At 72.4% G+C, this 56,655-nt stretch carries 54 protein-coding genes, 1 pseudogene and 1 riboswitch (2 of these 56 running past the window's edge); of the genes and pseudogenes, 22 read left to right on the top strand and 33 right to left on the bottom strand.

Annotation, left to right across the window (positions count from 1 at the left end; all coding sequences use genetic code 11):
• Nucleotides 1-691: the 5' portion of a hypothetical protein gene (locus IF46_RS0119445; RefSeq protein WP_030489768.1), read on the bottom strand. Its footprint begins 359 nt before the window's first position; only the first 691 of its 1,050 coding nucleotides appear in the window; its start codon is at nt 689-691; the stop codon falls past the left edge of the window.
• A gap of 153 nt (nt 692-844) precedes the next feature.
• Between IF46_RS0119445 and IF46_RS0119440 the strand changes: the two genes are divergently transcribed.
• The gene (locus IF46_RS0119440; RefSeq protein ID WP_030489767.1) at nt 845-2,251 is read left to right on the top strand and encodes a KamA family radical SAM protein; all 1,407 of its coding nucleotides are present in this window, start codon (nt 845-847) and stop codon (nt 2,249-2,251) included.
• A gap of 84 nt (nt 2,252-2,335) precedes the next feature.
• On the opposite strand, the gene IF46_RS32635 is transcribed toward IF46_RS0119440, so the two are convergent.
• Nucleotides 2,336-3,016 (bottom strand): polysaccharide deacetylase family protein, encoded by a 681-nt coding sequence (locus IF46_RS32635; RefSeq protein WP_232234093.1) that lies wholly within the window; start codon nt 3,014-3,016, stop codon nt 2,336-2,338.
• Between the two features lie 40 nt (nt 3,017-3,056).
• On the opposite strand from IF46_RS32635, the gene IF46_RS32630 reads away from it, so the two are divergent.
• Nucleotides 3,057-3,302: a hypothetical protein gene (locus IF46_RS32630; RefSeq protein ID WP_036392587.1), complete on the top strand. Its 246-nt coding sequence runs from the start codon at nt 3,057-3,059 to the stop codon at nt 3,300-3,302.
• A gap of 87 nt (nt 3,303-3,389) precedes the next feature.
• Here IF46_RS32630 and IF46_RS0119430 read toward each other — a convergent pair whose 3' ends face one another.
• Together IF46_RS0119430 and IF46_RS0119425 are read right to left on the bottom strand one after the other, a co-directional pair.
• Complete coding sequence (locus IF46_RS0119430; RefSeq protein ID WP_030489765.1) at nt 3,390-3,731, bottom strand: YnfA family protein; 342 nt, start codon at nt 3,729-3,731, stop codon at nt 3,390-3,392.
• 63 nt (nt 3,732-3,794) lie between these two features.
• Nucleotides 3,795-3,989: a CsbD family protein gene (locus IF46_RS0119425; RefSeq protein ID WP_030489764.1), complete on the bottom strand. Its 195-nt coding sequence runs from the start codon at nt 3,987-3,989 to the stop codon at nt 3,795-3,797.
• A gap of 156 nt (nt 3,990-4,145) precedes the next feature.
• Here IF46_RS0119425 and IF46_RS0119420 point away from each other — a divergent pair, with 156 nt between their 5' ends.
• Entirely contained in the window at nt 4,146-4,751 is a 606-nt protein-coding gene (locus tag IF46_RS0119420; RefSeq protein WP_030489763.1) for a histidine phosphatase family protein, read from the top strand.
• Here IF46_RS0119420 and IF46_RS0119415 read toward each other — a convergent pair.
• From IF46_RS0119415 to IF46_RS0119405, 3 genes are all read right to left on the bottom strand, one after another.
• Complete coding sequence (locus IF46_RS0119415; RefSeq protein ID WP_030489762.1) at nt 4,687-5,193, bottom strand: Lrp/AsnC family transcriptional regulator; 507 nt, start codon at nt 5,191-5,193, stop codon at nt 4,687-4,689. The two genes, IF46_RS0119420 and IF46_RS0119415, sit on opposite strands and share 65 nt — an antisense overlap.
• Before the next feature lie 108 nt (nt 5,194-5,301).
• Entirely contained in the window at nt 5,302-6,444 is a 1,143-nt protein-coding gene (locus IF46_RS0119410; protein ID WP_030489761.1) for an acyl-CoA dehydrogenase family protein, read from the bottom strand.
• Entirely contained in the window at nt 6,441-7,556 is a 1,116-nt protein-coding gene (locus tag IF46_RS0119405; RefSeq protein ID WP_030489760.1) for a M24 family metallopeptidase, read from the bottom strand. Before IF46_RS0119405 ends, IF46_RS0119410 begins: the two co-directional genes overlap by 4 nt.
• Nucleotides 7,557-7,755: 199 nt before the next feature.
• Between IF46_RS0119405 and IF46_RS0119400 the strand changes: the two genes are divergently transcribed.
• Nucleotides 7,756-9,123 (top strand): glycosyl hydrolase family 18 protein, encoded by a 1,368-nt coding sequence (locus tag IF46_RS0119400; protein WP_030489759.1) that lies wholly within the window; start codon nt 7,756-7,758, stop codon nt 9,121-9,123.
• Nucleotides 9,124-9,173: 50 nt separating this feature from the next.
• On the opposite strand, the gene IF46_RS0119395 is transcribed toward IF46_RS0119400, so the two are convergent.
• Nucleotides 9,174-10,061 carry a winged helix-turn-helix transcriptional regulator gene (locus tag IF46_RS0119395; protein WP_030489758.1) on the bottom strand — a complete coding sequence of 296 codons (888 nt, stop codon included), beginning with the start codon at nt 10,059-10,061 and terminating at the stop codon, nt 9,174-9,176.
• A gap of 265 nt (nt 10,062-10,326) precedes the next feature.
• On the opposite strand from IF46_RS0119395, the gene IF46_RS0119390 reads away from it, so the two are divergent.
• The 3 genes from IF46_RS0119390 to IF46_RS0119380 all read left to right on the top strand — a co-directional run bounded on the left by IF46_RS0119390 (nt 10,327) and on the right by IF46_RS0119380 (nt 12,875).
• On the top strand, nt 10,327-10,542 hold the full coding sequence (locus tag IF46_RS0119390; RefSeq protein WP_030489757.1) for a hypothetical protein: 216 nt from the start codon (nt 10,327-10,329) through the stop codon (nt 10,540-10,542).
• A gap of 59 nt (nt 10,543-10,601) precedes the next feature.
• On the top strand, nt 10,602-11,531 hold the full coding sequence (locus tag IF46_RS0119385) for a 5'-3' exonuclease (RefSeq protein ID WP_030489756.1): 930 nt from the start codon (nt 10,602-10,604) through the stop codon (nt 11,529-11,531).
• Between the two features lie 186 nt (nt 11,532-11,717).
• Nucleotides 11,718-12,875: a low temperature requirement protein A gene (locus tag IF46_RS0119380; RefSeq protein ID WP_030489755.1), complete on the top strand. Its 1,158-nt coding sequence runs from the start codon at nt 11,718-11,720 to the stop codon at nt 12,873-12,875.
• A gap of 31 nt (nt 12,876-12,906) precedes the next feature.
• On the opposite strand, the gene IF46_RS0119375 is transcribed toward IF46_RS0119380, so the two are convergent.
• The gene (locus tag IF46_RS0119375) at nt 12,907-13,734 is read right to left on the bottom strand and encodes a hypothetical protein (protein WP_030489754.1); all 828 of its coding nucleotides are present in this window, start codon (nt 13,732-13,734) and stop codon (nt 12,907-12,909) included.
• A 252-nt stretch (nt 13,735-13,986) separates the two neighbouring features.
• Here IF46_RS0119375 and IF46_RS0119370 point away from each other — a divergent pair, with 252 nt between their 5' ends.
• Nucleotides 13,987-14,193: a hypothetical protein gene (locus IF46_RS0119370; RefSeq protein WP_007460667.1), complete on the top strand. Its 207-nt coding sequence runs from the start codon at nt 13,987-13,989 to the stop codon at nt 14,191-14,193.
• Nucleotides 14,194-14,321: 128 nt separating this feature from the next.
• Here IF46_RS0119370 and IF46_RS0119365 read toward each other — a convergent pair whose 3' ends face one another.
• The 5 genes from IF46_RS0119365 to IF46_RS0119345 form a co-directional block, all read right to left on the bottom strand.
• Complete coding sequence (locus IF46_RS0119365) at nt 14,322-15,809, bottom strand: membrane protein (protein ID WP_030489753.1); 1,488 nt, start codon at nt 15,807-15,809, stop codon at nt 14,322-14,324.
• A 175-nt stretch (nt 15,810-15,984) separates the two neighbouring features.
• Nucleotides 15,985-18,081 carry an APC family permease gene (locus IF46_RS0119360; protein WP_198041471.1) on the bottom strand — a complete coding sequence of 699 codons (2,097 nt, stop codon included), beginning with the start codon at nt 18,079-18,081 and terminating at the stop codon, nt 15,985-15,987.
• Between the two features lie 87 nt (nt 18,082-18,168).
• Complete coding sequence (locus IF46_RS0119355; protein WP_030489751.1) at nt 18,169-18,570, bottom strand: hypothetical protein; 402 nt, start codon at nt 18,568-18,570, stop codon at nt 18,169-18,171.
• Between the two features lie 377 nt (nt 18,571-18,947).
• A complete protein-coding gene (locus tag IF46_RS0119350; protein ID WP_030489750.1) occupies nt 18,948-19,718 on the bottom strand; it encodes a DUF5995 family protein in 771 nt (256 codons plus the stop codon).
• A 140-nt stretch (nt 19,719-19,858) separates the two neighbouring features.
• Complete coding sequence (locus tag IF46_RS0119345; protein ID WP_030489749.1) at nt 19,859-22,756, bottom strand: helix-turn-helix transcriptional regulator; 2,898 nt, start codon at nt 22,754-22,756, stop codon at nt 19,859-19,861.
• 194 nt (nt 22,757-22,950) lie between these two features.
• On the opposite strand from IF46_RS0119345, the gene IF46_RS0119340 reads away from it, so the two are divergent.
• Complete coding sequence (locus IF46_RS0119340; RefSeq protein WP_051724013.1) at nt 22,951-25,212, top strand: adenylate/guanylate cyclase domain-containing protein; 2,262 nt, start codon at nt 22,951-22,953, stop codon at nt 25,210-25,212.
• 489 nt (nt 25,213-25,701) lie between these two features.
• On the opposite strand, the gene IF46_RS34470 is transcribed toward IF46_RS0119340, so the two are convergent.
• From IF46_RS34470 to IF46_RS0119315, 5 genes are all read right to left on the bottom strand, one after another.
• A complete protein-coding gene (locus IF46_RS34470; protein WP_157563168.1) occupies nt 25,702-26,307 on the bottom strand; it encodes a hypothetical protein in 606 nt (201 codons plus the stop codon).
• 88 nt (nt 26,308-26,395) lie between these two features.
• The gene (locus tag IF46_RS0119330; RefSeq protein ID WP_030489746.1) at nt 26,396-26,962 is read right to left on the bottom strand and encodes a dienelactone hydrolase family protein; all 567 of its coding nucleotides are present in this window, start codon (nt 26,960-26,962) and stop codon (nt 26,396-26,398) included.
• 54 nt (nt 26,963-27,016) lie between these two features.
• The gene (locus IF46_RS0119325; RefSeq protein ID WP_030489745.1) at nt 27,017-28,123 is read right to left on the bottom strand and encodes a nucleotide disphospho-sugar-binding domain-containing protein; all 1,107 of its coding nucleotides are present in this window, start codon (nt 28,121-28,123) and stop codon (nt 27,017-27,019) included.
• 112 nt (nt 28,124-28,235) lie between these two features.
• Nucleotides 28,236-29,543: a phenylacetate--CoA ligase PaaK gene (gene paaK / locus IF46_RS0119320; protein ID WP_030489744.1), complete on the bottom strand. Its 1,308-nt coding sequence runs from the start codon at nt 29,541-29,543 to the stop codon at nt 28,236-28,238.
• A gap of 77 nt (nt 29,544-29,620) precedes the next feature.
• Nucleotides 29,621-30,070: a MarR family winged helix-turn-helix transcriptional regulator gene (locus tag IF46_RS0119315; RefSeq protein WP_030489743.1), complete on the bottom strand. Its 450-nt coding sequence runs from the start codon at nt 30,068-30,070 to the stop codon at nt 29,621-29,623.
• A gap of 136 nt (nt 30,071-30,206) precedes the next feature.
• On the opposite strand from IF46_RS0119315, the gene IF46_RS0119310 reads away from it, so the two are divergent.
• The 7 genes from IF46_RS0119310 (at nt 30,207) to IF46_RS0119280 (ending at nt 36,628) form a co-directional block, all read left to right on the top strand.
• Nucleotides 30,207-31,427, top strand: a complete 1,221-nt coding sequence (locus tag IF46_RS0119310; RefSeq protein WP_232234092.1) for an MFS transporter — start codon at nt 30,207-30,209, stop codon at nt 31,425-31,427.
• Nucleotides 31,428-31,568: 141 nt separating this feature from the next.
• On the top strand, nt 31,569-32,327 hold the full coding sequence (locus IF46_RS0119305; protein WP_030489741.1) for a class I SAM-dependent methyltransferase: 759 nt from the start codon (nt 31,569-31,571) through the stop codon (nt 32,325-32,327).
• Between the two features lie 58 nt (nt 32,328-32,385).
• Nucleotides 32,386-32,862: a fluoride efflux transporter FluC gene (locus IF46_RS0119300; protein ID WP_030489740.1), complete on the top strand. Its 477-nt coding sequence runs from the start codon at nt 32,386-32,388 to the stop codon at nt 32,860-32,862.
• Complete coding sequence (gene crcB / locus IF46_RS0119295; RefSeq protein ID WP_030489739.1) at nt 32,859-33,221, top strand: fluoride efflux transporter CrcB; 363 nt, start codon at nt 32,859-32,861, stop codon at nt 33,219-33,221. The genes IF46_RS0119300 and crcB overlap by 4 nt, the downstream gene beginning before the upstream one ends.
• A gap of 55 nt (nt 33,222-33,276) precedes the next feature.
• A complete protein-coding gene (locus IF46_RS0119290) occupies nt 33,277-33,801 on the top strand; it encodes a PadR family transcriptional regulator (protein ID WP_030489738.1) in 525 nt (174 codons plus the stop codon).
• Nucleotides 33,798-34,478: an ABC transporter ATP-binding protein gene (locus IF46_RS0119285; protein WP_030489737.1), complete on the top strand. Its 681-nt coding sequence runs from the start codon at nt 33,798-33,800 to the stop codon at nt 34,476-34,478. Before IF46_RS0119290 ends, IF46_RS0119285 begins: the two co-directional genes overlap by 4 nt.
• Complete coding sequence (locus tag IF46_RS0119280) at nt 34,475-36,628, top strand: ABC transporter permease (RefSeq protein WP_030489736.1); 2,154 nt, start codon at nt 34,475-34,477, stop codon at nt 36,626-36,628. Before IF46_RS0119285 ends, IF46_RS0119280 begins: the two co-directional genes overlap by 4 nt.
• A gap of 12 nt (nt 36,629-36,640) precedes the next feature.
• On the opposite strand, the pseudogene IF46_RS0119275 reads toward IF46_RS0119280, so the two are convergent.
• From IF46_RS0119275 to IF46_RS0119210, 13 genes and pseudogenes are all read right to left on the bottom strand, one after another.
• Nucleotides 36,641-37,585, bottom strand: a pseudogene (locus tag IF46_RS0119275) (sirohydrochlorin chelatase); the annotation flags it as partial.
• The gene (locus IF46_RS0119270; protein WP_030489734.1) at nt 37,582-38,178 is read right to left on the bottom strand and encodes a precorrin-8X methylmutase; all 597 of its coding nucleotides are present in this window, start codon (nt 38,176-38,178) and stop codon (nt 37,582-37,584) included. The pseudogene IF46_RS0119275 and the gene IF46_RS0119270, both read right to left, overlap by 4 nt.
• A complete protein-coding gene (locus tag IF46_RS0119265) occupies nt 38,175-38,372 on the bottom strand; it encodes a DUF362 domain-containing protein (protein ID WP_036392574.1) in 198 nt (65 codons plus the stop codon). Before IF46_RS0119265 ends, IF46_RS0119270 begins: the two co-directional genes overlap by 4 nt.
• Nucleotides 38,360-40,090 carry a precorrin-3B C(17)-methyltransferase gene (gene cobJ, locus IF46_RS0119260; RefSeq protein WP_030489732.1) on the bottom strand — a complete coding sequence of 577 codons (1,731 nt, stop codon included), beginning with the start codon at nt 40,088-40,090 and terminating at the stop codon, nt 38,360-38,362. The genes IF46_RS0119265 and cobJ overlap by 13 nt, the downstream gene beginning before the upstream one ends.
• Nucleotides 40,087-41,325 (bottom strand): precorrin-6y C5,15-methyltransferase (decarboxylating) subunit CbiE, encoded by a 1,239-nt coding sequence (gene cbiE, locus IF46_RS0119255; protein WP_232234091.1) that lies wholly within the window; start codon nt 41,323-41,325, stop codon nt 40,087-40,089. Before cbiE ends, cobJ begins: the two co-directional genes overlap by 4 nt.
• Nucleotides 41,326-41,348: 23 nt before the next feature.
• A complete protein-coding gene (locus IF46_RS0119250) occupies nt 41,349-42,500 on the bottom strand; it encodes a cobalt-precorrin-5B (C(1))-methyltransferase (protein WP_030489730.1) in 1,152 nt (383 codons plus the stop codon).
• A complete protein-coding gene (cobM, locus tag IF46_RS0119245) occupies nt 42,497-43,342 on the bottom strand; it encodes a precorrin-4 C(11)-methyltransferase (protein WP_030489729.1) in 846 nt (281 codons plus the stop codon). Before cobM ends, IF46_RS0119250 begins: the two co-directional genes overlap by 4 nt.
• Nucleotides 43,339-44,118, bottom strand: a complete 780-nt coding sequence (cobI, locus tag IF46_RS0119240; RefSeq protein WP_030489728.1) for a precorrin-2 C(20)-methyltransferase — start codon at nt 44,116-44,118, stop codon at nt 43,339-43,341. Before cobI ends, cobM begins: the two co-directional genes overlap by 4 nt.
• Nucleotides 44,115-45,470, bottom strand: coding sequence for a cobyrinate a,c-diamide synthase (locus IF46_RS0119235; RefSeq protein ID WP_030489727.1), 1,356 nt, complete (start codon nt 45,468-45,470; stop codon nt 44,115-44,117). The genes cobI and IF46_RS0119235 overlap by 4 nt, the downstream gene beginning before the upstream one ends.
• Nucleotides 45,464-46,075: a cob(I)yrinic acid a,c-diamide adenosyltransferase gene (gene cobO / locus IF46_RS0119230; RefSeq protein ID WP_030489726.1), complete on the bottom strand. Its 612-nt coding sequence runs from the start codon at nt 46,073-46,075 to the stop codon at nt 45,464-45,466. Before cobO ends, IF46_RS0119235 begins: the two co-directional genes overlap by 7 nt.
• Nucleotides 46,075-48,231, bottom strand: coding sequence for a putative cobaltochelatase (locus IF46_RS0119225; RefSeq protein ID WP_198041470.1), 2,157 nt, complete (start codon nt 48,229-48,231; stop codon nt 46,075-46,077). The genes cobO and IF46_RS0119225 overlap by 1 nt, the downstream gene beginning before the upstream one ends.
• Nucleotides 48,228-51,896, bottom strand: coding sequence for a cobaltochelatase subunit CobN (gene cobN, locus IF46_RS0119220; protein WP_030489724.1), 3,669 nt, complete (start codon nt 51,894-51,896; stop codon nt 48,228-48,230). Before cobN ends, IF46_RS0119225 begins: the two co-directional genes overlap by 4 nt.
• 205 nt (nt 51,897-52,101) lie before the next feature.
• A riboswitch (cobalamin riboswitch) is annotated at nt 52,102-52,231 on the bottom strand.
• Between the two features lie 164 nt (nt 52,232-52,395).
• Nucleotides 52,396-52,731, bottom strand: coding sequence for a hypothetical protein (locus tag IF46_RS0119210; protein WP_030489723.1), 336 nt, complete (start codon nt 52,729-52,731; stop codon nt 52,396-52,398).
• A 246-nt stretch (nt 52,732-52,977) separates the two neighbouring features.
• Here IF46_RS0119210 and IF46_RS0119205 point away from each other — a divergent pair, with 246 nt between their 5' ends.
• The 6 genes from IF46_RS0119205 to IF46_RS0119180 all read left to right on the top strand — a co-directional run bounded on the left by IF46_RS0119205 (nt 52,978) and on the right by IF46_RS0119180 (nt 56,431).
• A complete protein-coding gene (locus IF46_RS0119205) occupies nt 52,978-53,433 on the top strand; it encodes an RNA polymerase sigma factor (protein ID WP_232234090.1) in 456 nt (151 codons plus the stop codon).
• Nucleotides 53,426-54,136, top strand: coding sequence for a hypothetical protein (locus IF46_RS0119200; protein WP_030489721.1), 711 nt, complete (start codon nt 53,426-53,428; stop codon nt 54,134-54,136). Before IF46_RS0119205 ends, IF46_RS0119200 begins: the two co-directional genes overlap by 8 nt.
• 104 nt (nt 54,137-54,240) lie before the next feature.
• Nucleotides 54,241-54,717 (top strand): hypothetical protein, encoded by a 477-nt coding sequence (locus IF46_RS0119195; protein WP_232234089.1) that lies wholly within the window; start codon nt 54,241-54,243, stop codon nt 54,715-54,717.
• Between the two features lie 84 nt (nt 54,718-54,801).
• On the top strand, nt 54,802-54,957 hold the full coding sequence (locus IF46_RS34465) for a hypothetical protein (protein ID WP_157563165.1): 156 nt from the start codon (nt 54,802-54,804) through the stop codon (nt 54,955-54,957).
• The gene (locus IF46_RS0119185) at nt 54,954-55,745 is read left to right on the top strand and encodes a metallophosphoesterase (RefSeq protein ID WP_030489719.1); all 792 of its coding nucleotides are present in this window, start codon (nt 54,954-54,956) and stop codon (nt 55,743-55,745) included. Before IF46_RS34465 ends, IF46_RS0119185 begins: the two co-directional genes overlap by 4 nt.
• Nucleotides 55,746-55,765: 20 nt before the next feature.
• The gene (locus IF46_RS0119180) at nt 55,766-56,431 is read left to right on the top strand and encodes a hypothetical protein (protein ID WP_030489718.1); all 666 of its coding nucleotides are present in this window, start codon (nt 55,766-55,768) and stop codon (nt 56,429-56,431) included.
• 70 nt (nt 56,432-56,501) lie between these two features.
• Here the strand turns inward: IF46_RS0119180 and IF46_RS0119175 are convergent, their stop codons facing one another.
• Nucleotides 56,502-56,655, bottom strand: the 3' end of a protein-coding gene (locus IF46_RS0119175; protein ID WP_030489717.1) for an aldo/keto reductase. It continues 764 nt past the right edge of the window; only the last 154 of its 918 coding nucleotides appear in the window; its start codon lies off the right edge, out of view; the stop codon is at nt 56,502-56,504.

Here is a 56,655-nt window from a genome sequence, read left to right as displayed (position 1 = left end):
GCGCGTCGCGCTCCGCCGCCACCGGCACCACCCCGACGGTACGCGCGGCACCCGCCCGCCGCGCCGCGGCAAGCGACAGCGACCCACTCTTACCGGCCCCGCCGATCACCGCGACCCGTACCGGCGTCGGATCACCAGAGCGGCGACGCTCCTCGACATAGCGCGACACCACCCGGGCGGTCAGCGCGGGCGCCCCACACACGTCCAGCACGGCGAGGGACAACTGCGGATCCTCGTCGTCGGGCAGCACCGCGGCGATGGACCGCGCGAACAGGATCGCCCACCCGTCACACGGCACCTGCTCGCTGCGCCCGTCCCAGCGCGCCAACCCGTCGGTGATCACCAGCGGCGTCAACGTCAACGACACCAGGGTGGCGACCCGCTCCCCCGCCTTGAGCCCCAACGGGGAACGCCGACCGGCCTCCTCGACCGTGCCGATCAGCATCCCACCCGACCCGGTCACCGGGTTCTGCATCTTCCCCCGAGCCGCGATGATCCCCAGCACCTCGGCGCGGACCGCGTCACCGTCGCCGCGGTGCTTCTCCGACAACTGCCGGAAGCTCGCCGCGTCCAGGTTGAGCCGCTGCACCCGGATCCGCACCTCGTTCGGCCCGATCGCCGCCGACGCGTCCAAGCGCCAAGCCGCCTGCGGCAGCACCCCCGCCGGTTGCACGACGCGGTGCAGTCCCACCGGTGACGTCACGCCAACCTCCCCTGCCCAGCCGCTCGAAGCCCCGGTCAAGGCTCGCGTAACGGGAAAACTTACGGCAGACTAATTTCTTTGCCGGATATTTTCCAGTAGCCTTCGGGCTTCGATGATCAGCCGCAACACCGAGGAGGGGCCGTGACCCAGACCCAACCGGTTGAGACCATCCCTCAACCCCGTCACGCCCCGGTCGCCGTACCGACCGCCGGGCAGCCCTACGAGTACCACCGCCGCCCACTGGTCGAACCCGACTGGACCCGCTTCCCCGGCTGGCGGCACATCACCCGCGACCAGTGGGAATCCGCCCAGTGGCAGCGCGTCAACTGCGTCAAGAACATCAAGCAGCTCCGCGCCGTCTTCGGCGACCTCATCGACGACAGCTTCTACGCCGACCTCGAGGCCGACCAGGCGGCCCTGGCCACCATGTCCATGCTGGTGCCACCACAAATGATCAACACGATGGTGCCGTTCGCGCCCCTCACCACCGAGGCGCTGCTCGCCGACCCCATCCGCCGCTACATGATCCCGGTCGCCTCCGACCGACGCACCGACTGGCCGTCACACCCCTACGCCAGCCGCGACAGCCTCCACGAGCACGACATGTGGGTCGCCGAAGGCCTCACCCACCGCTACCCCACCAAGGTCCTCGCCGAACTGCTCTCCACCTGCCCCCAGTACTGCGGGCACTGCACCCGGATGGACCTCGTCGGCAACTCCACCCCCGCCGTCGACAAACTCAAACTCACCCTCAAGCCCGTCGACCGCTACGACGCCCACATCGCCTACCTCAAGGCCCACCCTGGCGTACGCGACGTCGTCGTCTCCGGCGGCGACGTGGCCAACGTCCCCTGGCGCAACCTCGAGTCGTACCTCATGCGCCTGCTGGAACTGGAGACGGTCCGCGACGTCCGCCTCGCCACCAAGGCCCTCATGGGCCTACCCCAGCACTGGCTGCAGCCCGACGTCGTCGAGGGCCTGGAACGCGTCGCCCGCACCGCAGCCCGCCGCGGCGTCAACCTCGCCATCCACACCCACGTCAACCACGCCCAGTCGCTCACCCCACTGGTCGCCAAGGCCGCCCAGACCGCCCTCGACGTCGGCGTCCGTGACGTCCGCAACCAGGGCGTGCTCATGCGCGGCGTCAACGCCACCACCCCGGAACTGCTCGACCTCTGCTTCGCCCTCCAAGGCGAAGCCGGAATCCTGCCGTACTACTTCTACATGTGCGACATGATCCCCAACGCCGAACACTGGCGGGTCCCGGTCTGGCACGCCCAGCAACTCCAGCACGACATCATGGGCTACCTGCCCGGATACGCCACCCCCCGCATCGTCTGCGACGTCCCCTTCGTCGGCAAGCGCTGGGTGCACATGCTCACCGACTACGACCGCGAACGCGGCATCTCCTACTGGACGAAGAACTACCGCACCTCCATCGAATCCGCCGACCTGGAGGCGCTCAACAAGCGCTACGCCTACTACGACCCGATCGACACCCTGCCCGCCGACGGCCAGCAGTGGTGGAACGACCACCGCGACGACTGACCACCGTCCACCTGTCGTCGTGATCAAGAGGTTTACGTCAACTTTGATCTTCTTCTTGACGTAAACCTCTTGATCACCGTGGGGTCAGGGAGCTGTCAGTACCTCAGACAACGGCGCCGGCACCAGCCCCCGCTCCCGCAACCCGGCCAGGATGTGCGGCAACGCCTCATCCGTCATCGCCGCGTTCGCCTCGGTCACATGCATGATCACGATTGACCCGGGGCGAACGTGGTCCAACACCGCCCGCACCAACGGCTTCCACGCCGTCGCGAACGGATCGCCGCTGACCACGTCCCCGTCGACCACCGTCACACCCAGCGGCGCCAACGCGTCCAACGCCGCCGCGTCGTGGCACAACCCCGGAAACCGGAAGTACCGGGTCTGCCGGCCACCGTACGGCTTGATCACCTCGAACGTCTTGGCCACATCGCCGGCCAGCTCGTCGACCGGCAGCCGGGGCAGGTCGTAACAGTCAGCGGTGAACGCCGCGTGCCCGTAGGTGTGGTTGGCCAACTCGAAGCGCGGATTGCCGGCGATCCGCCGGGTCACGTCCGGATACCGCTGCACCCACTTGCCGGTCAGGAAGAACGTCGCCGGCACCTGCTCGCGCTCCAGCAGGTCCAGGATGCGCAGATTGGCGTACGACTTGACCCGCCCGGCACGCAGGCTGGCCAGCATCGCGTCGGTCATGTCCGCGTCGAAGGTCAACGCGACCTCCGCACCGGTACGCGGGCCGTGATCCACCACCGGTGCTCGGGTCCCCACCCGCGTCGCTCCCGGGACGGCAGAAACCGTTGGCGACGCAGTGGCGCTGGCGACGGAGGAAGGCACCGCCGAGGAGGTCGGCGAACCGACGAAGACCGGCCCGTCCGGCGGCGGCACGCGGGACGCCGTGCAGGCGGCGCTGCCGACGACGACCACCGCGACCAGGACGCCACACAACGGGCGAAGCCAAGATCGAATCACGCGGCAGATCATCGCAGAAGTGAACGAGGCTCACTGTCCCTCGTGCCGCACCCCGGACGGCCGGATCACCAGTGGTCGCCGCTGATCGACTCGGATTCACTGATACCGCGCTGTCCCACCCGCCCGGACACCCCGACATCAACGAACCCGAGTCGATCACCCGACCAGCGGGCTACGCCGAGCCGCCGCGCGGGGCGTACATGATGACCGCCACGCCGAGCAGGCACAGAGCCGCGCCGATGACGTCCCACCGGTCCGGGCGGAAACCGTCCACCACCATCGCCCAGCCCAGCGATCCGGCCACGAACACCCCGCCGTACGCGGCCAGGATCCGACCGAAGTTCGCGTCCGGCTGGAACGTGGCGACGAAGCCGTAGCAGCCCAGCGCGAGCACACCGGCCGCGATCCACCACAGCCCGCGCTGCTCCCGCCAGCCCTGCCAGACCAGCCAGGCGCCGCCGATCTCGGCCAGCGCGGCCAACACGAACAACACCAGGGAACGCAGCACAGTCACGCCGCGACAGTAGCGACGGGTCCCCGGGCGACGATGCGCCCGGGGACCCGTGGACCGCTGAGGTCACTTCGTGAAGGAGTCCTTCACGTTGCGACCCGCGTCCTTGACGTTCTGACCGGCCTGCTTGGCGCGCGCGTCGCCCTGCTGGCTGGCGCCCTCGCCACGCATCCGCTCGTTGTCGGTCATGTCGCCAACGCGCTCCCTCGCGGCGCCGGCCATCTGCTCAACCTTGTTCTTTGCCTTCTCGGTGAAGCTCATCGCGCCTCCTCGGTCTGGCGGTTGTCCTGGCTCGCTTGCCCGCTCTCCGGGTGCCGAAACCGGCAGTGTCGGTCGGCACACCCGCTAGAGCATCCTAGGACGATAGGTTGTGGGAGGGCTGCCTGCCGACCGAGCCCGCGATGGTTAACTGACCGCATGGGAGAGCTCCTGCTGATCCGGCACGGCGAGACCACCTGGAGCGCCACCCGGCGGCACACCTCGTACACCGACCTGGAGCTGACCCCCGACGGCGAGCGACAGGCCCGCACCCTCGCCGCGTTCCTGGCCGGCCGGCGCTTCGTCACCGTGCTGGCCAGCCCTCGCTCCCGGGCGCTGCGCACCGCGCAGCTGGCCGGGCTCACCGTCGACACCGTCGACGAGGACCTCAGTGAGTGGAACTACGGCGAGTACGAGGGCCGCACCACCGTCGACATCCACGACGACCAGCCGCACTGGAACATCTGGACCGACGGCTGCCCCGGCGGGGAGTCCCCCGCGCAGGTGGGTGAACGCCTCGACCGGGTGCTGGCCCGCGTCACCCCGCTGCTCGACCGCGGCACCGTCGCGCTGGTCGGGCACGCGCACAGCCTGCGGGTGCTCGGCGCCCGCTGGATCGGCCTGCCCCCGTCCGCCGGCGGACGGCTACGCCTGGACACCGCCACGGTCAGCGCGCTCGGTCACGAACACGGCCGGCAGGTCATCCTGCGCTGGAACCAGCCGGCTCCTCCGGCACCCGGGACCGCGACCGACTCGGTGCCGTAGCGCTGATCTTCGGCGGACGGTTCTCGTACGGCGTGGACAACACCACAGTCGTGCGGGTCGTGACGTTCGCCGAGGTGCGGATCTCCTGCAGCACCCGCTCCAGGTCGGTGGGGCTGGCCACCCGCACCAACAGCAGGTAGAAGTCCTCCCCCGCCACCGAGTAGCAGGAGTCGATCTCGGGTAGGTGGGCCAGCCGCTCCGGCGCGTCGTCCGGCTGCGACGGATCGAACGGACGGATCGCCACGAACGCGGTCAACGGCAGGTCCAGCGCCTCGAACGACACCCGTGCGGCGTACCCCTTGATCACCCCGCGTTGCTCCAGCCGGCGGACCCGCTGGTGCACGGCGGACACCGACAGCCCCACCTTCTCGGCCAGGTCGGTGTACGACAGACGGCCGTCAGCGGTCAGCGCGGCGACGATTGCGCGGTCGATCTCCTCCACGGCGTGCAACCTACCGGGAAAACCGCCCGACGGCGACGAGGTACCCGAGTGGCGGGCCGCGGTGGGCTGCGGCTCTCCCACCCCAGCCGCACCACGACGCACCGTTTGTCAGCCCTTGGCCAGCGCTCGGGAGATCACCATCCGCTGGATCTGGTTGGTGCCCTCCACGATCTGCAGCACCTTCGCCTCGCGCATGTAGCGCTCCACCGGGTGGTCGGCCACGTAACCGGCGCCGCCGAGCACCTGCACCGCGTCGGTGGTCACCCGCATCGCCATGTCGGTGGCGAAGAGCTTCGCCTTGGCCGCCTCGATCGCGTACGGGCGGCCGGCGTCGCGCAGCCGGGCCGCCGCCAGGGTCAGCGCGCGGGCGGCGGAGATCTGGGTGGCCGCGTCGGCGAGGAGGAACCCGAGCCCCTGGAAGTCGATGATGGACCTACCGAACTGCTGCCGCTGCTGGGCGTAGGAGACCGCGTAGTCCAGGGCCGCCTGGGCCAGCCCGACCGCGCAGGCCGCGATGCCCAGCCGGCCGGAGTCCAACGCGGACATCGCGATGGTGAAGCCCATCCCCTCGCCACCGATCAACCGGTCGGCCGGCACCCGCGCCTCGTCGAAGGCGATCTGCGCCACCGGGGACGCGCGCAGCCCCATCGTCCGCTCGGCCGCCTGCGGGGTGATGCCGGCCGTGCCCGCGTCGGCGAGCAGGCAGGAGATCCCCTTCGGGCCGGGCCCGCCGGTGCGGCAGAAGACGTTGTAGAAGTCGGCCGTGCGGGCGTGGGTGATCCACGCCTTGGTGCCGGAGACCAGGTAGGCGTCGCCGTCGCGATCGGCCCGGGTGGTCAGCGCCGCCGCGTCCGAGCCACCCTGCGGCTCGGAGAGGCAGTACGCGCCCAGCAACTCGCCACCGAGCATGTCCGGCAGCAGCTTGCGCTGCTCGTCGCTGCCGAACGCCGCCACCGGGTAGCAGGACAGGGTGTGCACGCTTACCGCCTCGGCGACCGCGAGCCAGCGGCTGGCCAGGATCTCCAACACCTGCAGGTACACCTCGTACGGCTGCGCCGCGCCGCCGTACTCCTCGGGGTAGGGCAGGCCGAGCAGGCCGGCGCGGCCCAGCGTCCGCAGCACCTCGCGGGGGAACTCGGCGCGTTCCTCGAAGGCCGCGGCCTTCGGCGCGAGTTCGCCATCGGCGAGCTCGGTGGCGAGACCCAGCAGGTCGTGGGCCTCGTCGGTGGGGAGGATCCGGTCGACAGTCATAGTGCGATGAGCTCCGTGGGGGTGGTGTTGAGCCGTTGCACGCCGTCTGTGGTGCAGACGACGATGTCCTCGATGCGGGCGCCGTGTCGGCCCGCCAGGTAGATGCCGGGTTCGATGGAGAACGCCATGCCGGCGTCGAGGGGTCGGTCGTTGCCGGCCACCAGGTACGGCTCCTCGTGCCCGTCGAGACCGATGCCGTGGCCGGTGCGGTGCAGGAACGCGCCACCGTAGCCGGCGGCGGCGATCGGCTCCCGGGCCGCGGCGTCGGCCGCCGCGCCGGTGATCCCGGGCCGCACCGCCGCGACGGCGTCGCGCTGGGCGTCGCGCAGCACCGCGTAGTAGTCCAGGAAGTCGGCCGGCGCCGGCCCACCCGCCACATAGGTGCGGGTGCAGTCCGAGCGGTAGCCCGAGGCCATCGTGCCGCCGATGTCGACCACCACCGGCTCGCCGACGCCGATCGGCCGGGTCGAGGTGCCGTGGTGCGGGCTGGCCCCGTTCGGCCCGGCCGCCACGATGACGAAGTCGACGGTGACGTGCCCGGCGGCCCGGATCGCGGCGGCGATGTCGGTGGCGACCTCGGCCTCGGTGCGACCGGGGCGCAGCCACTCGCCCATCCGCAGGTGCACCTCGTCGATCGCCGCGCCGGCCTCGGCGAGCGCCGCGATCTCCGCCGGGGACTTGCGGATCCGCAGCTCACGCAGCACCTCGCCGGCGAGCCGCTGCGCGGCGTCGGGCAGCGCCGCGCGCAGGGCGAGGACCTGCTCGGCCCACATCCGGTCGGCGAGGCCGACCGCCGCTACCGGGCCGTCGAGGGCGGCGACCACCAGGGGGTACGGGTCAGTGCCGTCGACGTGGTCGACGATGCGTACGCCGGTGGCCGGCGCGGGGGACGCCTCGGCGGCCGGGCGTTCGAGCCGGGGTACGACGAGGGTCGGCTCCCCCTCGGCGGGCAGCACCAGGCAGGTCAGCCGCTCTCCGGCGTGGGCGTCGTACCCGGTCAGGTAGCGCAGGTCGGAGCCGGGTGTGAGCAGCAGGGCGTCCAGGCCGGCGGCGGCCGTGGCGCGCTGTGCGGCGATCAGCCGATCCGGCGGATACAGCTCGTCGATTCCCACCCCGTCAGCTTAACGGTCGTTTGGGGAAACCCCATATCGACACCGGTGGACCGGAAATTCATCGTTGTTGATTGACGCGGACAGTTAACACTCTTTAAGATTTGGCTGCCTCGAGGCCCACCCGTACCTGCGTCCCGCACCCCCGCCCGCGACAACCCTGCGTGGGCGGTGTCGTTCCCCGCCCACGGGAAGGCCCCCGATGTCCTCACCACTACGCCGCGCCCTCGCCGCCGGCCTGCTCGCGCTGGCCACGGCCGGCGCCACCCTCACCGTGATCCCCACCGCCGCGCAGGCCGTGGTGCTGCCGAACAACTTCAAGAGCGTCGGCTACATGCCCTCCTGGGCCGGCAACATCAACACCATCCAGTACAACAAGCTCACCCACATCAACTACGCCTTCATCCTGCCCAACAGCAACGGCAGCCTGCAGGGGGTGGATGGGGCCCGGCTCTCCTCGCTGGTCTCGCAGGGGCACGCCAACAACGTGAAGGTCTCCATCGCTGTCGGCGGCTGGAACGACGGCAACGACTCGGCCTTCGAGGCGCTCGCCGCCAACGCCACCAGCCGCACCAACTTCGTCAACAACCTGGTCAACTTCGTCAACCAGTACAACCTGGACGGCGTCGACATGGACTGGGAGTACCCCGACTCCGGCGCCTCGGCCAACAACTACACCGCGCTCATGACGCAGCTCAGCAGCGCCATGCGCAGCCGGGGCAAGCTCCTCACCGCCGCCGTCGTCTCCGAGGGCCCCACCGTGCAGGGCGTCCAGACGGCCGTGTTCCCCCTGGTCGACTGGCTCAACATCATGGCGTACGACGGCGGTAGCCCGCACTCCAACTACGACTGGTCGGTCAACAGCATCAACATCTGGAAGAACCGTGGTCTACCGGCCAGCAAGGCCGTGATGGGCATCCCGTTCTACAGCCGACCTGTCTACTACAACTACTCGTACCTGGTCGGGCTGGACCCGGCGAACGCCAATCGGGACTGCGCCAACATCGGCGGCAGCCAGCAGTGCTGGAACGGCATCCCGACGGTCAAGCGCAAGACGCAGTGGGCGCTGGCCAACGCCGGCGGCGTGATGAACTGGGAGCTGAGCCAGGACATGAGCGGCTCGACCTCACTGCTCAGCGCCATGTACGACACCATCATGGGCGGCACCACCCCGCCGCCGACCGGTCGTACCGGCCAGATCACCGGAATCGCCGGCAAGTGCGTCGACGTGGCCGCAGCGAGCACCGCCAACGGCGCCGCCATCCAGCTCTACACCTGCAACGGCACCAACGCGCAGACCTGGACCGTGGCCAGCGACAGCACGCTACGCGCCCTCGGCAAGTGCGCCGACATCACCAGCGGCTCCACCGCCAACGGCGCGAAGGTCCAGCTCTGGGACTGCAACGGCAGCGGCGCGCAGGTCTGGCAGGCGCAGTCCAACGGCACTCTGCGCAACCCGCAGTCCAACAAGTGCCTGGACGCCAGCGACAACAGCTCCGCCGACGGCACCCGGTTGCAGATCTGGGAGTGCTTCGCCGGCGCCAACCAGCGCTGGACCCTCCCGGCCTGACGCCGGTCTACGGTCCGCAGCTCGCGGGGTCCCCGGTCGACGTGACAGCGTCAGCCGGGGATCCCCGCGTGCTCGGCGACCAGGGCGAGCATCTCCTGCACCGAGGCGGCCGGGTCGGTGACCGGGAACTGCACGGCACGCACCACCGCCGTCGGGTCGACCAGCAGGGACAGCCGCTTGAACCGGGCCACCCCGCCAGCGCGGAACACCGGCAGCAGCAGCCCCGCCCCCAGCCGACCGTCCTCGTCCGACAGCAGCGGAAACGGCAGTTCGGCGTACGCCGCGAAGTCGGCGAGTTGGTCGGGCCGCTGGGTGCTGATGCCGTACACCCGGACACCGGCGGTCACGAAGTCCGGATGACGCTTGGCGTAGGTGGTCGACTCCAGAGTGCACCCTCGGGCGCCGGGAATCTCCGCCCAGTCGGGCGGATAGCCCTGCGTCCCCGGCGCGTACGCCCCGGGGAATAGGTAGAGGACGGTCCACGCGTCCGTCGCCGCCACCGCGACCGGCTGTCCGTCGGCGGCGGGCAGGACGACCTCGGGCAACCGCCGGCCGACCAGGTCGTGCGCGCGGCGCGCCTCGGCCGAGCCGGCGTCGGCCGTCGCGGTCACGTCACCGTCACCCATCAGATGCCTCGTTCCCCAGTCCTGCAACGCGATCAGCACCGGCAACAGCCCCTCGCCCCTCGTGGTGAGCAGATAGTCGTAGCGCGGTGGGTGTCGTGAGTACGGCCGGCGCTCCAGCACACCGTGCTCGACAAGCGCGCCGAGGCGCTCGGTCAGGGCTCGACGGCTGACGCCCAGCTCACGTTGCAGCGCGTCGAAGCGGGTCGTCCCGCCAGCGACGTCACGCACGATGAGAAACGTCCACCAGTCCCCCAGTACGCCGAGCGCCTGCGCGATACCGCAGTCCGCATCGGCAAGATCCTCTCGCCGCACCCACTACCTCCGTTGCTCCCACTTTGACTATAGTCCGTTCCAGATTGGAATGCACTGGCTCGGCGAACGGGGGACGGCGACATGCACGTCGACGAACGGGCCGGGGTGTTCTGGCGCTGGTGGACCGCCGGCACGACCAGCATGGTCGGGTCGGCGGTCGGCGCGGCGACCAGGTCACACGGTCGTTTTCCGGCCCCGGCGCGTCCCGGCGGCCCTAGCCTGGGATCGGGGAGCCCGCGCGGGCATCCCGACCGGGAGGACCAGCGTGACAGCGAACGAGGCGACCCGCCGTCGCCGCCAACTGTGGGCCGGGGTCCTCGCGCTCATCGGCCTGGCTCTGCTGATCATCGGCGTCACCGTCGCCGACGGCGTCGCGGCCTGGATCGAGGTGGTGGTCGCGATCCTGCTGCTGGTGACCAGCTACATCGTGCAGCACCTGGCCCGACGGGAAATTGTCTACCAGCACGACGAGCAACGCTGACACCCGCCCACGGCCGGGCGTACGCCTGATCGTCGGACGGTTGTGCCAGGCTGTCCGGCGTGGCACACCGACCCCCGATCCTGCTGATCGACGCAGCCAGCCTCTACTTCCGGGCCTACTTCGGCATCCCGGAATCCGCCGCCCGAGCCGAGGACGGCACACCGGTCAACGCGGTGCGCGGCTTCCTCGACATGCTCGCCACCCTGATCCGTGGGCGCGGCGCCGACCGGATGGTCTGCGCACTGGACTACGACTGGCGTCCCGCCTGGCGAGTCGACCTGCTGCCGTCGTACAAGGCGCACCGGGTGGCCCCACAGGGCGGCGAGATCGTTCCAGACACCCTCTCCCCACAGGTGCCGATGATCCTTGAGGTCCTCGCCGCGGTGGGCATCACCGCCGTCGGCGCGACCGGCTACGAGGCGGACGACGTGCTGGGCACCCTCTCGGTGACCCAGCCCGGCCCGGTTGAGGTGGTCTCCGGCGACCGCGACCTGTTCCAACTCGTCGACGACGCCCGACCCGTCCGACTGCTCTACGTGGGGCGGGGCGTCGCCAAGCTCGACGACTGCGACGACGCCGCGGTGCGGGCCCGCTACGGCGTGCCGGCCGACCGGTACGCCGACTTCGCGGCACTGCGCGGCGACCCCAGCGACGGGCTGCCCGGGGTGGCGGGCGTCGGCGACAAGACCGCCGCCCGGCTGATCGAACGGTACGGCAGCATCGCCGGCATCCTCGCCGCGCTCGACGACTCCGACTCGTCCTTCGCACCGGGCCTGCGCACCAAGCTGGCCGCGGCGCGCGACTACCTGGACGTCGCGCCGACGGTGGTCCGGGTCGCCCTGGACGTGCCCCTGCCGGAGCTGCCCACCGCGCTGCCGACCGCGCCGGTCGACCCGGACCGGCTGCTCGACCTCGCCCAACGATGGAACCTGGCCGGCTCCGCCCGCCGCCTGGTCGACGCCCTCGCCACCCCGCGCGGGCAGGGGTAACCCGCACCGCAGACCGAGAACCTCGGTGGGGGGACGAGCGGTCGAACGTGCGATCGTCGGATCGACCGCTCGGTACCGTTCGTCGAAGTGGACCGGACCGGTCCGTCGAGCCGAACGGTTCCGCAGGAGTATCCCGTGCACCTCGCCGCGCCGGAGCCCGGGTCGCCGCGGGCCAACCGTCCACCCGTGCGCGACCCGGAGGCCCCGCGCCGGGTAACCCTCCTCGAGCTCTTCTTCGACCTGGTGTACGTGGTCGCGCTGGCGCTCATCTCGCGGGGAATGGTCGACCAGCTCGACTGGCACCGCGCCGCCCAGGCACTGATCATGCTGGCGGCCGTCTGGTGGACCTGGACGATCACCACGCTCGTCACCGACCTGTACAACCCGGAACGCACCGAGATCAAACTGCTGATCAGCGCCGTGATGTTCGGCGCGCTGCTGATGACCACGGCGATCCCGGAGGCGTTCAACCAACGCGGGCTCATCTTCGCCGGCACGTACGTGGCGATCCACCTCGGGCGCGGGCTGTTCCTCATGCCGGCGGTACGCCGCGAACCGCAGACCCAGCGTCGAGCGGCCCGCATTTTCCTCTGGTTCGCGGTGTCGGCGATCCCCTGGCTCATCGGCGCATTCGTCAGCGGGGACGCCCGGATCGCCTGCTGGGCCATCGCGCTCGCCATCGACTACATCGGCTTCCGGCTCGCGTACCCGGTGCCGGGGCTCGGCGTGGTCCCGGAGCAGCAACGCAACGTCACGGCGGAGCATCTCTCGGAGCGCTACCAGCAGTTCTTCATCATCGCGCTCGGCGACGCCATCCTGACCATCGGCACCATGTTCAGCATGGAACACAACGAGGCCGAGAACATCGGGGCGTTCGCGGTGGCGTTCCTGACCACGCTGCTGCTCTGGCGGATCTACGTGCACAAGTCCGGCGAGTTGCTGCCGACCGCCATCCAGGCGGCCCAGTCACCGAGCAAGTTCCTGTTCAGCGCGCCGTACACCCATCTGTTGATGATCGCCGGCGTGGTGACCACGGCGGCCGGCTTCCACCTGGTGCTGCACGAGCCGACCGGGCGAACGCCGCCGGCCTGGATGGCGGTGATCCTCGGCGGCCCGGCGCTGTTCCTGGCCGGCCGGGCCTCCTTCGAGTACGAGGTGTTCAGCCGAGTGTCCTGGTCCCGACCCGGCGGCGTGCTGGCGTTGCTGACCATCGCGCCCGCCGTGCTCTACCTGCCGCCGATCTTCGCCTCCCTCGGCGGGCTGCTGGTGCTGGCCGGTGTGGCCTACGCGGACTTCCGGCGTAGCCATGGCAAGCCGCCGGAGGCCCCGTCACCACCGCACTGAACCGCCGGTGCCGGACCGCTACGGTGGCCGCTCACACCAGTGCCCCGGCGTACCCCCGGACCTGCAACCGTTGCCGGGCGCTGCCCGCCAGGCGCACCTGCAGGCCCAGCGGCGCGGCGGCGCGGCGGACGTCGTCCAGGTGCAGCGACCCGTGTCGGTCGACGGTGAGCACTGGCGGTTCTTCGAGGTCACCCTCCGGCGCGTGGAACGAGAGCAGGGTGACCGAGGTGGTGAGGTAGCCCGGGTACGCGGCACGGGCCGCGGCCTCGTCCCGGTGCAGCAGCACCACCAGATCGTCGAGGTGGGCGAAGTCGGCGGCGAGGGCACCCGCCTTCCAGTGCGCTGGTTCCTCCGTCGCCCCGGTGAGATGCCGGGACCGGTTCGCCGAGGTGATGTACAGGTGGTCCGATCCGGTCTCAGCGAGCGCCCGCTCGAAGAAGGCGTTGGACGGGCAGGTCAGGCCCGGCGCGATCACCTGGGTGGTCCGCAACCCCTGGTCGATCTGGGTGAGGTGCGCGGGGAGCCGCTCCGCCGCCGGCCCGCGGAAGCCGAACGGCCCGCCCCCGTAGAGGGCGTCCATCAGCGCCCGCACCCGACCGACCGGCAATCGCGGCGAGATCCGCGTCCAGTCGAACATGCCCGGGATCCGGCCGATCGCGGTGGTGATGCTGCCGACCTGGTCGACCGGTCGGCCCTTGGCCAGGTTGACCCGGCGTGCGGTGGCCGCGTCAGGGCGCGTGACCAGGACGTAGAAGTTGGCGAACGCCGCCGCGACGATCGCGCCGCCAGCCAGCGCGCGGGCCGCGACCGCGACGTCCTCGGGGCGGTCGATGTACAGGGGCGGTGTCGGGGCGTCCATGAGTCCTCCTCGGCGGGGCCGTGAGGCAGTTCTACGTCCACCGACCCGCACCATGGCGAGGTCGGTCGTCGATCCGATAGCCGACACGCGCTACCCGGTGCGGGCGGCGGATGCCTGGGCGGTACGCAACGGCGGACGGCATCAGCCGGATGGAGGATCCCACCGGGGTCGTTGCACGAGACCGTTAGCCGCGCGACGCGATTGGGTACAACGGCTGCACCTCAGATCCACCACATACCTCAGGAGGCAGCGATGCGCGGCACCTCGATTCTCGGAGTCATCGTCGTGATCTGGTTGGTGATCGGCGCGATCGCCGGTGGCCAGCGCGGTTATTACAGCGGCGACGACACCAACTGCGCCGAGGCCGGCACCATCCTGGTCACCATCGTGGCCGGGCCGTTGAACTACATCGGCGCCAACCCCAAGGTCGACTGCAAGCTGCCCGAGCCTTCCAAGTAGGACAGACGCCGGCCAGCCCGTGCCCCTGATCCGGGGGCACGGGCTGGCGCGTTCTTGGACGTAGTCGAGCGGGTCACACCCTGTGTGGCATCCTAGGAGGCTGGTTTGCAGGGTGGGCGGGTGGACGGTCAGCGGAAACAGTGCGCGATCGGCACCTGGCTGCCCTCACAGTTGGTCGGCTCGTTCTCGACGACCACGCTCTCGTCGTCGAGCTTGACCTGGGCGTGCATGCCGAACACGCCGCCGGGCTTCAGCGTCGACGCGTTGTGGGTGACCTTGCTGGTGTAGATCGCCACCGAACCCGCGTTGGCGTAGATGCCGCCACCCTGGGACGCAGCGCCGACCGCCTCGTTACGGGTCACGTCGCTGCCCCGTACCAGCAGGTTCGCCTTCTCGGCATAGATGCCGGCCCCAAGGCCGTGGGTGGTGTTGCCGTCGACCACGCTGTCGTCGAGCGGCGTCAAACCCTTCACGGTCGAGATGCCGCCGCCGTTGAGCGTGGACGTGTTGCCACGGATGGTCATCTTGCGCATCACCAACACCGCGTCGGAGTTGGCGGCGCCGCCGCCGACCTGCGCGGTGTTGTTCAGCAGCTCGGTGTCGGTGACCTTCGTCCGGGCCGAGAAGCTGGCCAGTCCGCCGCCCTGGCTGGCGCTGTTCTGGGTGAAGGAGACGCTCTCCACCTCGGCCGCGCCACGGTAGTTGCCGAGCCCGCCACCGTAGGCGTTGGCGCTGTTGCGGTGGAACTCGGAGCGCTTCAGCGTCAGTACGCCACCGTTGAGCAGGCCCCCGCCCTTGCCCGCGGCGCCGGAGGCGCTGTTGCCGACGAAGGTGGAGTCGGTGACCACCATGTTGCCGTCGTTGAAGATGCCGCCGCCGCCACCCTCGGGCGACAGCGACGTGCTCTGCGAGACGGTGACCCGTTCCACCACGGCGGTGGCGCCGTGTACCACGTGCACGCTGCCGCCCTCGATGGCCGAGCGACCGTTGTGCAGCTCCACGTCCCGCAGGGTCAGCTCGCCGCCGTCGCGGACGGTGAAGAAGCGGAACGCGGCGGCCTGGGCGTCCCGGGCGATGGTGGCCCCCGCGCCGTCGATCGTGATGGCCTGATAGATCACCGGCAGGCCGGCGGTGTCGTCGGCCGGGTTGTGCGGCGGAGCCTCGGCGTCACCCGGAGTCTCCGCGGCGTCGGCCGCCTCCCGGGCGTCGCGGATCCCGCCGTCGTACTGGTCGGTCTCGTGGAACGCCTCGGTCAGGGTGTAGCGGCACTTGGGCGCGAGGCGGAGCTCGCCGCCGCCCTCGGCGTTGGCCGTGACCAACGCGGCCACCAGCTTCGCGGCGTCGCACGGCACCGCCACCACGCCCCGCTTGCCGGTGCCCGGGGTAGCGGGACGGGCCCGCTCGGCGTCGGGGTCGGGCCGGTCGCCCTCGCGGCGGTCGTCATCGGCCGCCGGGGTCAGCCGGGCCAGACCTGGGAGGGTGAAGGCCCGGTCGGCGGCGGCGGCCGCGCCGGCGGCTCCCACGACCAGGCTTCCCGCCAGCAAGCCGCTGGCTAAGAACCATCGGGACCGCCGTCTGGGTCTCCTCGCGCGGTCTCCCTCTCGGTACGTGGACATCAACGGTGCCTACCTTCCTGCGTACGTGGCGTGACCGCGCGCCGATTCGGGCGCGGGGGGCTCGACATGCTCGCCGGCCACCAAACGTCACGATAGATCCGCAATACGGACAAGAAGGTGTGAACGTGAATAGTGCCCTCGTTCATCTTCAAAAGCTGTCAGACCGGCATCGACGTCACCCGCCGACGTGGATGCCGGGCCGACGCAGCCGGTCCCGCTCGGTCCGGCGGATGATCTCCCGAACCACCGGCGGGGTATCCCCCCGCCCCAGGATGAGGTAGCGCGCCAGGTGGGCGATCGGGCTCCCCTCCGACCACTCGAAGTGCGCGTGCGGCCGAACCCCGGTGGCGTCCCGCAGGGCCAGCAGGATCGCGGCGATCGCGTTTGGCGCGGCCGGGCTGTTGGCCCGCAGCACCCGGAAGCCGCCCACCTCGATGCCGTGCACACGCAGCACCTGACTGAACTCCGACGGATCGACCACATCGATCTCCAGGAACAGCACGTCCGCGGCACCGGGCACCGGATTCATCCCGCGCTGCGCCCGCTCCTTGAGCGTGTACTCCTTCACCGACCCCGTCTGCCGCTTGTTCGCGATCAGGTGCAGCTGCCCGTCGTGCGCCAGCGACTCGGTGATGAACCGACGAGCCGGCTCGTCGAACTCGATCCGCTCGGCGCGCAGCTCGGTGGTCCGGGTCACCCGGGAGACCAACGAGACCACGATGATGCCGAGGATGAACAGGGCGGAGATGGTGATCCCGTCCGGCTCTTCGACGACGTTCTCCAGCAGCGCGTACAGCAGCACCAACGTCAGCACGGTGAAGCCGATCGCGGAGGCCCGCTGGCGACGACGGGCCGCGGAGATCATCACCGCCACCGAGCCGGAGACCATCATCGCCAGGATGCCGGTGGCGTACGCGCCGGCCTGTGCGTTGACGTCGGCGCGGAAGGCGATCGTGATGGCGACGCTGACGACGGTGTAGACGATCACCACCGGGCGTACCGCCCGGGCCCACTCCGGCGCCATGCCGTACGACGGCAGGTAGCGCGGCACAATGTTGATCAGCCCGGCCATCGCCGAGGCGCCGGCGAACCAGAGGATGAGCACACTGCTCACGTCGTAGACGGTGCCGAACACCTCACCCAGGTGGGTGTGCGCCAGGTACGCCAGCGCCCGCCCGTTCGCAGCGCCGCCCGGCCGGAACTCCTCCTTCGGGATGAGTGCCGTGGTCACGAAGGTCGTCGAGATCAGGTACACCGACATGATCAGCGCAGCGGTGGTGAGCAGCCGGCGCGTGTTGCGGATCCGGGAGGCGAGCCGGGCCTGCTTGTCCGACCCGTCGACCGCGACCAGGGGCATCATGCTGACCCCGGTCTCGAATCCGGACAGCCCCAGCACCAGCAGCGGGAACGCCAACACGGCGGTGAGCAGCACGTGGCCCGGTCCGCCGCCGTTCGTGGTCACCGCGGCGGTCCAGTTCGACACAATGCCCGGATCCCGGACGATCAGAGTCAGCGCGACCACGACGATCACCGCGTTGAGCACCAGGAAGACCGCGACCAGCGGGATGGCCACGACCACCGCCTCGCGGAAGCCGAGCAGGAACACCCCGCCGAGGATGAGCAGCAGCACCACCGTCACCACGACCGGCACCAGGGACCCGTGCGGGGTGTCCGGCAGGTACGGGTTCTCCATCAGGTGCACGGTGGCGTCGGCCGAGGAGAGGGTGATCGTGATGATCCAGGAGGTGGCCACGAAGCCGAGCAGTACGAGGACGAAGATCTTGCCCCGCCAGAACGGCAACAGATGCTCCAGCATCGCCACCGATCCCTGACCGTGCGGGCTCTCCTGGGCCACCCGCCGGTACATCGGCAGCATGCCGAACAGGGTGAGCACGACGATCAACAGGGTCGCCAACGGGGAGAGCGCACCGGCGGCCACCGCCGCGATACCCGGCAGATACGACAGCGTGGAGAAGTAGTCCACGCCGGTCAGGCACATCACCTGCCACCACGGGTGCCGACGGTTCTGCCCCTCGACCGCCTCGGGGCCGGGTGGCTGCACCTGGTGCTGGAAGAGCCACCGGCGCAGTGGGCTGGTCGGCGGCGCCGACTTGGCCGGGCTGGCCACGCGTTCGGGCACCACGACCCCTGGCCGGCCGCCCCGGTGGGGGCGGGCCGGATCGCGGGCCGCCCGCAGCGCCGGGTCCGGCCCGGTCGGCGCGTGGCGGCGTCCGCCCCAGCGTCGTGCTTTCGCCCGGTGCTCGTCACCCATCGCCAGTCCCACCCTCACAGGTCCTGCCCTGACGGTAGGCGGTGCCCCGGTGCCCGGTCGGCGGAACCGGAGACCTGTTCTGCCTGCTCAGGAGAAGTCCGGGACGGCGAGCAACCGCGCCAGCGCGGGTGGATCGGCGACGGTCACCGTGGCCGCCGGGTGCCGCGGCCGCCCGCCGGGCACCAGCGCCGGCACCGGTACGCCGAAGCGCAGGCAGATCCCGCCGGCCGCGCTACTGCCGAAGGTCACACCCCCGTCGGCAAGCGACAGGTGCGGGCCGATCGCCCGCCACCAGCGGTACGGCCCGCTCAACTCGACGGCGGTGATGTTGTCCCGGTCGGTCCGCAGCCGCCACGGCCCGTACCGGATCATCAGATCCCGCTCGGTGACAGCGACCCAGGCCGTCGCTGGACGGACTCCCAGCAGCGCCAGCACCGGGCGGAACACCGGATCGAAGCGGAACGGAAACCGCGTCGCGACGCCTGTCATTTCGCGCCGGGCCGAACGGTGGGTCGCGGCACCGGGCCACCCGGCCGTAGAGGGCCGGGCCGCGCGGGTCGGGGGCGGGCGGCGGGCCGACGCCGAGCCAGGACGGTCATGGCGCGGGCGTACCCGATACGAGCCCGCCGACACCCCCGGATCTGCACGCCGTCGACCTGAGCCCGCTCGGGCGGTCCCCCCACCGCCGGCCGGCACCCCCCGGGCCGGCCGGCGGTGGCAGACGGTCGACACCCCCCGAGCCGACCGGCTGTCCCCTTTCGTGGTCGACCGGACCTCGGGCGACCACGCCGGGGTGGAACTGGTGGGACGCGCCCCCGCGCTCCGCCGCCCCCCACGGGGCGGAGCGCGGGGACCCCCCGTCCCGGCTACTGCAGGAACGCCCCGAGGGGCGAGAGCAGCAGCCGTCCGAGCGCCGCGGCGTTGTCGTCCAGCCGTGTGCGCTCACACTCGCGGGCGTCCGGGTCGTGCCGGCACCGCCAGATCTTCTGCGCGTTACGCCAGGCGACATCGCGGGTGTACTCGACCAGTTCCCCCTGGTACCAGTCGTCGATGTCGCCGTTGAGCATGTCGATGAGCAGTTGCCACCGCTCCAGATAGCCACGGCGCAGGCCGGGGATCTTGTCGGCGAAGATATTGTTGATCTCGAGGTAGTCGTGGTGCTGGTCGCTGCCGTCGACCGGCTCCGACTCCAGGTGGTCGAACGTGGTCACCAGGGCGAACGGCAGGTCGAAGTTGATGTGCGCGTTCACCCCGGCCGCCGCCGAGGGCAGCGGACGGGCGTCCGGCCCCTGCATCCGCTCGAAGAGGCACGACCACGCCTTCGGGGTGCCGGGGCTGGAGTCGGTCCAGAGCCGCATCGCGTCGAAATACCGCGCTGCGAACTCGACGTCGAGCCGGGAGAGAAAGACCGGATCGACGAAGCGGTCGTCGTACAGCCCGTCCAGCACGCTGCTGGTGATGGTCAGGTAGAGCCTGTTGAAGTCGGCCAACGGGCAGCTGTCCTCCAACGGAGGCAGCCGGACCAGCATGTCCTGGAGTTTGGTCAGGTGATCGACCACGGCCGGCACGTCCGCGGGATGGTCGGCGAGCAGGTCGACGATGTCCCGCTGCACGGGCCCCCAGACGGGTTCGGTCATCTCTCCTCCATGGTGGTCGGCGGCATCCCCCGTGCCGTCGTCGACGGGGCCCAGCCTCTCAGCCGGCACCCGCCCGCCGGATCAGTAGAACGACGTATCCCGGCACGCACACGCGCGCCGGGATACGTCGAAGTGGTCAGTCAGCCCCGTTGGTTGCGCAACTGGATCGCGCTTGCCTGCACCCGGGTACGGACCTGGAGCTTGTCGAAGATGTGCGACACGTGCACACCGATGGTCCGCTCGCTGATGAACAGCCGCTGCCCGATCTCCTTGTTGGTCAGCCCCTCCGCGACCAGCGCGAGCACTTCCCGCTCCCGTGCGGTGAGCGCCGTCAGCTCGTCGTCGGACGCCCCGGCCGGCACGCCCCGCGTACCGGTGGTGGTGTCGTGCACGTCCAGCGACACCCGGGCCCGACCGGCCAGCTCGCGGATCTCCGAGGTCAACGGCACCGCGCCCAACCCCTGTGCCACCCGGTACGCCTCGCGCAACAGCTTGCCGGCGGTCGCCAGCCGGCTGCGGCGAGCAAGCAGCGCCTCGGCCTGTCGCAACCGGGAGTACGCCGCCGGGTAGGGGTGGTTGCGTCGATCCCACTCGGCGGCCGACACCGCCCACAGCTCCGGGTCGCTGCCGTTGAGGCGGCTCACCTCGGCGGCGCACAGGGCCAGGAAGCCCTCCACCACCGAGCGCACCGGCCGGGCCGCCCCGGCGCTCTTGCGGGCCACCCGCTCGGCAACGTCGCGCAGCCGGCGTACCGCCGTCGGGTCCACCTCCACAGTGCGGCTGGCGTGCGCCTCTGCCTCGGCGCGCAGGCCGTGCCAGACCAGCGCGGAGAGGATCATCACGTCGTCGGAGCGGCTCTCGGTGAGGCCGCGCTGCACCGCCAGCCGCGCCACGTCGTGCCGCCCCTCCCACATGGCCAGCCCGGAACGCAGCGTGAGCAGCGGAATGACGTGTCGCGCCCCACCACCGGCGAGCAGGGTCGCCACCGCGTCGAGGTCCCGACCGGCGGCCTCGATGTCGCCGTAGCCCACCGAGAGCCGGCACCGGGCCAGCAGCAGCTCCACGGCGTCCGCACCGGACGGTCGGTGCCGCAGGGCCGCAGCCACCACCTTCTCCGCCTCGGCCCACTGACCCACTCGGAACAGCCCGTTGATGGCGATGGCCAGCAGCCGGGTGCCCCAGGTGCGGCCCAGCCCCAGCTCGGCCACCCGCTCGGCACCGCGCCGGGCCACCACCACGCCCTCTTCGAGGATGTTCAACGGCCCAGTCAGCAGCTCCGCCAGGTGCAGGTACGCGCACGCCACGTCCTCGGGCTGGCCGGCACGCTCGGCGGTGTCCAAAGCGTCCCGCATGACCGCCAGACCAGCGTCCGGGTCCTCCAGACAGGCGTCGCTGAAGCCCAGCGCCGAGCTGGCCAACACGACCTCGGTGGCCGAGCCCTCCACCTTCTCGGCCAGCGCCAGCGCCTCGCGGGCCCGCTCGCCGGCGTCGGCGTACCTACCCAGGTGTAGCAGCAGCTCGGCCAGGCGGGCGGCGGCGGTCGCCCGGTCCCGTGGGGAGCAGTCCGCAGCCTCCAGCGCCCGCTGATATTCCTCCTCGGCCAGCGCGGAGCGACCGGCGGCGGCCAGATAGCGGGCGCGGCGGATGTGCAGCGCGCAGCTCGGCTCGCCGCCCCACAGCGCGGCCAACTCCTCCAGCAGGGCCAGCGCGCGGGCGTGCTCCCCACAGTGGTGGGCCGCCTCGGCGGCGTTCTCGAGCAACTCGACCCGGTCCACCGTCAAGGGGCCTGGGTCGGCGGCCAACTGCAACGCCGCCGACCAGTGCCGGTGCGCCTCGGCGTAACCGTGCAGCCGCTCGGCCTCCTGAGCGGCGGCCACCGCCGCCGGCAACGCCCGGGCCGGCTCACCGGCCAGCCGCCAGTGGTGCGCCAGCCGGGCCTGGTGCAGCTCGCCCGGCGCCGCGGTCAACGCCTCGGCGTAGCGGCGGTGCAGCCCGGAGCGCTCGGCCGGCAGCAGTTCGTGTGCCAGCACCTCGGCGACGAGGCGGTGCCGCAGCCGGTAGCCGTCGTCGGCGCCGACCAGCAGCCGGTGCGCCACCGCGGCCCGGGCCGCGGCGATCAGCTCGTCCTCCGGCATCCCCAACACCTGGGCCAGCAGCCAGTGCTGCACCGGCTCGACACCGGCGGCCACCGCGTGCACCACCGCGTGCGCGTGCTGGGGCAGCGCGTCGACCCGCTCGAGGAAGATCTCCCGCAGAGTCTCGGACAGGCCGTCGCGGCCGTCGCGCAGATCCCGGGCCAACTCCTCGATGACGAACGGGTTGCCGCCGCTGCGCTGCCACACCTGCTCGGCAGCGTCGGTGGTCAGCGTCCGGCCGACCACTGCGGCGGCGAGCGTCTCGGTGTCGGCCCGGCCCAGCGGCGCCAGGTCGAGCACCCGGACCGTCCGTAGCCGACGCAATTCGGTGAGCACCCGGCGCAGCGGGTGTGCGCCCTGCAACGACTCGGCGCGTACCGCAGCCAGCACCGACAGTTGGAGGTCGCCGAGGCCGGCGAGCAGGTAGAGCAGGAGCTGCCGGGTGCTGCGGTCGACCCACTGGAGGTCGTCCAGGATCAGCACCAGCGGGCGACCCTCGGCGATCAGGTGCAGGCCACGGGAGACCCGCTCCAGCAGCGCGCCCGCGCCGTCCGGGCCGGCGGTCTCGTCGGCGAACATCTGCAACAGCCCCCGCACCGCCGAGGAGGTGCGGGCGTGCGAGGTGGACACCTCGGCGTCGAACCGGCGCAGCGCCTGCAACAGCGGGTGCAGCGGGGAGGCGTCGCCGATGTCCAGGCAGCTGCCGGTGAGCACCACGGCGCCCTGCTCCCGCAGCCGGTCACCGATCTCGCCCAACAGCCGGGTCTTTCCCACACCGCTCTCACCGGTCAGGAAGACCCCTGCGGTCTGCCCGTGCGCGGCGTCACCGAGCAACGCGGACCGAACCGTCTGCACCAGCTCGGCCCGGCCCACGAGCGGTGCGGTGTCCACATCGCTGGCCATGCCACGCAGCCTAATCACAGTGCCCCATAGCGTTCTACGGCCGCCGGCCGCTTGTGGTACTCCTCGCGTCGACTTTGCGACTAAAGGTTGCAGGTGGCCGACATACGTCGTTCTGCAGATCCCCCGTCGGCCCAGGAATGCCAACCTCCGGAGGTGACCAGGCATCAGCGGGGAGAGAGGCCGGTGCGATACCCATGACCACCAGCATTGTCATCGACGCGCAGCGGACCGTGACCCCGCTCTGGCCGGTACCTCAGGAGAGGCGCATCGTCACCGTCCTCTTCGCCGACATCGTCGGTTCCACCGCGCTGGTGGACCGACTCGACCCGGAGGACGTCCGGGCGTTGCAGCGGGCCTACTTCGACACCGTCGCGGGTGTGCTGCACCGGTGGCACGGGGTGGTGGAGAAGTACGTCGGCGACGCCGTGATGGCGCTCTTCGGGGCCCGGCACTCCGACGGCTTCGACGCGTACCGGGCGGTGCGCGCCGGACTCGAGATCCAGGCCGCGCTGGACCGCCGACCCATGGTCGACGACATCCGGCTGCGTGTCCGCGTCGGTGTCGCCACCGGCGAGGTCGTGGTCGACCTGGGCGCCGCCGTCACCGGCGGGCACGGCGCGGCCAGCGGCGCGGTGATCACCACCGCTGCCCGCCTGCAGGAGTACGCGCCACCCGGCGCCGTCGCGCTCTGCGCGGCCACCGCCCGCGCCACCGCCGGCCTGATCACCCAGCGTCAGCTGGAACCGGTGCCGGTCGGCGGCCGGGTGCCGCCGGTGCCGGTCTGGCACGCCATCGGTCCGGTACGCCCCGGCGCCGACCGGCACGACGGCCCGTTGATCGGTCGCCGCCGCGAGCTGGCCACCATCCGCGATCAGCTGGGCTGGGCCATCCGGGAGCGCAACCCGCGCTGGATCTCCCTGGTCGGCCCCACCGGCAGTGGCCGCAGTCGGCTGCTGCACGAGTTGACCCGTGGGCTCACCACGGTGGACGGAGTGTCGGTGCGCTGGTGCGTGGCGGCCTGCCAGCCGTACCCCGATCAGGTGTTGGCGCCGGTCGCGGAGTTGCTCCGCGGCTTCGCCGGGATCCGGCGCGGCGACGGCCCGGCGGCGGTCCACGACCGGCTCGTCGCCGCCCTGACGCCGCTGTTCCCGCCGACCCGGGTGGCCACCGCGGTCCCGGCGCTCCAGCGGCTGCTGACCACCCCGGACGGTTCGGCCGCCGCCCTCGCCGGCGCGGCGATCTGCCGGGAGGTCCTGCTGCGCCTGGCCGCCCACCGGCCGCTGATCGTGGCCGTCGACGACCTGGACCGGGCCGCACCGGCGGTGAGTCGGTTCCTGCACGCGCTGTTCAGCGCGGCGACCGAGCGCGGGCTGCCGCTGGCGCTGCTCACCGTGCACCAACCGCAGTGGGCCGACACCCGGCCCGGCCCGGCGCGACGGGTGACGATCCGACCGCTGGCCACGGTGCAGTCCGGGCGGCTGTTGCGCCAACTACTCACCCGGGCCGGGCAGCCGGTGGCCCTGGTCGACCGGCTACTGCCGCTGGTGGGAGGCCGCCCCGGGCACGCGGCCGCGTACGTCACGTCGGTCGCGGACGGTGCCGATCCGGCGGCGCTCGGGCTGCCCGAGGCGGTACGCCGGGCCGTCAACGCCGAACTGGACCACCTCGATGGTGAAGGGCGGGCGGTGCTGATGGCCGCTGGCACCCTCGGTGGCCCGATCTCCGGCGCGGCCCTGGACCGGGCGCTCGGCTGGGCACCTGGCCGGTCCGCACCCGCGCTACGCGGGCTGGTCGCCGCCGGGCTGCTGCTCCCCCACCGCGTCGACGGGTACGCGTTCGCCGCGCCCGCGCTGCGCCAGGTCGCCGCCGAGCGGTTGCCCCGCGCGCTGCGGGCCGTCTTCCATCGCCGGGCCGCCGACGTCGGGCGCCTCGACCCCGCTGGCACGGACCAGGCTGGTGCCGCTGGTACTACGGTCGGCGGCTCGATCACGCGACCGGCCGAGGTCGTGCGCCTCGACACCGTCCGCCCTCCGGCCAGCCTCGACGCCGTCCGCCCTCCGGCCAGCCTCGACGCCGTCCTCGCGGCACTGGCCCCGGCGGGCCCGGGCGGTGCCACCAGCCCGGCACCGCGAGAGCGACGCAGTCGCACTCCGACGATGGCCACCCGACCGGCGCTGACGACTTCTGGGGCCAACCGTGCGCCGGGCGCTCGCCGACTCCGCGCCGTCACGTCGACGGGCGATGTGCCGTCGGCCCAGGCCACCGCGGCATCCCCGGCACCGAACAGTCGCTGGCCCCGGGACACCGGCCGACCCGAGGCGTCGGTCCGTACGACGTCCGCAAGGTCAGCCGTACGCCGGCCGATGGTCGACGTTGGCGCTCCACCCGGCACGGTGCGGGCGATACCCTTCCCGCCGTTGGTCCATGGGCGGGACGGCCTGGCCGCCTCCGCCTGACCGTCCACTAGCGGTCGGGATCGCCCCGACCTCCGTCCAGCGCGGCTCGTCCGATGATCACTTGATGCCCAGTAGTCGAACTGACCCCTCGACAGCTACTCAGCATCAACCGTTGCGTTAGCGATCGGTTGCCGGGCGAGAGGGCATGGTGAACTCCCGACACCCGGGCTCGTCACTCCAACAACGCCCCGTCAGCGCCGATCTTGCAGTTTCGGTCGTCGAGATGCACGGAATGCCCTCTTATGCCGCGACAGTAAACGCAAGATCGCGGAGGAGGGCAGCCCATCCCCGTCGATCATGGAGTTGTGGTGCCTTGTTTTGGCGTGACGCGGGCACTTTGTCACCCACCATAACTCCATGATCGACTGAACAATGTGGCATTGACGAACAGCTACTCCGCCCAACGCAACGGTGTTGAACTACTCAGTATCAAGTGATCGAGGGAATCCGGCGAGGCCATCCTCGTGATCGCCCTACGGTAGTAGGGCCTCATCGTTGCGGAGGGATCGCGGCCACGTCGGATGCCGGAGTAGCCGTCGCGTCGGTGTCGCGCTGCGGGCCGACGACTCGCCCAGGGCTGGAGCGGAACAACCGCCACCGGGACGTGGGCGGGTCAAGGAGCGGATGGGTCAGCGGTCCACCGGCGCGGACCTGCTGTTGCAGCTTGTAGAGCGCAGGCCACCAGGTGGGATAGCGCTCGACCATCTCGTCGAGCACGGGGCTCTGCTGCAACATCTCCGTAGGCCAGATATACCAGGTCTGGGCGAATGGGAAGGCCGGCACCAGCTTACCCATCCACAGTTCACACTCTAAGAGGTCCGCGAGCATCTCCGCGTTGGTCAGCACGATCGATCGCTCAGGCTCAACCGGAGCACAGGGTTTCGCATCGAAAAAGTACGGCCGAAGTGATGGTCTGTCCACCAATCGATCGTGCCAAGAACGAGACAAACTGTTGATCTCCAGGAGCGCGTTAGCCGAGCCAACGCCGTTGTTGATCCGACTTTGTTTCGCCACCTCCCGGGTCTGCAATGCGGAGAAAAACAGCGATATCACGACCAACAGCAGACCAAGGATGCTGAAGACTGTCTCGTTCACGGCGTACGCCCTTCGAGGAGTGGAGCCTGTCCTCACGCTAGGCCCGTGCCGCAAGCATCGACGGTCGTGCCGCCACCGCCTTCGACGCTCAACCAGCGGCCAGGAACGCCAGCACTCGCGGCCAGACCGCAGCATCAGCGGCGGGGACGTAATCGGGCAGGTCCGGATCCGTGAACAGGTGCCCGACACCGGGATAGCGGAAGACCGTCAGATCGGCGCCGGCATCGGACATGGCCTGCTGCCACTCGTCGACCTCGTCCGGCGCGTCGTACGGGTCGGGGTCGGCGAGGTGCAGCTGCACGGGCAATCCGGGTCGGACCGCGTCCGGCGCGCCACCGGTGCCGTGCAGCAGGAGCAGGCCGGCGGCGTCGGGGCGCTCGGCCAGCAGCGCACCGGCCACCCCGGCGCCCATCGAGAAGCCGGCGAGCACCGTCTCCGGTGGCAGGTCACGCAGCGCGGCCCGGGCCCGCTCAAGCACCACCTCGTGGCCGATCTTGTCGAGCAGCGCGAAGCCCTCCTCGACGGTGTCGGCGGCCGGAACGCCGTACAGGTCGGGGGTGCTGACCTGGTGCCCGGCGGCGCGCAACCGGTCGGCGGCGGCGCGTACGGCGGGCCGCAGCCCGTACACGGAGTGGAGCAGCACGACGTGTCGCATCCGGTCATCCTGCCGCAACCGACCGTCCGTCCGGTGTGGCCACGCGGGGCGACGTCAGACCAGTGCCGCCAGCCGCGCGACCAGGTCGGCCGGTGGCGGCATCCCGGCGATCTCGCGGCTGACCTGTGCGGCAGCGGTACGCAGGCGCTCGTCGGTGAGCAGCTGGGTCAGTGCCCGCGCGGTGATGTCCCGGGGGCGTAGCGCCAGGCCGGCGCCCCGGCGGGCCACCAGCTCGGCGTTGTGCCGCCGGTCCCCCGCACCGATGGTGGCCAGCTGGGGCCGACCGGCGGCGAGGGCGCCGAACGCGCTGCCCGCCCCGCCGTGATGCACCAGCGCCGCGCTCGCCGGCAACGCCTCGTCGAGCGGGATCCAGTCGACCACCCGTACGTTTCCGGGCAACGTGCGGGCCGACCGCTCGTCGGGGCGGACCAGCACGATCTCCGCGTCCACCTCGGCGGCGGCGGCCACCACGGCGGGCATCGGCCCCCGGTCGCCAGGGCCGGTCAGGGTGCTGCGGGTGACCAGGATCCGGGGGCGCTCACCCGGCTCACGCAACCAGGCCGGCAGCTCACCGCCGCCCACGTAGGACGTGTAGCGCATCGGCCAGCCACCCTGCACGGCCACGCTGGGCGGAGCCACGGCGAGGGCAGCGGCGGGTGGCGGCAGCTCGGTCAGGCCGTGCCGGCGCAGCGCGGCGCCGAGTCGGGCACTGACGGCGCGGACCAGGTCCCGGCCGTCGAAGAGGGCGTTCTCCTGTCGTACGGCCGCCACGTCGAGTCGCGCGGCGGCCACCGCGCCGGCGACCGCAAACGGCTCGTACAGCACCAGATCCGGCCGCCACTCAGTGGCTAATGCAACCACCGGGTCGGTGAGCTGGTCGTTGAGCGCGCCGAACAGCAGGCCAGCACCCCGGGTGCCGGCGGTGCCGGCCAGCTCGGCGCGCGCGATGAGCGGATGACGGGGTAAGACGCGAAGCGCGATCCGCCCGAAGGCGAAGCCCGGGGCGATGTCGCGTACCGGCAGACCGGCATCGGCGGCGGCCAGAGCTCCGCCGCCGGTGGCCAGCAGCACGTCGTGGCCGGCGTCGCGCAGCGCGACAGCGAGCGGCACCAGCGGGAAGACGTGCCCGACCAGCGGGGCGGAGACCACCAGCACGCGCATGACCTTGATCCTATGTCGACCACGGCCACACCCGGGGACCCTGCGCTTCGGCGCCACCGATGGTCCGTCGGCTCACCAGGTTGGTTGAAGTCCCCGGTATCTCGGACAGCGGTCAGGCGGACGGTCGCTGGTCGACGATGCGGCGCATCTTGCCCATCGACCGTTCCACCGTGTCCGGTGCGAGGACGTCGACCGCGACGCTCACGCCGATGGTGTTCTTCACCAGCTCGACAAGTGTCGCGCCGGCCCGCTCGGCGGCGTCCACGGCGACGCCGGCCCGCCGCTCCACCCGCACCGTCAGGGTGTCCAGCCGACCGCGCCGATCGAGGACGCACTGGAAGTGCGGCGACAGCTGCGGGGTCCGCAGGATCAGCTCCTCGATCTGGGTGGGGAAGATGTTCACTCCACGCAGGATCATCATGTCGTCGGTCCGGCCGGCGATCTTCTCGATCCGACGCATCGGCCGGGCGGTGCCGGGCAGCAGTCGGGTCAGGTCGCGGGTGCGGTAGCGCACGACCGGCATAGCCTCCTTGGTCAGCGAGGTCAACACCAGCTCACCGCGCTCACCGTCGGGCAGCACGGCACCGCTGACCGGGTCGACGATCTCCGGGTAGAAGTGGTCCTCCCAGAGGTGCAGCCCGTCCTTGGTCTCGACGCACTCGGTGGCCACACCAGGCCCCATCACCTCGGACAGCCCATAGATGTCGACGGCGTGGATGTCCAGTTGCTGCTCGATCTCGTAGCGCATGTCCTCGGTCCACGGCTCGGCCCCGAAGATGCCCACCCGCAGCGAGGTGGCGCGCGGGTCGATGCCCTGGCGGCGCATCTCGTCGACGATGGCCAGCAGGTAGCTGGGCGTGACCATGATGACCTCGGGCTCGAAGTCGCGGATCAGCATGACCTGACGCTCGGTCATGCCACCGGAGACCGGGATGACCGTGCAGCCCAACTCCTCGGCCCCGTAGTGCGCCCCCAGACCGCCGGTGAAGAGCCCGTAGCCGTATGCCACGTGCACCCGGTCGCCGGGGCGGCCGCCGGAGGCGCGGATCGAGCGGGCCATCAGGCGCGCCCAGGTGCGCAGGTCGTCTCGGGTGTAGCCGACCACCGTCGGGCGGCCGGTGGTGCCGGAGGAAGCGTGCAGACGGGCGATGCGCTCCCGGGGTACGGCGAACATGCCGAACGGATAGTTGTCCCGCAGCTCCGCCTTGCCAGTGAGCGGGAAGCGGGCCAGGTCGCCGAGGTCCCGGCAGTCGTCGGGGTGCACCCCGACCGCGTCGAACGCCCGGCGGTAGTGCGGCACGTTGTCGTACGCGTGCCGCAGCGACCAGCGCAGTCGGTCGCGTTGCAGGGCGCGCAGCTCGTCGACGCCGGCGCGCTCGATCGGCTCCAGCTCCTCGGGACGAGGGGTGCGGTCCTGCATCGGCTGCCTCCTTGGCGCGGCGGTCCCGGTGGGGCTGCGGGTACCGTACGCCCGCCGTCAGCCGGGCCGGCGGGCGGTCAGCGGGCGGCCGGCAGCCGGTGCAGGGCGTCGACAAGCGGCGCCAGCTCGGGGGTGGCCTCCGCCTGGGCGAGCGCGTCGGTGAGCACCCGGTCGTGGGTGGGTCGGGTCTGCGCGAGCAGCTCGGAGCCGGCCGGGGTCAGCTCGGTGTAGATGCCGCGCCGGTCGTCGGCGCAGAGGATCCGGGTGAGCAGGCCACGCTGCTCCAGCCGGGTGACCAGGCGGGTGGTGGCGCTGCCGGAGAGCGCGGCGGCCCGGGCGAGCTGGCTCATTCGCATGTGCCAACCGTCCTGCCGGGAGAGCGCGTCGAGCACCGTGTATTCGACGACGGAGAGGTCGTGGCCGGCCTGCAACGCCCGCTCCAGGGAGGTCTCGATCAGCCCGTGCAGGGCGGCGAGAGTGCGCCAACCCTGCGCGCGGATCTCGATCGCGTCGTCGCCGATGCCCATGCCGCCTCCTGGGATGTGATCTGGACTGACCCCAGGCTACCACGCTTGCGCCGATATAGTGCGTGTGCAAGTATCTGGTTGTTGGCGCGTGTAGTTGCACGCGCCTTGTATCTGCCCCCTCCCCGATGGGAAGTCCATGTCCGTACGTCAAAAGTCCCTGCCGCCCGGCCTGATCGCGCTGGCGATCGGCGCCTTCGGCATCGGGCTGACCGAATTCGTGATCATGGGGCTGCTGCCCGAGGTGGCCGCCGACTTCGCCGTCACCGAGCCGGTGGCCGGCTGGTTGATCTCCGGCTATGCGCTCAGCGTGGCCGTCGGTGGGGTGGCCCTCACCGCGGCGGTTACCCGGCTGCCGCGCAAACCGGTGCTGCTCGGCCTGATGGTGCTGTTCATCATCGGCAACCTGCTCTCCGCCGTCGCCGGCGACTACTCCGTGATGATGGCCGGCCGGATCGTCGCCGCGCTCTGCCACGGCGCGTTCTTCGGCATCGGCGCCGTGGTCGCCGCCGGCCTGGTCGCACCGGCCCGCCGGGCGGGCGCCATCGCCATGATGTTCGCCGGCCTGACCATCGCGAACGTTCTCGGCGTCCCGTTCGGCACCTTCCTCGGGCAGCACTTCGGCTGGCGGTCGACGTTCTGGGCGATCACCGCCATCGGCGTGGTCGCCCTGATCGGGCTGGCCCTGCTCATTCCGGGTGGCGACGCCGTCAACGGCGACCGCCCGGCCGCCGGGCTGCGCGGCGAGTTGCGGGCCTTCACCCACACCCAGGTCTGGCTCTCCCTGGTGATCACCATCCTGGGCTTCGGCGGCATGTTCGGCGCGTTCACCTACATCGCCTACACGCTCACCGAGGTCAGCGGCTTCGCCTCCAGCACCGTGCCGTGGCTGCTCGTGCTCTTCGGGGTGGGGCTCTTCGCCGGCAACCTGCTCGGCGGCCGGGCGGCCGACAAGTCGCTGTCGCGCACCCTGGTCACCGTCCTGGCGGTGCTCACCGTGGTGCTCGTCGGCTTCGCGCTGACCGCGACGAGCCCGGTGCTGACCATCGTCGCGCTGGTGCTGATGGGCGGGTTCGGCTTCGCCACCGTGCCGCCGCTGCAGATGCGGATCATGCATTACGCCCAGCAGGCGCCGACCCTCGCCTCCGGGGCGAACATCGCCGCGTTCAACCTCGGCAACGCGTTGGGCGCCTGGATCGGCGGAGTGACCATCGCTGCCGGGCTCGGCTACACCTCGCCGATCTGGGCCGGCGCGGCGCTCACCCTGGCCGGTCTGGGCGTACTCCTCGCAGCGCTGCGGCTGGCCCGCCGCGACAAGCCGTCGACGGCCGACGCGGAGCTGGTGGACGCGACGGTCTGACCGCACCGGGAGACGACGCCGGGCCGGGCATCCGCCCGGCCCGGCGTCGCTCTGATCATCGCCCCGCCATCATCTAGCAATTGCAAATTATGTGCAACAAGGTCTGGACAACGCGATCACGCCGTAACTAGCCTGTTCGCTATGAGTCCTTACATTGTGGATCCTTGGGCCTGGCAGGAGAGCTGGGACCGCCAGCAGGAGGCCTACCTACCGGACCGGGAGCACCGGTTCACCGCCATGCTCGACGCCGTCGACGCCGTCCTCGACGGTCGGCCGCCGCGCGTGCTCGACCTGGCCGGCGGCACCGGCACCATCTCGCTGCGGACCCTGGCCCGCTTCCCCGCCGCCGAGGCGACGCTTGTGGACCTCGACCCGGCCCTGCTCGCCATCGCCAGCGCCTCGCTGACCGGCCGGGCCACGATCGTCACGGCCGACCTCGGCACCCCCGAGTGGCGCAACGCGCTCCCCCACCGCGAGTACGACGCCGTGCTCACCGCCACCGCACTGCACTGGCTGCCGGCCGACCGGCTCAGCCAGCTCTACGCCGAACTGCGCGACGTGCTCCGACCCGGCGGGGTCTTCGTCAACGCCGACCACATGCCGGACGACACCCTGCCGGAGCTGACCAAGCGGCTGCTGGACCGAGCCCGGGCCCGGCGCAACGCCCGGTACGCCGCTGGCTCGATGCTGTCCTGGTCGGACTGGTGGGACCGGGCCGGCACCGACCCCGCGCTCGCCCCGCTGGTCGCCGAGCGACACTCGATCTACCCCACCGGGCACAGCCCCGAGTGGAACCCGCCAGTCTCCTGGCACCTGGCCGCGCTCACCGCGGCCGGCTTCAGCGAGGTCGGCACCCTCTGGCGAGGCGGCTCGGACGCCGCAGTCGCGGCAGTACGCTGACGCCGCTGTCGCCGGCAGTCGACTGACGCCACTGTCGCCGGGACTACGCTGAACAGCCGTGCCAGAGCCATTCGAGCCGCGTACCGACCCCGACGTCGACCTACACGTCCCCACCGAGCGGGGCGAGCTGATCGCCCGTCCCGCGACGATTCTCGCCACGATCGCGGCCGGTGGGGTGCTCGGCGCGCTGGCCCGGGCTGGCCTGCAACACGCGTTCCCGCACCCACCGACCGGCTTCGGGTGGGCCACGTTCTCCATCAACACGTCCGGCTGCCTGCTGATCGGCGCGCTGATGGCGGTGCTCGGGCACCTCGATGGCGGCCACCGGCTGGCCCGCCCGTTCCTCGGGGTCGGGGTGCTCGGCGGGTTCACCACCTTCTCCGCCTACGCGGTCGACGTCCAGCAGGCGCTGGTCGCGGGCGCACCGGGCACCGCGCTGGCGTACCTCGCCGCGACGGTGCTCGGGGCGCTCGTCGCGGTCGGGCTGGGCGACGCCGTCACCGCCGCAGCGCTGCGGCGGCGGGTGACCCGATGACCGTGCTGCTCATCGCCCTGGGCGCCGCAATCGGCGCCCCACTGCGCTATCTCACCGACCGGGCCGTGCAGTCCCGCCACGACTCGGCGTTCCCGTGGGGCACGCTGACCGTCAACGTGATCGGGTCACTGCTGCTCGGCGTACTCGTCGGGTGGCCGGCCGGCCCGGCGGTCGCCGCGCTGCTCGGCACCGGGTTCTGTGGCGCGCTGACCACCTACTCCACCTTCAGCTACGAGACGCTGCGGCTGGCGCAGCGCGGTCATCGCCTCCTCGCGCTCGGCAACGTCGTAGGGAGCGTCATCGCCGGGCTCGCCGCCGCCACCGCCGGCTACGCCCTGGCCCGCGTCCTGGCGGGCTGATCGGAACACACCGAGGGTATATACGCGAGGTATACCCTCGGTGTAGTCTCCTGGCATGAGCGTGCCACTGACTCTTCTCGGCCTCCTCGAACGGGAGCCCAGCCACGGTTACGACCTGAAGCGTGACTACGACGCCTTCTTCGGCCGGGGCAAGCCACTGCCGTTCGGCCAGGTCTACTCCACCCTCAGCCGACTGGCCCGCGACGGCAAGGTGGTGATCAGTGACGTCGCCCCCGGCTCCGGCCCCGACCGCAAGCGCTACATCATCACCGACGTCGGCGCTACCGAGGTCGAGCAGTGGCTGACCCAGCCGGTCGACCCGGAGCCGCACCTGCAGACGGTGCTCTTCGCCAAGGTCGTGCTCGCGCTGATGCTGGACCGGCCGGCCGCCGACTACCTCGACACCCAGCGCAGCGCGCACCTGCACCGGATGCGTGAGCTGACCGAGATCAAGCGCGCCGGCAGCCTGGTCGACGCGCTGCTCGCCGACCACGGCCTCTACCACCTGGAGGCGGACCTCCGGTGGATCGAGATGACCGGCGCCCGACTGGACGCCCTGCGCAAGGAGGTGCGGCCATGAGCGTGGTGCTCGAAGCGCGCGACGTGGAGTTCTCCTTCGGTCAGACACCCGCCCTGCGCGGCGCGAGCGTCGCCGTGGAGGCCGGCGAGATCCTCGCCGTCATGGGCCCCAGCGGCTCGGGCAAGTCCACCCTGCTGCACTGCCTGGCCGGCATCCTGGTGCCCGACTCCGGCGAGATCCTCTTCGACGGGTCGCGGGTGAACGCCATGTCCGAGACCCAGCGCAGCAGCCTGCGGCGGGACCGGTTCGGCTTCGTGTTCCAGTTCGGCCAACTCGTCCCCGAGCTGACCGCTGTGGAGAACGTCGCCCTACCGCTGCTGCTCAGCGGCGTACACCGCAAGCAGGCGCTGCCGAAGGCGCGGGCCTGGTTCGCGCGCCTCGGCCTGGACGGCCTGGAGGAGCGGCGTTCGGGTGAGCTCTCCGGCGGGCAGGCGCAACGCGTCGCCCTGGCCCGGGGCCTAGTCGCCGAGCCGCAGGTGCTCTTCGCCGACGAGCCGACCGGCGCGCTCGACTCGCTCACCGGTGAGCAGGTGATGGACCTACTGGTCGGCGCCGCCCGCGAGCAGGGCACCACTGTCATCCTGGTCACCCACGAGCCCAGGATCGCGGCGTACGCCGACCGCGAGGTCATGGTCCGCGACGGGCGCGTGAACGCGCCGGACCGGATCGCCTCATGATCCGCTTCGGGCTCCGCCTCGCCGTGGCCGGCGGCCGCGAGGCGCTCACCCGCCTGGTCGTCATCGCCGCCGCCGTCGCCATCGGCAGCGGGCTGCTGCTGACCACCCTCGCCGGGGTCAATGCGGTCAACGCCCAGCTCACCCGGTACGCGTCGATGTATCCCAACGCGTCGGCCGGCGCCGCAGATCCGCTGTGGTGGTCGACCCGGCAGGACTACTTCCACGGCAAGCAGATCATCCGGATCGACGTCGCCGCGACCGGCTCGACCTCGCCCACCCCGGTCGGCATCCCGAGCATCCCGGGTCCCGGCGAGTACTACGCCTCGCCCGCGTTGCGGGCACTGCTGGCCGCCCACCCGGCCGACGAACTGGGCGACCGCTATCCGGGGCGTGACCTGGGCGCCGTTGGGCTGGCCGCGCTGACCTCACCGGACACCCTGCTCGTCGTCGCGGGTGGCACCCCCGACGAGGTCGCCAACCTCCCGGCTGCGAAGCAGGTCACCAGCGTCGGCGACACCCCCGCCCTCCCCGAGACCACGGTGAACCTCATCCTGGGCGTGATCGCCGGCGGGCTGCTGTTCCCGGTGCTGATCTTCATCGGCACCGCCACCCGGCTCAGCGCGGCCCGCCGGGAGCAGCGCTTCGCCGCGATGCGCCTGGTCGGCGCGACGCCCCGGCAGATCTCGCTGGTCGCCGCGGTGGAGGCGGCGACCGCCGCCGTCGCCGGCACGGCCGTCGGCTTCGGCCTGTTCTACGCCTTCCGCGACCTACTCGCGGGCATCCCGTTCACCGGCATGCCGTTCTTCCCCAACGACATGTCCCTGGGCGTGCTGAACGTCCTGCTGGTGGCGCTCGGCGTCCCGGCCGGCGCGGCGGTGGCGGCCCAGGTCTCGCTGCGCCGGGTCCGGATCTCGCCGCTGGGCGTCACCCGGCGGGTCACCCCCAAGGCACCGCGCGCGTACCGGCTTATCCCGGCCCTGCTCGGTGTCGCCGTGCTGTTCTTTGCCATCGGCTTCAAGCCGGAGACGTCCGACGGCCAGACCGCGGTGTTCCTGCCCGGCCTGCTGCTCATCATGGCCGGCCTGGTCTTCGCCGGTCCCTGGTTGACGATGGTCGGCGCCCGGGTGATGGCCCGGTACGCCAACCGCCCCGCCGCGCTCATCGCCGCGCGACGCCTCGCCGACAACCCGAAGGCCGGTTTCCGGGCGATCAGCGGCATCATGCTCGCGCTCTTCGTCACGAGCGTCGCCGTCGGCGTGATCACCACGATCGTCGCCAACCGCGGCCCGGCACCGGTCGGCTCGACGGATGCGGGCACGGTGACCACAGTCTTCGACGAGAAGGCGCCGTCGGTGCCCGACACGCTCTTCGCGGACCTGCACGCGATCAGCGGCGTACGGTCCGCGACCGCGGTCCGCGAGAACCCGGAGGCGACCACCTCCGGCGAGGTGGGGGTGATCGCGTGCGCCGACCTGCCGACCGCGTACGGCCGGTGCGCGGAGGGTGCGACCGTCATCGAGGTGCCGATGGGCCTCAGCCGCTGGCGGGAATCGGCGTCGCCCGCGACGGTCTGGCCCGCCGCGTCGCTCACCCTCGACGAACTCCAGCGACTACCGGTGGTGTCGGTGGTCGTCGGCACGGACGGCTCCACCGCCGCCGTCGAGCGCACCCGCACCGTGCTGGAGGTCGCCTTCCCGACCTTCTGGGTCGGGCCGAACGTGCCCGGCGACTTCGAGTCGGACTTCGCGAACACGCTGCGCGGCTGGGAACAGTTGGCCAACGTCATCATCGTGGCCAGTCTCGCGCTCGGCGGGTGCAGCCTCGCGGTCAGCGTCATCGGCGGTCTCACCGAACGCCGACGCCCGTTCAGCCTGCTGCGCCTCAGCGGCGCTCCGGTGCGGGTCCTGCGTCGGGTGGTGGCGTTGGAGAGCGCCGTGCCGATGCTCGCCGTCGCCGCCGTCGCCATCGGCATGGGCCTGCTGGCCGCCCACCTGTTCCTGCGGGCGCAGATGGACTACACCCTCGTCGCGCCGCAGCCGGGCTTCTACGTGATCGTCGTCGTCGGGTTGGCCGCCTGCCTCGGCGTCATCGCCTCCACAATGCCGCTGCTGCAACGCATCACCGGGCCGGAGACCGCCCGCAGCGAGTAGTCGTCAGGTCGTCGGCCCGCCGCCAACCACCGCGACCGACCCGTGGTCGTGGTGGTCGGCGTGGGCGTACCCGTGGTGGTGGTGGTGCCCGACCGGGTCGTCGGGGTGGTCGTGCGGGCGTTGCGGACGACCCACCTTGTCGGCGAAGCCGGGCATCAGCACCCGGTACGCGCAGGTGTCGCAGTTCATCCGGATGTCCCCGCCCAGCGCCTCGGCGTAGCGCTCCAGAACGAGGTCGGCGAGGGCGTCGCAGTCGCCGATCACCTCGGCGACGCGAATGTCCAGGTCGGGGTGGGCGGCGGCGAACTCGGCCGACTGGGCGACGATCCGGTCCGGCAGCACCCCGGTGAACAGGAAGTACGGCGCCACGACGATCCGCCGCGCGCCGAGGCGACGCAGCCGTTCCAGCACCGCCGGCACCGACGGCTGTGCCAGGGAGATGAACCCCGGCTCCACGCCCGCGTAGCCGCGACCCTCCCAGAGCAGCCGGGCGACCTTGGCGACCTCGGCGTTGGCGTCCGGGTCGGTGGACCCCCGCCCGATCAACGCCACCCACGTGTCGGCCCGGTCCGCCGTGTCAGCGTGGACCGCACCGGCCAGCGCCGCGTCAACGCGCTGTTCGAGGGCGTCGTGCAGCAGCGGGTGCGGGCCGAGCGGGCGGCCGTAACGGTAGGTCAGCCCGGGATGGCGCTGCTGCTCGCGTCCCATCGCGGCGGGGATGTCGCCCTTGCCGTGCCCGGCGCCGGTCAGCACCAGCGGCAGCGCCACCAGCGCCCGGTGCCCGCGTGCGACGAGCGCGCCGACCGCGTCGGTCAGCGGTGGGCGGGACAGCTCGATGAAGCCACCCTCGACGTCACCGACGTCACCGCGACCGCGGACCCGCTCGACGAGGGCGGCGAACTGGGCGACCCCGGCCGCGCTGCGCGTACCGTGCCCGACAATGACCAACCCGGTCATGACTTCTCCTCGACGTAGAGCAGGGCGTTGAGGGCGGCGGCGGCGACCGCCGAGCCACCCTTCTCGCCCACGTTGGACACGGCGGGCAGGCCGCTGGCCCGCAGCGCGGCCTTCGACTCGGCGGCACCCACGAAGCCGACCGGCAGGCCGACGACCAGCGCCGGTGCGGCGTCCAGGGTGAGTAGCTCGACAAGCGCGGTGGGCGCGCAGCCGACCACCCAGACCGCTGCGGGCCCGACCCGCTCCAGGGCGATCCGGACGGCCGCCGCCGAGCGGGTGATGCCGGCCGCGCGGCCCAGGGCGGCGGCGGCCGGCTCGGCGACCGGGCAGACCAACTCCAGGCCGGCACGGGTGATGCCGGCGGCGACCATCGCCACGTCGGTGACCACGGGCGCCCCGGCGCGCAGCGCGGCCAGCCCCGATTCCAGGGCGGCCTCGTCACACACCAGGTCGTCGACGTACGCGAGGTCGGCGCTGGCGTGCACCACCCGTTCGGTCACCGCGCGCGTCAGCGGCGGTAGGTGTGACAGGTCAACCCGCTCGCGCAGAATGCGGTACGACTCGGCCTCGATCGGGTGCACCACCCGGCTCATCGGGCTCCTCCATGCGGGTCGGGCTCGACGACGCGGATCGCATCGACCGGGCAGATCTCCAGGCACTCCAGGCAGCCGGTGCACCGGTCGGCGCGGACCGTGAGGCCACCGGCGACCGGTCGGATCGCGTGCGTGGGGCAGGTGAGCAGGCAGGCCCCGCAGCCCTGGCAGGCGTCGATCGTCACGAACGCCACCGGTACCCCCGGGGGGTGACCATCCGGCCGGCGACCAGACGTGTGTCGCTGCTGCCGACCACCACGACGCTGTACATGTCGACGATGGCCGGGTCGAGCGTGGCCACTGTGGCGAGGTGCACCCGCTCGCCGGGGCGGCTGGCGTTGCGCACCACGCCCACCGGGGTGTCCGGTGACCGGTGCGCGGCGAGGATGCCGAGCGCCTTGCCGAGCTGCCAGTCGCGGGCCCGGCTGCGCGGGTTGTAGAAGAGCGTGACGAAGTCACCCTCGGCGGCAGCGGTCACCCGCCGCTCGATGACCTCCCACGGGGTGTGCAGATCGGACAGGCTCAGGTAGGCGTGGTCGTGGCCGAGCGGCGCGCCGAGCAACGCCCCGGCAGCGAGGGCGGCGGTCACGCCGGGCACGCCCACCACGTCGATGCGCTCGTCGGCGTACTCCAGGGCGGGGCTGGCCATCGCGTACACCCCGGCGTCGCCGGAGCCGATCAGCGCGACCGCCCGGCCGGCGGCGGCCTCGGCGACGGCGGCGCGGGCCCGCGCCTCCTCGGCTCCCAGCCCACTGGAGAGCACCCGGGTCCCCGGGCGGAGCACGTCGCGGACCTGGTCGAGGTACTGGTCCAGGCCGACCACCACGGCCGCGCGACGCAGCTCGGCCACCGCGCGAGGCGTACGCAGGTCGGCCGCTCCGGGCCCGAGCCCGACCACAGCGAGCCGGCCGCGCGGTGCGTGTCGGGCCACCGCCACGGTGGCCATCGCCGTCGCGGTCTTGCCAACCAGCAGCGTCGCGTCGTCGGCCCGGCCGTCCGGGCCGAGCAGGGCCGCGGCCTCCGCCACACTCGGCGTGCCGACCGCGGCGCGGACCACCTCGCTGGGGTGCGGCACGTCGATGGCCGCCAGCCGTGTCGCGGGCCAGGTCACCAGGGGTACGCCGAGCGCGTCGGCGGTGCTGCGGATGCCCGCCTCGTCGGCCTTGATGTCGGCGCTGGTCAGGCAGCGCAGGCTCGCCGGGTCCAGGCCCGCCTCGGCGAGCACCCGGTGCAGCAGCTCCGCCACCTCGGCGGCGGGTACGCCCCGACTCGCGCCCACGCCGGCGACCAGCGACGGCGGCCGCAGCACGGCGGTCCGCTCGTCGGGCGGCACCACCCGGTCGGTGACCAGCAGCCGGTACCCGTCGTCCCGCGGGTCGCCCTCGTCGGCGGCGCGCACGTTCGGGGGCAGGGCGGGCAGCGGCCAGTCGGCGTCGGCGACCAGCCGGACCGGCTCGCCGTCCAGGATGGCCCGGGACACCGCGGCGACCGCGCCCTGCACGGGCCAGCCGAGGGTGTCCAGCCCCGGCAGGCCGACCGCGTCGGTGGCGGTGGTGATCACCGGTCGGGCGTCCAGCAGGGCGGCGACCTGCTCGGCGAGCGCGTTGCCGCCGCCGGCGTGCCCACCGAGCAGCGCCACGGCGTGCCGGGCCGCCTCGTCGACGACCACCACCGCCGGGTCGGTGCGCTTGTCGTCGAGCAGCGGCGCGACGATCCGCACCACCGCCCCGGTGGCCAGGAACGCGACCACCGCGTCACACCCGGCCCAGGCCGCGCGCAGCGCGTCGGCGACGGTCTCCCCCTCCATCAGCCGGGCGTGCGGCCACGCGGCGGCCAGGGTGTCGGCGTGCCGGCGGCCGGCGACGGTGGCCGCCACCAGACCGATCCGGGCGGGCGGGTTCTGGTCGGTCACGGGCACTCCCCGGTAAGGACGACCACCGGGTTGGTGGCCGCGAGGCGGATCGACCCACCGGGCAGGTCGGCGAGGCGGGCGGCGGAGAGCTGAGCGCCCTCGACCAGGTAGCCGGCGGCGCGCAAGAGGCCCACAGCCGGTGCGACCCGGTCCAGTGCGGCCAGGGTGAGCACCACCCGCTCGGGTTGGCGGGCCACCACGGCGGCGAGGACGTCGACGCCGCCACCGCCGACGAAGACCGCGTCGGGCTCGGGGAGGCCGGCCAGCGCCGCCGGGGCACGTCCGGATACCAGCCGGACGTGCACCGCGTGCGCGGCGGCGTTGGCCTGGATGGTCGCGCCGGCCTCGGGGTCCTGTTCGACGGCGAGCACGGCCGCGCCGAGCAGCGCGCACTCGATGCCGACCGAGCCGCTGCCCGCGCCGACGTCCCAGATCAGCCGGCCCAGTCGGGGGCGCAGCCGGGCCACGACGAGGGCCCGCACCTCCGACTTGGTGATCATGGAGTCGCGGTGGGCGTACCGGGCCTCCGGCAGCGCCCAACCTCCGGCCGGCGCGGCGGCGGGCTGGTTGTCGACGCGCATCCCGCCGGGTGCGACCTCAGCATCGGCGAGGCAGAGCAGGACGTGCGGGTCGGACCAGGTCTCGGCGGCGGCCTGCTCGGGGGTCACCGCGCGGACCCGTTCGGCGTCGGTGCCCAGGTGCTCGGCGACCAGCAGACGGCGCGACCAGCCGACCAGACCGGCGCCCAGCTCGGCCGCGCCGGCGCCGGGTGCGGTGAGCACCGCGACCAGCGGCAGCGCCCGGCAGGCGTTCAGGGCCGCTCGCGGGTCGCGCCCGTGCGCGGTGACCACGGCGGCACCGTCCCAGGGCAGGCCGGCGCGGGCGAACGCGGCGGCCACACTGGAGACCGCCGGCACCACCCGCAGCGGCAGCCCGGCCGCGCGCAACCGCCGGACGATGCCGAACAGGCCGGGATCCCCGCTGGCCAGCACCACGGCCGGCACCCCGGCGACGACTGCCTCGGCGAGGCGGCGCAGGGCGGGGGCGATCGGCCCGAGGGCGATGGTGTCCGCGCCGGCCGGTACGGGCACCGCCGCCAAATGCCGGGCGGCCCCGACCACCAGCCCGGCGACGGCCAGCACCGGCGTGAGCGCGGGGTGCGGCGGAGCGCCGGCGGCGTCCAGGCCGACCACTGTCACACCGGTAGCCGAGGCGCCCGACGGGATCTGCGTCATCGGAGCCCCCGACGCCATCCGCGTCATCGGGGCCACCGGCCAGACGAGGCGACGACCTGCGCTCCGGCGAAGTCGACCATCGCCACGTCCACGGTGACCGTCGGCCCGGCGAAGCGCCGCAGCACCTGGCGGACCCGCTGGCAGAGCAGATCGCCGGCCGGGGCGAGCAGCCCGGCGGCCTCCCACAGCTCGTACGCGTGTCGTCCGGTGTTCGCCTCTGTCACGGCGGCGACGAGCGACGGGTCACCGCCGGCCTCGGCGGTCACCGCGCCGAGCAGGGAGAGGTCCACCGTGGAGCGGGTGTAGTGGGTCATCAGGATGCCCGCCGCGAGTTTGGCGAGCTTGCCGGCCATGCCGACGAAGACCACCCCGGTCATCGCGTCCCCCACGGCGGCGGTCACGGCGGCCCCGGTGAAGTCGCCGACCTCGACGAAGCAGACCTCGGGCAGGTCGGGCAGGAGCGCGCGGGCGGCCCGCTCGGTACGCCCGCCGGTGCAGAGCACGACGGTCCGCTCACCCTGGGCGGCCATCACGTGCACGGCCTGCACGACGCTGGCCCGCCACGATGCGGTGGAGAAGGGACGGACGATCCCGGTGGTGCCGAGAATCGAGATGCCGCCGAGGATGCCGAGCCGGCGGTTGGTGGTCTTGCGGGCCATGATCTCGCCCCGGGGCACGCTGATCACCACGCGGACACCGACCTCGCTGAGGTCGACCACCTCGGCCACCGCCTCGCCGATCATGCGACGGGGGGTGTCGTTGATCGCCGGGCCGCCGACCGCGAGCCCGAGTCCGGGCTTGGTGACCGTGCCGACGCCGGCACCGCCGGTGAGTCGCAGGCCGGGGACGTCGATCCAGTCCACGGTGGCGGTCAGCTCGGCGCCGTGGGTGACGTCCGGGTCGTCTCCGGCGTCCTTGACCACCACCGCCTCGGCGCGCACCGGCGGGGTGCCGGTCACCGCGCAACGCTCCACCGGGAAACGGACCCGCTGCCCCGCCGGCAGACCGATCTCCACGTCCGGCTGAATCTCCCCGGTGACAAGTGCGGTGATCGCGGCCTTGGCGGCCGCCGTCGCGCAGGCGCCGGTGGTCCAGCCGGTACGCAGGGCGGTGGGCCGCACCTTGGCGGTGCGCGGCAGGTCCGGCTCGCGCAGCGGCGGCTCGGCGTACGTCATGGGGTGTGCCCCGGTGTGGCTGTCCCCCCGGTGCGGGCGCTGGCCTGGCGGCGCAGCTCGGCGCGGGCGGCCGGCTCCGCCCGGCGGAAGGTGTGGAAGTGCCCGGGGTGGTACAGGTGCGAGCGGGTTCCTTGGGCGGCGAGGGCCGGCCCGACGAGGAAGAGGGTGTGCTTCCACAGCTTGTGCTGCTTGACCGTCGCCTCCAGGGTGCCCACCGTGCAGCGCACCACCAGCTCATCGGGCCAGGTCGCCTGGTACGCCACCACGGCCGGGGTGTCCTGCGGGTAGCCGCCGGCCAGCAGCTCGGCCTGCACCTGCCCGGAGCGGGCGGCGGAGAGGAACAGCGCCATGGTGGTGCCGTGCCGGGCGAAGTCGCGGACCCGCTCGCCGGGCGGCATCGGGGTCTTGCCGCCTTCGAGGCGGGTGAGGATCACCGACTGGGCGACCTCCGGCACGGTCAGCTCCCGCCCGACGATCGCCGCGACGGCGGTGAACGAGGACACCCCGGGCACGATCTCGACCGCCAGGTCGAGCGCCCGGCAGACGTCGAGCTGCTCCTGCACCGCACCCCAGAGCGCCGGGTCGCCGGAGTGGATCCGGGCCACGGTCAGCCGCTGCTCGGCGGCCCGCTGGTAGAGCGGCAGCACGCCCTCGATGGGCAGCTGCGACGAGTCGACGATCTCCGCGTCGGGGCGGGCGTGGTCGAGCACGTCGGCGTGCACCAGGCTGGCCGCCCAGATCACGATGTCCGCCTCGGCGATGACCCGGGCGGCCCGCAGGGTCAGCAGGTCCGCCGCTCCTGGGCCGGCGCCGACGAACCACACCTTGCCGTCGCTTGTCACAGCTTTCCTCCTCGGTGCTCGCGGCGGGCCGGGACCAGCAGCGTCGACAGGTAGGGCAGGTCGTGCTCGGTGGCGTCGACCGGCCCGACGCGTTCGCCCGGGAGCCCCAGGCTGCGTCCGAGCACCGCGTCGGCGAGGCGGCCCTGTCGGCGTAGCTCGGCGAGCAGTTCCGGGTGCCGCCGCCAACCCTTGTAGGCGACCACGGTGCCCGGCCCGGCGAGCGCGTCGGCGAAGAGCGCCAGGCCCGCGGTGGCCGGCAGCAGGGTGAGCGGCTCGCGTCCCTCGCAGAGCGGGGTGCCGCTGCGTGCCGCCAGGTCCTGCATGGCGGTGACGCCGGGCACGGTCGCCACCCGCACCGCCGGACGCAGGGCCCGGACGCTCTGCGCCAGATAGCCGAAGGTGGAGTAGACGTTGGGGTCGCCGATGGTGGCGAAGGCCAGGGACCGTGCCCCCGCGTCGATCACCTCGACGACCACCCGGGCCGCGTCGTCCCAGGCTGCCGTCCGACGGGCGGTCACCCCACCCCGGTCGTCCAGCGCGAACGGCAGCCGGCGCAGCCGGTCCGCCGGCACGTGGGAGCGCACGGTCGCCTCGGCCCGCCCGGCGTCCGCACCCGGCGGCGTCGGATCGGCGGTCCCGGTGGTCGCTACCCGGTCCGCCATCACGGGTACGAAGACCAGGTCGGCCTCGTGCAGGACGCGCACCGCCTTGATGGTCAGCAGTTCCGGGTCACCGGGGCCCACACCCACCCCGGTCAGCGTGGCGTCGGCGCTCATCGGCACGCCTCGACCAGCCGGCGGGCCGCAGCGGGGTGCCCCGCCCAGTGGGTGTGCAGGTAGGAGGCGTGCACGCGGCCGGTGACGAAGCCGTGCGCCGCATCGTTCCAGCGCCAGGCCGGCCGGTCGCCGTGCCCCGGGTCGGTGCTGGTGCGGTGGAACTCGTGGCCGCGTACCGGCTCGTTGGCGCGGCTCACCGGGGAGTCGGTGACGGCCACCGCCTCGCGGTAGCCGAGGGTGAGCCGGCCGGTCATCCGGGCGGTCAGGTCGAGCCGTCCGCACATCGGTACGCCGTCCAGGGACCGCCCGAGATAGAGCAGCCCGGCGCACTCGGCCACGATCGGCCCGTCGAAGTCGGCCAGCTCGGCGCGGAGCGTGGCGTTGCCGGCCAACGCCGGGGCGTACGCCTCGGGGAAGCCGCCGCCGATCACCACCGCCCGGGTGCCGGTGGGCAGCGCCGGGTCGCGCAGCGGGTCGACGGTGACGACGTCCGCGCCGGCCGCGGTGAGCAGCTCGGTGGTCTCCGCGTACGAGAAGGTGAAGGCCGGACCACCGGCCAGCGCGACCAGTGGTCGCTCGACGCCGGCCAGCCCGCCGACGGCGGTGACCGGGTCCCACGCCGGGGTGGTCAGCGGCGCGGCGGTGCGGGCCAGGGCGAGCACGGCGTCGAGGTCCACGGTGGCCTCGACCAGCTCGGCGAGCGCGGCGACGATGGCGAGGGATTCGGGTGCCCGCTCAGCGACCGGCACCAACCCGAGATGCCGGGCCGGCGCAGCCACCTCGGCGGCGCGGGTGACCGCCCCGAGCACCGGTACGCCCACCTCGGCGAGGGCATCGCGCAGCAGCGTCTCGTGCCGGGGCGACCCGACCCGGTTGAGGATCACGCCGCCGATGCGCACCGCCGGGTCGAACGCGGCCATGCCCAGCGTCAGCGCGGCGGCCGAGCGGCCCTGCGCGGTGGTGTCCAGCACCAGCAGCACGGGTGCCTCGATCAGCCGGGCGACGTGCGCGGTGGAGGCGTAGTCGCGGCGGCCCACCGCGCCGTCGTGCAGCCCCATGACGCCCTCCACCACGGCGATGTCGGCCGGCGTGGGGACGCTCGCGCCGTGTCGCAGCAGGGGTGCGATTCGCTCGGGGCCGACCAGGAACGGGTCGAGGTTGCGCCCTTCTCGCCCGGCGGCGAGGGCGTGGTAGCCGGGGTCGATGTAGTCGGGGCCGACCTTGTGCGGGCTGACCGTCAGGCCCCGTCGGCGCAGCGCGGCGAGCAGCCCGGTGGCCACTGTCGTCTTGCCGTGGCCGCTGGCCGGCGCGGCGACCACGACCCGGGGCAGCGCCCAAGGGGTGCTTACCACTCGATGCCCTTCTGACCCTTCTGGCCGGCGTCCATCGGGTGCTTGACCTTGGTCAGCTCAGCGACCAGGTCGGCGGCGGCGACCAGGCGCGGGTCGGCGTCCCGACCGGTGATCACGACGTGTTGGAAGCCGGGCCGGTCGGCCAGGGTGGCGACCACCTCGTCGACGTCTACCCAGCCCCACTTCATCGGGTAGGTGAACTCGTCCAGCACGTACAGCCCGTAACGCTGCGCGGCCAGGTCGCGCTGGATCTGCCGCCAGCCCTCCAGGGCATCGGCGGCGTGGTCGGCCTCGCCGCCGCGCTGGATCCAGGACCAGCCCTCGCCCATCTTGTGCCAGGCCACCGGCGCACCCTGGCCGGTGCGCTCGTGCACCTCGCCGAGCGCCCGGAAGGCGTTCTCCTCCCCCACCCGCCACTTGGCGCTCTTGACGAACTGGAACACCCCGACCGGCAGACCGGCCGTCCAGGCCCGCAACGCCAACCCGAAGGCGGCGGTGGACTTCCCTTTCATCTGTCCGGTGTGGACGATCAGCAATGGCCGGTGCCGCCGCTGCCGGGTAGTCAACCCGTCGAGAGGCACCGAACTCGGCTGTCCCTGCGGCATCAGCGATCTCCCCTGGCTGGCGTGATGGTGGTGCCGGTCGAGATCTTGGAAGGAATCCGCCCTTCCAGGGGCCATTTCCTTCCAAGATCTCCTCGGTGGGGGGCGTGGGTTAGGTCGTTTAGGTGGTGGCGGGGGGCTTGCAGCTGGGTTGCCAGGCGATTGGCCAGATTTAGGCGGACCGGGCCGGACTCGCAGTCGACGACCACGCAGGGGGCGCCGGTTGCCGCCAGGACCGCTGCCGCTGCTGCCGCGCGGTCGAGCGGACGCTGACCCGCGGTGGCTCTGCCGTCGGTGACGATGAGGACCAGCGGGCGGCGCTTCGGGTCGCGCAGGCGCTCCACCCGCAGCAGGTCGGCGGCGGCGAGCAACCCTTCCGCCAGCGGCGTACGCCCGCCGGTGGGCAACTCGGCCAGCCTGGTCGAGGCGGCCAGCACCGACGAGGTCGCCGGCAGCAGGGTCCGGGCACCGGCACCCCGGAACGCGATCACCGCTACCTTGTCCCGCCGCTGGTACGCGTCGGTGAGCAGGGCGAGCACCGCGTCCTTCACGGTGGTCATCCGCTGCCGGGCGCCCATCGAGCCGCTCGCGTCCACCACGAACAGCACCAGGTTGCCCTCGCGACCTTCGCGAACCGCCTCGCGGACATCGTCGTGGCGCAGTCGAAGCGGGCCGGTGAGCCGGCCCCGGGCCGCCTGGTGTGGCGCGGCGGCGCGGATCGTGGCCGGCAGGTGCAGCGCGTCGACCCGGCCCGCCGGCACCCGGGCGCCGGTGGTGCGGCCCCGCCCGGTGCGGGCCCGCGACCGTCGCCCCGGCACTCCGTCACCCACGCCGGGAGCGGTGAGCACCCGCGCCCTCAACCCACCCCGGGGTACCGCCACCGGCTGGGACTCCCCGCCGCCCCTGGTCGGGTCCTCAGCACCGGCCGCCGCCTCCCGACCACCGCGGGTGGGCACATCCTGGCCGTCGCCACCCTGGTCGACGCCGTCGCCGTCGTGCGGGCCGCCCCCGTCAGCCGGGCCGCCCCCGTCAGCTGGGCCGCCCCCGTCAGCTGGGCCGCCACCGCCCTGCGGGCCGCCACCGGTCGGGCCACGGTCGTCCGGGCTACCGTCGTCGGGGCCGTTGTCGTCCGGGTCGTCGGGGTGGGCGTCCTGGGCACGCTGCAACGCCTCGTCGAGGCGCTTCTCGTCCAGCCCCGGGGTGTCGAACGGATCGCGGCGACGGCGGTGTGGCAGGGCCAGTCGGGCGGCCACCCGGACGTCGTCGATGGTGACCCGATCCCGGCCGTGCCAGGCGGCGTGGGCGAGGGCGGTGCGGGCGGTGACGATGTCGGCGCGCATCCCGTCCACGTCGAACGCCGCGCATACCTCGGCGATCTGCCGCAGCGCGGCGTCCGGAAGTCGTACCCCGGGAAGCCGGCGGCGGGCGGCGGCCACCTGGCCGGCGATCTCCGCGTCGGCGTCGGCCCAGCGGGCCGCGAAGCCGGCCGGGTCGGCGTCGGCGGCGAGCCGGCGACGGACCACCTCGACCCGGATCTCCGGATCGCGGCTGGCACCCACCTCCACGGTGAGCCCGAACCGGTCGAGCAACTGCGGGCGCAGCTCCCCCTCCTCCGGGTTCATCGTGCCGACCAGCAGGAACCGGGCCGCGTGGCTGACCGAGACGCCCTCCCGCTCGACGTGGCTGCGGCCCATCGCCGCCGCGTCGAGCAGCAGGTCGACGAGGTGGTCGTGCAGCAGGTTGACCTCGTCGACGTAGAGCACGCCCCGGTGCGCGGCGGCGAGCAGGCCCGGCTCGAAGGCGCGTACCCCCTCGCCGAGCGCCTTCTCCAGGTCAAGTGAGCCGACCACCCGGTCCTCGGCCGCGCCGACCGGCAGCTCGACGAGGCGGGCCGGTCGGGTCTCGGCGGCGGCGTCGGCCGGATGCGGGCCGTCCGGGCAGGCGGTGTCGGGGTCGGCCGGGTCACAGCCGAACCGGCAGCCCGCGACCCGGTGGACCGGGGGCAGCAACGCGGCGAGAGCCCGTACGGCGGTGGATTTGGCGGTCCCCTTCTCACCGCGCACCAGGACCCCGCCGATCGCCGGGGAGACCGCGTTGAGCAGCAACGCCAACCGCATGTCGGCCATCCCAAGCACCGCACTGAAGGGATAGATCGTCATGCCCGGTCCTCCAGATCGCCCTCACTGGCCAGGTACGTGTCGCGCAGCCGGTCCAGGGTGGCCGGCTCGGGTTTGGCCCACAGCCCTCGGTCGGCGGCCTCCAACAGCCGCTCGGTGATGCCGCGCAGCGCCCACGGGTTGGACCGCTGAAGGAACTCCCGGGTGGTGTCGTCGAAGACGTACGCGGCGGCCAGGTGCTCGTACATCCAGTCGTCGACCACACCGGCGGTGGCGTCGTAGCCGAACAGGTAGTCCACTGTGGCCGCCAGCTCGAACGCGCCCTTGTAGCCGTGCCGGCGCATCGCGGCGATCCACTTCGGGTTGACCACCCGGGCCCGGAACACCCGCCGGGTCTCCTCGCCCAGCGTGCGGGTCCGCACGTCGTGCGGCGTCGCCGAGTCACCCACGTACGCCTGCGGTGACGTGCCGGTGAGATGACGGACCATCGCCACCATTCCGCCGTGGTACTGGAAGTAGTCGTCGGAGTCGACGATGTCGTGCTCGCGGGTGTCCTGGTTCTTCACCGCCACCGCGATCCGGGCGAAGGAGCGCTCCATGTCGGCGCGCGCCTCCCGCCCCTCCAGCCCCCGGCCATACGCGTAGCCGCCCCACACCGCGTACACCTCGGCGAGGTCGGCGTCACTGCGCCAGGTCCGGGCGTCGATCAGGGGCAGCAGGCCCGCGCCGTACGCGCCGGGCTTGGAACCGAAGATCCGGGCGGTGGCCCGCCGCTCGTCACCGTGCTCGGCGAGGTCGGCGGCCACATGCGCGCGCAGGTAGTTCTCCTCGTCCGGCTCGTCGAGGGCGGCGACCCGCCGGACGGCGTCGTCGAGCAACGCCACCACGTGCGGGAACGCGTCGCGGAAGAAGCCGGAGATGCGCACGGTGACGTCGACGCGGGGTCGACCCAGCTCGGCGGTCGGCACCACCTCGATGCCGGTGACCCGCCGGGACCGCTCGTCCCAGACCGGTCGGCAGCCCAGCAGCGCGAGCACCTCGGCGATGTCGTCACCCTGGGTCCGCATCGCGCTGGTGCCCCACACGGTCAAACCCACCGACCGGGGGTACGCCCCGGTGTCGGCGAGATGCCGGGCCAGCAGCGAGTCGGCGAGGGCCACCCCGACGTCCCAGGCGTTGCGGCTGGGGATGGCCTTCGGGTCGACGGAGTAGAAGTTACGGCCGGTGGGCAGCACGTTGACCAGCCCCCGGGTGGGTGAGCCGGACGGGCCGGGCGGCACGAACCTCCCGTCGAGCGCCCCGAGGGTGTGGGTCAGCTCGTCGGTGGTGCGATCCAGTCGGGGCACCAGCTCGGTGGCGGCGAAGTGCAGCACCGCGGCGACGTCCGGGATCGACTGGCCGGTCACCTCCGTGACCACCGCGTCGACCGCGTCGACGGCCCAGTCCAGCGTCTCCATGCCGATAACCAGCCGCCGGGCGAGGGCCTCGATCAGGTCGATGGCGTCGGCGGCGGTGCCGGCCGGCCCGTCTACCGCGTCGGTCAACGCGGTGGGTAGCGCCAGTCGCTGGCCCGGTGTCGCGAGCAACTCCTGCTCGTCGAGGCCGTACGCGGCGGCGAGGGCCTGCCGCAGGCCGGGCAGGGCGTGGGCGCCGCCCCAGATCTGTGCAGCGCGCAGCACCGCGAGGACCAGGTTGACCCGGGGTTCGCCGGTGGGCGCGTCGGCGAGGATGTGCAGGCCGTCGCGGATCTGCACGTCCTTGACCTCGCACAGGTAGCCGTCGAGGTGCAGCACGAAGTCGTCGAAGTCGTCCGCGTCGGGCATCGTCTCGGCGTGCAGGTCGTGGTGCAGCTCGGCGGCGCGCACCAGGTCCCAGATCTGCGCCCGCACGGTGGGCACCTTGGCCGGGTCGAGCGCCTGCACGGTGGCGTACTCGTCGAGCAGTTGCTCCAGCTTGGCCAGGTCGCCGTAGGTCTCGGCGCGGGCCATCGGCGGCACCAGGTGGTCGATGACCACGGCGTGCGCCCGCCGCTTGGCCTGGGTGCCCTCGCCAGGGTCGTTGACGATGAACGGGTAGACCAACGGCAGGTCGCCGAGGACCGCGTCGGGCGCGCAGTCGGCGGCCAGGCCGAGACCCTTGCCGGGCAACCATTCCAGGGTGCCGTGCTTGCCCAGGTGCACCACGGCGTCCGCGCCGAAGCCGCCGTCGGAGACCGGCGCGACCAACCAGCGGTACGCGGCGAGGTAGTGGTGGCTGGGTGGCAGGTCCGGGTCGTGGTAGATGGCGATCGGGTTCTCCCCGAAGCCGCGCGGCGGCTGGATCAGCAGCACCACGTTGCCGAAGCGCAGCCCGGCCAGCACGATGTCGCCGCCGTCGGTGTACAGCTCGCCGGGCGGCTCACCCCAGTGTTCCCGCATCCGCTCACGCAGGTCGGCCGGGACCTGATCGAACCAGCGTTGGTATGTCTGCCCCGGTATCCGGGCCTCGGCGGCGGCCAACTGCTCCGGGGTGAGCCACTCCACGTCGTGCCCACCGGCGGCGATCAGCGCGTGGATCAGCGCGTCGCCGTCGTCGGGCAGTGGCGCGTCACCCAGGTCGTAGCCGGCGTCGGCGAGCGCGGCGAACAGCCGGACCGCCGAGACCGGGGTGTCCAACCCGACGGCGTTGCCGACCCGGGAATGCTTGGTGGGGTAGGAGCTGAGCACCACGGCGACCCGCTTGTCGGCGTTCGGCACGTACCGCAGCCGGGCGTGGCGCACCGCGATCCCGGCGACCCGGGCGGCCCGCTCGGCGTCGGCGGCGTAGATCGAGAGGCCGTCGGCGTCGATCTGCTTGAACGAGAACGGCACGGTGACGATCCGGCCGTCGAACTCGGGGATGGCCACCTGCATCGCCGCGTCCAATGGGGAAAGCCCGGCGTCGCTGTCGGCCCACTGCGCCCGGGTGCTGGTGAGGCAGAGCGCCTGGATGATCGGCACGTCCAGGGCGGCCAGGGCGCCGACGTCCCAGGCGTCCTCGTCGCCGCCACCGGAGGCGTCCGCGGCGACCGCACCGCCTGCTGCGAGCACCGTGACCAGCAGCGCGTCACAGCGAGCGAAGAGCCCGAGAGGGCCGGCGCCCGCGGTCAGCCCGCGCAGCGAGCCACAGAAGATCGGCAGCGGGTTGCCACCGGCTTTGTGGACCGCGTCCGCGAGCACGTCGACGAAACCGGTGTTGCCGGCGAGGGCGTGCGCCCGGTAGAAGACGATCCCCACGGTCGGGCGGTCCGGGTCGGTCGGGTGGTCGCCGTGCACGCCGTACGCCGGGGTGGGTGCGGGCGGGGCGAACCCCTCGCCGGTGAGCAGCACCGTGTCGGAGAGGAACCGGGACAACTGCCCCAGGTTCTCCGGACCACCCTCGACCAGGTACGCCAGCGCCTGGGTGACGACTCCGGACGGCACGGTGGAGATGGCCATCAGCTCCGCGTCGGGTAGCGCCTCGCCGCCGAGCACGACCGTCGGCACGCCGGTGGCGAGCACCGCGGCGAGGCCGTCCGGCCACGCCTGCCGACCCCCGAGCAGGCGTACGACGACGAGGGCGACCCCGTCGAGCAGGGCGGGCACCTCCTCGGCGGTGACTCGTGCGGGGTTGGCCAATCGATAGTCGGCGCCGCTGGCGCGGGCGGCCAGCAGATCGGTGTCGGCGGTGGAGAGCAGCAGGATGCGCACGGCAGGCTCCGGAGAGTGACGCCCCCGCCCCCACACGGGGGCGTCCGGGACGATGCGGGTGGGTACGCCGGTACGACGGCCCGCTCAGCGGTACCGGAAGCCAGCGACCTGCAGCGCGATGTGACGATGATCGTCGATGAATGAGACGCCGTGCGTCATCGGGTCCTCCTCGGGTGTCCACGCCCTGGGGTACATCCGACGGCCGAAGTATCCTGGCTTCCGGATCGACGCTCTCCCCCGGCCTTCCAACCGCAGACACACGGCCGTGACTCACGAGGGGGGATCACTCCCCGGTGACAGTGGCGGGACCGCGTCGGATTCGCACCGACTTCCTTCACTGCCGTCAGGCCGCGAATGCTGCCACATAGCCGCGCCGGCGGTCAACGCAGACCTCGGCGTCGCCCGGCCACCCTCACCAGATTGACCTGCGAAGATGCCCTAGCGTGCGGTTGCCGCTCGCCGCAACGGCGGCTGTTGAGCTGGGTCATCGACGCCCCGATCAGCGGGCGTGGCGCTCCGGGTGGGCTCGGCTCCAGGTCCGCATGCGTTCCGGGTAGCCGGTGCGCGCCGCCTCGTACAACGGCACCGCGTGCTTGCGGGCGATGGCCCCGGCCGCGCGAGGCGTGCCGGTACGACGCCGGATCCACTCGCCGTCGTGGGCGATCGCCACCACTGTGGTGTCCGTCGCGGTGGTCTCCGGTTCCAGGTAGAACTCCACCCCGCGCCGAGTGGCGACGAACGCCTCCAGCGCCGCGAGGTCGTCGCGGGTCGCCTCCCGGTCCAGCTTCGTCGGGGTCGCCTCGACACCCCGTGACCGGCGATTGAACCAGCTCATGCCCCGCCCCTTCCCTCGACGCCCCTGAAGTGCAGCACGGATTCCTGGAAATAGGCTGCGCGCCGGGTGGGAGACAGCTGACCAGCGTCGGGTGGAACCCACGGCGGGTGGGCGGTGTCATGAGTGTGATCCGAACGGAGGTCTGCCCTGGACGACGACGCGCTCGTCACCCGCGCTCGGGCAGGTGACCTGGAGGCGTACGACCTCCTGGTCGCCCGGCACACCGCGTCCGCGTACCGGACGGCGGTGCTGCTCGGCGCGGGCTCCGACTCCGAGGACGTCATCCAGGAGGCGTTCGTGAAGGCGTACCGGAAGCTGTCCCGGTTCCGCGGCGACTCGTCGTTCCGGTCGTGGCTGCTCACGATCGTCGCCAACGAGACCCGCAACCTGCACCGATCCCGGGGCCGGCGCGACGGGTTGGTCCTGCGGGCGGCGGCAGCGGACCCGACGTCCGAGATCACCGAAGACGACGCCATCGACACGGTCCTCGCCGGGGAGCGCCGGACCGCACTGGTGCAGGCCCTGCGTCAACTGCCGGTACGCGACCGCGAGGTGATCGTCTGCCGGTTCTTCCTCGACCTCACCGAGGAGGAGACGGTGGCGGCTCTGGGCTGGCCCCGGGGCACGGTGAAGTCGCGCACCTCCCGGGCGCTGGCGAAGCTTCGCAACCTACTCGACCCTGCGGAGGTCCGGCATGGCTGACCTCGAACGGGAACTGCGTGACCTGTCCGCCTGGCTGGAGACGCCCGATCCGCCCGACGTGACCGCCCGCGTCCGCGTACGGCTCGACAAGCCCGCGCGCCGGTGGCGCCCGCTCGTCGCGGCGGCGCTTGTCGCCCTGGTCGTGGCGGTGGTGCCACCGACGCGGGCCGCCGTCGCCGATGCCGTCGCGGGGCTGCTGCGCTTCGCGGGTGTCAGCATCGCCACCTCGCCCACCCCGAGGCTGCCCGGCGGCACCGCGTCACCGTTTCCCGGGCAGCGGGCCGTCGCCCTGGACGAGGCACAGCGTGCGGTACGGTTTCCGATCCGCCAACCGGCGAAGCTGGGCCCGCCCGAGCAGGTGCTCATCGCCGATCCAGACGCCGCCGGTAGGTGTCGGGTGGCGACGCTGCTCTACGACGGTGGCGCGCTGCGCGTCGACGCGTTCGACGGTCGTCTCGACCTGGCCTTCCACAAGGAGGTCACCCCACCGGGAGCCGAGTGGGTCCAGGTCAACGGCGACTTCGCCGTCTGGGTCGACGGCCCACACGTGTTGTCGTACGTGGACCGGGCCGGCGAGGTCCGCAGGGAGACCGCCCGCCTGGCCGCCTCGACCCTGATCTGGCAGGACGACGACGCGAGCTACCGGCTCGAAGGCGTCCTCAGCAAGGCCGAGGCGATCGAGATCGCGCGCTCACTGCGCTAGGAACCTGACGGGCTCGGGCGGTGTCGGAGAGGTGCGACGAGTCGTCGAGGCGTACCGGAAGGGGCGAGATGGGTTCCTGGGGCAGGTTGACGCTGGCATCCTCGGTGGTTCTGCTGGCGGGGTGCACCACCACGACAAGTGGCGGGTCGGCCGCACCGACGGGCGCTACCGCCACGACGGCGAGCGCTCCGGCGGGCTGTGCGGCGCGGGTCGAGACGGGGGCGCTGCCGGACTGGGCGGACGCCGGATTCAGCGGGGACGCACGCGTTCCGCACGTATTCGGCGCGAAGGGTGACATCGTGGCGGTGCTCTTCGCCCATCCGCTGCGGCAGGTCCGGACGGACGGGTCGAACAACAAGATCCTCTGGGTGGCCCGCGCCGCCACGACCTCACCCGACCCGACCGCACCGGCAACCATGGTCATCACCGCCAGGCTGGACGGCACCGACACCCGGGTGATCCGGGAGGTCGCCGGCGGCCCCGGTCCGTCGATCATCGACCTGCCCCAGGCCGGTTGCTGGCGTCTCGACCTGCGCTGGTCCGAGCACACCGACACGATGGACCTGGTCTACGCCCCTTGAACTACCCGGTCTCCGCAAGGGCCGAGCGATGCGGGATCGGCGACGCTTGGCCCGTTCGCCGGGAGTACCTCTACCGTGGCGGCCATGGTGACGCTCGACGACATGATGCGGCGGTTGGCCGCCGACCGGGACGTGCTGATGGACCGGACCAAGGAGGAGATGTCCGCCGGGTATCGGGTGCGTGGTGGCCCTCTCGGTGACTTCTGTGAATCGCTGCGTGACCCGGTGGCAGCGGCATGACGCCGTTGTACGTGGCGGCGGACATCCACGGTCACCGGTCTGAGTTCTGGGAGCCACTTCGTGAGGCCGGGCTCGTCGACCACGCTGGGCACTGGTCCGGGGGTGGCGCGCGGTTGTGGCTGCTCGGCGACTACGTCGATCGCGGCCCGGACGGTATCGGCGTCATCGACGACATCCAGCGGCTGGCCGTCTCCGCAAGCGCTGCGGGCGGCCACGTCGGGGCGCTGCTGGGCAACCACGAGGTGCAGTTGCTCGCCGCGCACCGGTTCGGCACCAGGCCCGTTGCCGGGTGGGACGAGCCCGGCGGGTTCCGCGGTGGCTGGGCCCGGTTCGGCGGACGTGACAAGGACCTACACCGGCTGACGCCACAGCATGTCGAGTGGATGACGTGTCTGCCTGCGGTCGCGGTCGTCGACGGGTTCCTGCTCGTGCACTCCGACACGGACCGATACCTGGAACTGGGATCCAGTGTGGCCACCGTGAACGCGGCGGTCACCACGGCTCTCGGCTCCAGCGACCCCGCGGCGTGGCTGGACTTCTGTGGCCGGATGAGCGATCGGGGTGCCTTTCGTGACGCCGCGCTGGCGAACCCCGACGATCGGGTGTCGATGATGCTGCGCACGCTCGGGGGCACCGTGCTCGTCCATGGCCACAGCACCCTCACCAAGCACTTCGGTGTGGCGCCGAAGGATGTCACCAGTGCGCTGCGGTACGCCGACGACAGAGTCATCGCCATCGACGGCGGCGTCTACGAGGGCGGCCGGATCCTGCTCACTCGGCTCCGCTGACCCTGGCTAGACTGCCTGGCGTGCTGGAGGACGTGCGGGCGGCGGCCCGCAACAACGCCGAGTGGTGCGACATCGTCTGCGGCAGTCACGGGCTGACCGGCCGTACCGATGCCGACGCCTGGTCGGTCCCCCGCCGCTCGCCACCGTGGTACCCGGACGCGGTCACCCTGCGACCGGGCGTCGACGCCGAGGCCCTGCTGGCCCGGATCGACGCGGGCCCTGGCGCGTCGGTGAAGGACAGCTTCGCCGACCTCGACCTGTCCGGGTACGGGTTCCGGGTGCTCTTCGACGCGCAGTGGATCCACCGGCCGCCGGGGGCGCCACCGGGTGACGCGCCGCTCACCCCGGTCAGCACGGCCGAGGACCTGGCGGCCTGGGCGACGGCGCAGGGCGGCCCGGGCCTGTTCCGCCCCGCGCTCCTGGCCAACCCACGGGTACGCGTCCTCGCCCGCCGCGACGACAACGGCGTGATCACCGGCGGCGCGGTGCTCAGCGGCGACGACAGCACGTACGGCGTCTCCAACCTGTTCACCCACACCGACAACCCCCGCGATGTCTGGCTGGGGGTCTGCGCCACCCAGCCCAACGCCTCCCTGGTCGGCTACGAGTCCACCCCAGACCTACCCCCAGCCCAAAGCGCAGGCTTCCACCAAGCCGGTCCCCTCCAAGTCTGGCTCCACGACTAACCCCCCTTGCCCTCGTCGATCATGAAGTTAGCGACGCGACACGCCGACATCGGTGGCAATAACCTCATGATCACCGGGGGACGGGGAGGGGGTCGGACAGGTGGGACAGGTCCTCCGGGGTCAGGTGGAGGGCTGCGGCGGCGACGTTCTGCTCTAGGTGGTTCGGGTTTGCGGTGCCGGGGATGGCTAGCACGTGGGGGCCCTGGTGCAGGGTCCAGGCTAGG

It is taken from the genome of Micromonospora chokoriensis (assembly GCF_000718555.1).
Taxonomy (GTDB): domain Bacteria; phylum Actinomycetota; class Actinomycetes; order Mycobacteriales; family Micromonosporaceae; genus Micromonospora; species Micromonospora chokoriensis_B.
This window is presented reverse-complemented; position numbering and strand designations above follow the sequence as displayed.

Bases quoted from the DNA above. Each gene is read 5' to 3' on its own strand.
- IF46_RS0119310 (WP_232234092.1), top strand. From the start codon at position 30,207: ATGTCCGTACGTCAAAAGTCCCTGCCGCCCGGCCTGATCGCGCTGGCG.
- IF46_RS0119365 (WP_030489753.1), bottom strand. From the start codon at position 15,809: ATGTCCACGTACCGAGAGGGAGACCGCGCGAGGAGACCCAGACGGCGG.
- IF46_RS0119340 (WP_051724013.1), top strand. From the start codon at position 22,951: ATGACCACCAGCATTGTCATCGACGCGCAGCGGACCGTGACCCCGCTC.
- IF46_RS0119330 (WP_030489746.1), bottom strand. From the start codon at position 26,962: ATGCGACACGTCGTGCTGCTCCACTCCGTGTACGGGCTGCGGCCCGCC.
- IF46_RS0119285 (WP_030489737.1), top strand. From the start codon at position 33,798: ATGAGCGTGGTGCTCGAAGCGCGCGACGTGGAGTTCTCCTTCGGTCAG.
- IF46_RS0119200 (WP_030489721.1), top strand. From the start codon at position 53,426: ATGGCTGACCTCGAACGGGAACTGCGTGACCTGTCCGCCTGGCTGGAG.
- IF46_RS0119315 (WP_030489743.1), bottom strand. From the start codon at position 30,070: ATGGGCATCGGCGACGACGCGATCGAGATCCGCGCGCAGGGTTGGCGC.
- IF46_RS0119290 (WP_030489738.1), top strand. From the start codon at position 33,277: ATGAGCGTGCCACTGACTCTTCTCGGCCTCCTCGAACGGGAGCCCAGC.
- IF46_RS34465 (WP_157563165.1), top strand. From the start codon at position 54,802: ATGGTGACGCTCGACGACATGATGCGGCGGTTGGCCGCCGACCGGGAC.
- IF46_RS0119420 (WP_030489763.1), top strand. From the start codon at position 4,146: ATGGGAGAGCTCCTGCTGATCCGGCACGGCGAGACCACCTGGAGCGCC.
- IF46_RS0119185 (WP_030489719.1), top strand. From the start codon at position 54,954: ATGACGCCGTTGTACGTGGCGGCGGACATCCACGGTCACCGGTCTGAG.
- IF46_RS0119425 (WP_030489764.1), bottom strand. From the start codon at position 3,989: ATGAGCTTCACCGAGAAGGCAAAGAACAAGGTTGAGCAGATGGCCGGC.
- IF46_RS0119410 (WP_030489761.1), bottom strand. From the start codon at position 6,444: ATGACTGTCGACCGGATCCTCCCCACCGACGAGGCCCACGACCTGCTG.
- IF46_RS0119250 (WP_030489730.1), bottom strand. From the start codon at position 42,500: ATGACGTACGCCGAGCCGCCGCTGCGCGAGCCGGACCTGCCGCGCACC.
- IF46_RS0119210 (WP_030489723.1), bottom strand. From the start codon at position 52,731: ATGAGCTGGTTCAATCGCCGGTCACGGGGTGTCGAGGCGACCCCGACG.
- IF46_RS0119370 (WP_007460667.1), top strand. From the start codon at position 13,987: ATGCGCGGCACCTCGATTCTCGGAGTCATCGTCGTGATCTGGTTGGTG.
- paaK (WP_030489744.1), bottom strand. From the start codon at position 29,543: ATGCAGGACCGCACCCCTCGTCCCGAGGAGCTGGAGCCGATCGAGCGC.
- IF46_RS0119360 (WP_198041471.1), bottom strand. From the start codon at position 18,081: ATGGGTGACGAGCACCGGGCGAAAGCACGACGCTGGGGCGGACGCCGC.
- IF46_RS0119305 (WP_030489741.1), top strand. From the start codon at position 31,569: ATGAGTCCTTACATTGTGGATCCTTGGGCCTGGCAGGAGAGCTGGGAC.
- IF46_RS0119355 (WP_030489751.1), bottom strand. From the start codon at position 18,570: ATGACAGGCGTCGCGACGCGGTTTCCGTTCCGCTTCGATCCGGTGTTC.
- crcB (WP_030489739.1), top strand. From the start codon at position 32,859: ATGACCGTGCTGCTCATCGCCCTGGGCGCCGCAATCGGCGCCCCACTG.
- IF46_RS0119280 (WP_030489736.1), top strand. From the start codon at position 34,475: ATGATCCGCTTCGGGCTCCGCCTCGCCGTGGCCGGCGGCCGCGAGGCG.
- cobO (WP_030489726.1), bottom strand. From the start codon at position 46,075: ATGCCGCAGGGACAGCCGAGTTCGGTGCCTCTCGACGGGTTGACTACC.
- IF46_RS0119375 (WP_030489754.1), bottom strand. From the start codon at position 13,734: ATGGACGCCCCGACACCGCCCCTGTACATCGACCGCCCCGAGGACGTC.
- cobI (WP_030489728.1), bottom strand. From the start codon at position 44,118: ATGAGCGCCGACGCCACGCTGACCGGGGTGGGTGTGGGCCCCGGTGAC.
- IF46_RS0119225 (WP_198041470.1), bottom strand. From the start codon at position 48,231: ATGACGATCTATCCCTTCAGTGCGGTGCTTGGGATGGCCGACATGCGG.
- IF46_RS0119270 (WP_030489734.1), bottom strand. From the start codon at position 38,178: ATGAGCCGGGTGGTGCACCCGATCGAGGCCGAGTCGTACCGCATTCTG.
- cbiE (WP_232234091.1), bottom strand. From the start codon at position 41,325: ATGACGCAGATCCCGTCGGGCGCCTCGGCTACCGGTGTGACAGTGGTC.
- IF46_RS0119345 (WP_030489749.1), bottom strand. From the start codon at position 22,756: ATGGCCAGCGATGTGGACACCGCACCGCTCGTGGGCCGGGCCGAGCTG.
- IF46_RS0119400 (WP_030489759.1), top strand. From the start codon at position 7,756: ATGTCCTCACCACTACGCCGCGCCCTCGCCGCCGGCCTGCTCGCGCTG.
- IF46_RS0119325 (WP_030489745.1), bottom strand. From the start codon at position 28,123: ATGCGCGTGCTGGTGGTCTCCGCCCCGCTGGTCGGGCACGTCTTCCCG.
- IF46_RS0119350 (WP_030489750.1), bottom strand. From the start codon at position 19,718: ATGACCGAACCCGTCTGGGGGCCCGTGCAGCGGGACATCGTCGACCTG.